General features: G+C 64.2%; 40 protein-coding genes. 17 read left to right on the forward strand and 23 right to left on the reverse strand.

The genetic code is table 11. From position 1 onward, the window contains the following. Window positions 1-130 precede the first annotated feature (130 nt). From HZB53_10380 to HZB53_10405, 6 genes are all read right to left on the reverse strand, one after another. Window positions 131-829, reverse strand: a complete 699-nt coding sequence (locus tag HZB53_10380) for an alcohol dehydrogenase catalytic domain-containing protein (GenBank protein ID MBI5878050.1) — start codon at window positions 827-829, stop codon at window positions 131-133. A gap of 45 nt (window positions 830-874) precedes the next feature. Beyond that, window positions 875-1,171: a hypothetical protein gene (locus tag HZB53_10385; protein ID MBI5878051.1), complete on the reverse strand. Its 297-nt coding sequence runs from the start codon at window positions 1,169-1,171 to the stop codon at window positions 875-877. A gap of 70 nt (window positions 1,172-1,241) precedes the next feature. Beyond that, window positions 1,242-2,315 (reverse strand): methyltransferase domain-containing protein, encoded by a 1,074-nt coding sequence (locus HZB53_10390; protein MBI5878052.1) that lies wholly within the window; start codon window positions 2,313-2,315, stop codon window positions 1,242-1,244. Between the two features lie 960 nt (window positions 2,316-3,275). Then, window positions 3,276-3,470 (reverse strand): heavy metal translocating P-type ATPase metal-binding domain-containing protein, encoded by a 195-nt coding sequence (locus HZB53_10395; GenBank protein ID MBI5878053.1) that lies wholly within the window; start codon window positions 3,468-3,470, stop codon window positions 3,276-3,278. Continuing rightward, entirely contained in the window at window positions 3,464-4,204 is a 741-nt protein-coding gene (locus HZB53_10400; GenBank protein MBI5878054.1) for a sulfite exporter TauE/SafE family protein, read from the reverse strand. Before HZB53_10400 ends, HZB53_10395 begins: the two co-directional genes overlap by 7 nt. Before the next feature lie 4 nt (window positions 4,205-4,208). Then, on the reverse strand, window positions 4,209-4,850 hold the full coding sequence (locus tag HZB53_10405; GenBank protein ID MBI5878055.1) for a FixH family protein: 642 nt from the start codon (window positions 4,848-4,850) through the stop codon (window positions 4,209-4,211). 488 nt (window positions 4,851-5,338) lie between these two features. Here HZB53_10405 and HZB53_10410 point away from each other — a divergent pair, with 488 nt between their 5' ends. From HZB53_10410 to HZB53_10445, 8 genes are all read left to right on the forward strand, one after another. Continuing rightward, the gene (locus HZB53_10410) at window positions 5,339-5,917 is read left to right on the forward strand and encodes a hypothetical protein (GenBank protein ID MBI5878056.1); all 579 of its coding nucleotides are present in this window, start codon (window positions 5,339-5,341) and stop codon (window positions 5,915-5,917) included. A 94-nt stretch (window positions 5,918-6,011) separates the two neighbouring features. Next, complete coding sequence (locus tag HZB53_10415) at window positions 6,012-6,932, forward strand: 4Fe-4S binding protein (GenBank protein MBI5878057.1); 921 nt, start codon at window positions 6,012-6,014, stop codon at window positions 6,930-6,932. 31 nt (window positions 6,933-6,963) lie between these two features. Beyond that, on the forward strand, window positions 6,964-7,653 hold the full coding sequence (locus HZB53_10420; GenBank protein MBI5878058.1) for a hypothetical protein: 690 nt from the start codon (window positions 6,964-6,966) through the stop codon (window positions 7,651-7,653). Window positions 7,654-7,746: 93 nt separating this feature from the next. Continuing rightward, entirely contained in the window at window positions 7,747-8,445 is a 699-nt protein-coding gene (locus HZB53_10425; protein MBI5878059.1) for a response regulator transcription factor, read from the forward strand. 9 nt (window positions 8,446-8,454) lie between these two features. After that, window positions 8,455-9,840 (forward strand): HAMP domain-containing histidine kinase, encoded by a 1,386-nt coding sequence (locus tag HZB53_10430; GenBank protein ID MBI5878060.1) that lies wholly within the window; start codon window positions 8,455-8,457, stop codon window positions 9,838-9,840. 235 nt (window positions 9,841-10,075) lie between these two features. Further along, entirely contained in the window at window positions 10,076-11,245 is a 1,170-nt protein-coding gene (locus tag HZB53_10435) for a Fic family protein (protein MBI5878061.1), read from the forward strand. Between the two features lie 10 nt (window positions 11,246-11,255). Continuing rightward, window positions 11,256-12,647 carry a neutral/alkaline non-lysosomal ceramidase N-terminal domain-containing protein gene (locus HZB53_10440; GenBank protein ID MBI5878062.1) on the forward strand — a complete coding sequence of 464 codons (1,392 nt, stop codon included), beginning with the start codon at window positions 11,256-11,258 and terminating at the stop codon, window positions 12,645-12,647. Window positions 12,648-13,117: 470 nt separating this feature from the next. After that, window positions 13,118-14,578 (forward strand): hypothetical protein, encoded by a 1,461-nt coding sequence (locus HZB53_10445; GenBank protein ID MBI5878063.1) that lies wholly within the window; start codon window positions 13,118-13,120, stop codon window positions 14,576-14,578. 80 nt (window positions 14,579-14,658) lie between these two features. Here HZB53_10445 and HZB53_10450 read toward each other — a convergent pair whose 3' ends face one another. Genes HZB53_10450 through HZB53_10465 form a run of 4 tightly spaced genes read right to left on the reverse strand, consistent with a single transcriptional unit; the run spans window position 14,659 to window position 19,701 of the window. After that, window positions 14,659-16,266 (reverse strand): thiamine pyrophosphate-binding protein, encoded by a 1,608-nt coding sequence (locus HZB53_10450; protein MBI5878064.1) that lies wholly within the window; start codon window positions 16,264-16,266, stop codon window positions 14,659-14,661. A gap of 44 nt (window positions 16,267-16,310) precedes the next feature. Next, the gene (locus tag HZB53_10455; GenBank protein MBI5878065.1) at window positions 16,311-18,584 is read right to left on the reverse strand and encodes a phospholipid carrier-dependent glycosyltransferase; all 2,274 of its coding nucleotides are present in this window, start codon (window positions 18,582-18,584) and stop codon (window positions 16,311-16,313) included. Continuing rightward, entirely contained in the window at window positions 18,581-18,964 is a 384-nt protein-coding gene (locus HZB53_10460; GenBank protein ID MBI5878066.1) for a DUF2304 domain-containing protein, read from the reverse strand. The genes HZB53_10455 and HZB53_10460 overlap by 4 nt, the downstream gene beginning before the upstream one ends. Next, window positions 18,961-19,701: a glycosyltransferase family 2 protein gene (locus tag HZB53_10465; protein MBI5878067.1), complete on the reverse strand. Its 741-nt coding sequence runs from the start codon at window positions 19,699-19,701 to the stop codon at window positions 18,961-18,963. The genes HZB53_10460 and HZB53_10465 overlap by 4 nt, the downstream gene beginning before the upstream one ends. A gap of 195 nt (window positions 19,702-19,896) precedes the next feature. Between HZB53_10465 and HZB53_10470 the strand changes: the two genes are divergently transcribed. Further along, window positions 19,897-20,685: an alpha/beta fold hydrolase gene (locus HZB53_10470; protein ID MBI5878068.1), complete on the forward strand. Its 789-nt coding sequence runs from the start codon at window positions 19,897-19,899 to the stop codon at window positions 20,683-20,685. On the opposite strand, the gene HZB53_10475 is transcribed toward HZB53_10470, so the two are convergent. The 8 genes from HZB53_10475 to HZB53_10510 all read right to left on the reverse strand — a co-directional run bounded on the left by HZB53_10475 (window position 20,654) and on the right by HZB53_10510 (window position 27,141). After that, complete coding sequence (locus tag HZB53_10475) at window positions 20,654-21,256, reverse strand: hypothetical protein (GenBank protein MBI5878069.1); 603 nt, start codon at window positions 21,254-21,256, stop codon at window positions 20,654-20,656. The two genes, HZB53_10470 and HZB53_10475, sit on opposite strands and share 32 nt — an antisense overlap. A gap of 35 nt (window positions 21,257-21,291) precedes the next feature. Then, window positions 21,292-21,624: a hypothetical protein gene (locus HZB53_10480; protein ID MBI5878070.1), complete on the reverse strand. Its 333-nt coding sequence runs from the start codon at window positions 21,622-21,624 to the stop codon at window positions 21,292-21,294. After that, window positions 21,621-22,316 (reverse strand): hypothetical protein, encoded by a 696-nt coding sequence (locus tag HZB53_10485; protein MBI5878071.1) that lies wholly within the window; start codon window positions 22,314-22,316, stop codon window positions 21,621-21,623. Before HZB53_10485 ends, HZB53_10480 begins: the two co-directional genes overlap by 4 nt. 85 nt (window positions 22,317-22,401) lie before the next feature. Next, the gene (locus HZB53_10490) at window positions 22,402-23,424 is read right to left on the reverse strand and encodes a hypothetical protein (protein MBI5878072.1); all 1,023 of its coding nucleotides are present in this window, start codon (window positions 23,422-23,424) and stop codon (window positions 22,402-22,404) included. A gap of 56 nt (window positions 23,425-23,480) precedes the next feature. Next, entirely contained in the window at window positions 23,481-24,455 is a 975-nt protein-coding gene (locus HZB53_10495) for a D-glycerate dehydrogenase (GenBank protein ID MBI5878073.1), read from the reverse strand. Window positions 24,456-24,486: 31 nt separating this feature from the next. Beyond that, a complete protein-coding gene (locus HZB53_10500; protein MBI5878074.1) occupies window positions 24,487-25,368 on the reverse strand; it encodes a 2-hydroxy-3-oxopropionate reductase in 882 nt (293 codons plus the stop codon). Between the two features lie 17 nt (window positions 25,369-25,385). Then, complete coding sequence (locus tag HZB53_10505) at window positions 25,386-26,210, reverse strand: TIM barrel protein (GenBank protein ID MBI5878075.1); 825 nt, start codon at window positions 26,208-26,210, stop codon at window positions 25,386-25,388. 103 nt (window positions 26,211-26,313) lie between these two features. Next, on the reverse strand, window positions 26,314-27,141 hold the full coding sequence (locus HZB53_10510) for a DUF559 domain-containing protein (protein MBI5878076.1): 828 nt from the start codon (window positions 27,139-27,141) through the stop codon (window positions 26,314-26,316). A 129-nt stretch (window positions 27,142-27,270) separates the two neighbouring features. Between HZB53_10510 and HZB53_10515 the strand changes: the two genes are divergently transcribed. Together HZB53_10515 and HZB53_10520 are read left to right on the forward strand one after the other, a co-directional pair. After that, on the forward strand, window positions 27,271-27,744 hold the full coding sequence (locus HZB53_10515; protein ID MBI5878077.1) for a nucleotidyltransferase domain-containing protein: 474 nt from the start codon (window positions 27,271-27,273) through the stop codon (window positions 27,742-27,744). A 77-nt stretch (window positions 27,745-27,821) separates the two neighbouring features. After that, window positions 27,822-28,148, forward strand: a complete 327-nt coding sequence (locus tag HZB53_10520; protein ID MBI5878078.1) for a DUF86 domain-containing protein — start codon at window positions 27,822-27,824, stop codon at window positions 28,146-28,148. Window position 28,149: 1 nt separating this feature from the next. Here the strand turns inward: HZB53_10520 and HZB53_10525 are convergent, their stop codons facing one another. Together HZB53_10525 and HZB53_10530 are read right to left on the reverse strand one after the other, a co-directional pair. Further along, complete coding sequence (locus HZB53_10525) at window positions 28,150-29,634, reverse strand: hypothetical protein (protein ID MBI5878079.1); 1,485 nt, start codon at window positions 29,632-29,634, stop codon at window positions 28,150-28,152. 276 nt (window positions 29,635-29,910) lie between these two features. Then, window positions 29,911-30,552: an NUDIX hydrolase N-terminal domain-containing protein gene (locus tag HZB53_10530; protein MBI5878080.1), complete on the reverse strand. Its 642-nt coding sequence runs from the start codon at window positions 30,550-30,552 to the stop codon at window positions 29,911-29,913. Window positions 30,553-30,648: 96 nt separating this feature from the next. Between HZB53_10530 and HZB53_10535 the strand changes: the two genes are divergently transcribed. Together HZB53_10535 and HZB53_10540 are read left to right on the forward strand one after the other, a co-directional pair. Continuing rightward, window positions 30,649-31,014: a type II toxin-antitoxin system RelE/ParE family toxin gene (locus tag HZB53_10535; protein MBI5878081.1), complete on the forward strand. Its 366-nt coding sequence runs from the start codon at window positions 30,649-30,651 to the stop codon at window positions 31,012-31,014. A gap of 1 nt (window position 31,015) precedes the next feature. Further along, window positions 31,016-31,300 carry an XRE family transcriptional regulator gene (locus tag HZB53_10540; GenBank protein MBI5878082.1) on the forward strand — a complete coding sequence of 95 codons (285 nt, stop codon included), beginning with the start codon at window positions 31,016-31,018 and terminating at the stop codon, window positions 31,298-31,300. Window positions 31,301-31,383: 83 nt separating this feature from the next. Here HZB53_10540 and HZB53_10545 read toward each other — a convergent pair whose 3' ends face one another. Beyond that, the gene (locus HZB53_10545) at window positions 31,384-35,190 is read right to left on the reverse strand and encodes an Eco57I restriction-modification methylase domain-containing protein (protein MBI5878083.1); all 3,807 of its coding nucleotides are present in this window, start codon (window positions 35,188-35,190) and stop codon (window positions 31,384-31,386) included. A 349-nt stretch (window positions 35,191-35,539) separates the two neighbouring features. Between HZB53_10545 and HZB53_10550 the strand changes: the two genes are divergently transcribed. The 3 genes from HZB53_10550 to HZB53_10560 all read left to right on the forward strand — a co-directional run bounded on the left by HZB53_10550 (window position 35,540) and on the right by HZB53_10560 (window position 38,997). Next, the gene (locus HZB53_10550; protein ID MBI5878084.1) at window positions 35,540-35,926 is read left to right on the forward strand and encodes a hypothetical protein; all 387 of its coding nucleotides are present in this window, start codon (window positions 35,540-35,542) and stop codon (window positions 35,924-35,926) included. A 656-nt stretch (window positions 35,927-36,582) separates the two neighbouring features. Continuing rightward, window positions 36,583-37,779 (forward strand): FAD-binding oxidoreductase, encoded by a 1,197-nt coding sequence (locus tag HZB53_10555; GenBank protein ID MBI5878085.1) that lies wholly within the window; start codon window positions 36,583-36,585, stop codon window positions 37,777-37,779. A 15-nt stretch (window positions 37,780-37,794) separates the two neighbouring features. Continuing rightward, window positions 37,795-38,997, forward strand: a complete 1,203-nt coding sequence (locus tag HZB53_10560) for an FAD-binding oxidoreductase (protein MBI5878086.1) — start codon at window positions 37,795-37,797, stop codon at window positions 38,995-38,997. A 460-nt stretch (window positions 38,998-39,457) separates the two neighbouring features. Here HZB53_10560 and HZB53_10565 read toward each other — a convergent pair whose 3' ends face one another. Together HZB53_10565 and HZB53_10570 are read right to left on the reverse strand one after the other, a co-directional pair. Continuing rightward, complete coding sequence (locus HZB53_10565; GenBank protein MBI5878087.1) at window positions 39,458-39,637, reverse strand: hypothetical protein; 180 nt, start codon at window positions 39,635-39,637, stop codon at window positions 39,458-39,460. Between the two features lie 4 nt (window positions 39,638-39,641). Further along, window positions 39,642-40,307 carry a hypothetical protein gene (locus HZB53_10570; GenBank protein MBI5878088.1) on the reverse strand — a complete coding sequence of 222 codons (666 nt, stop codon included), beginning with the start codon at window positions 40,305-40,307 and terminating at the stop codon, window positions 39,642-39,644. 340 nt (window positions 40,308-40,647) lie between these two features. Between HZB53_10570 and HZB53_10575 the strand changes: the two genes are divergently transcribed. Continuing rightward, window positions 40,648-41,304, forward strand: a complete 657-nt coding sequence (locus tag HZB53_10575; protein ID MBI5878089.1) for a glycerol-3-phosphate acyltransferase — start codon at window positions 40,648-40,650, stop codon at window positions 41,302-41,304. Window positions 41,305-41,596: the final 292 nt, after the last annotated feature.

Here is a 41,596-nt window from a genome sequence, read left to right on the forward strand (position 1 = left end):
GCGTTGGCTCGATACCAAGCGCTTCCAACTGACACGCTTTCTCCGGTTCATCCGGCGCGAACTGGAAGCGATCTATGGCGTCGTCAACGTCATTCACGCTACCGTCGCCCCGCGCTTATGAATTTTGGATCTACTGAGTCTTGGGGTTGACGGAATGCGTCGCGCCGAACTGGTGCGCCGTTTCCAGTTTGTTTTCGAGCAGGTCCACGGCGATGATCGGGTACGCGCCGGCGATGCGCGCGGCCTGCACCGAGTTCAGCCCGACGCCGCCGGTGCCGATCACCACGACACTACTGCCCGCCTTGATCTGCGCCGTGTTCAACACAGCGCCCGCGCCCGTGATCACGCCGCAGGCCAGCAGTGCCGCAACTTCGAAGTGCAAGTCGTCGGGCATATGCACGATCTGCGATTCGTGCACAACGACTTCCTCCGCAAACGATGCCGTGCGCAGGCCCTGCCGCAGCGACTGGCCGCGCGCATTGCGCAGCGGGCTCTGCTTGTCAAGCGCGAAAACCGTCTCGCAGCGTTGCGGAAATCCCTGCAGGCAGTAGAAACAGTGTCCGCACGAGCGGATGAGCGTCACGATCACGCGGTCGCCCGGCTTGTACGCCGTCACGCCCGCGCCGACCTCCAACACCGTGCCGGACGACTCGTGCCCGGCGACGACCGGCACGGTGCCTGCCCACTCGCCATTGACGGCGTGTACATCACTATGACACATGCCGGTGACGGCGATCTTGACGCGCACTTCGCCTGCGTGTGGCGGGTCAAGCGTGATGTCTTCGACAACCAACGGTTTGCCCAATTCGTAGCAGATTGCGGCTTTCATGAGCGCCTCCTTGTGTCAGACCTCGCGGGCTATGCGGCAGCGCCGCTACGTCGCTACATTGTAGAACTCGCGGCGCCCGCCCTCCACCAGCGCCGTCATGCGCTCGAACCAGGCCGCGAAGTGGGCATCGCCATAAATTTGCGGCCCGCGGGATTCCCAGGCACTGAAGCTATCGAACTCGGCCTCGCTGACTACGGTGAAGAACGGGCCGCTCAGGTCGGTGAGGATGCGCGCATTGCGGCCAGCGCCAGCGGGCCACAAAACGTTGCCCTCCTTCAGCAACTCGACCAGTTCATTGCCTTTGCCATATTTCGCCTGAAAGACGCCACGGACTACGATCATGGGAGCCTCCTTGGGCTGAATGTAGTTTGCCAGACCTCGCGGGTCTTCGAGACCCGCGAGGTCTACGTGCCTACGGCGTGATCTCGTATACGATCCAACCTGGATGTTCGACCGGCAAGCGGCGGACGCCGGCGAAGCCCGCCTCCGCGCAGAACTGGCGCACCTTCGGTTCGGGCAAGCCGAAGGTGCCCAGCCCAGCGCCGCCTTGCGAAAGCGAGGTCGTCATGCAGTACATCAGGCTGAAGCCATACACAAATGTAGCGCGCGGCCCGATATTTTCGGTGAAATTATCGGCGCAGTTCCATTCCTGCATGATGTACGCGCCGCCCGCAGAAAGCGCCCCGTGAATCGAGCGCAGCAACCCCAGCGGATCGGGCGAATCGTGCACGACGTCGAAGGTCGTGATAATGTCATACTGCTCCGGCAGCCCCTGCGCGCCGTCGAGCACTTCGAAGCGCACACGCTCGGCCAATCCGGCCGCCTGCGCGTTCTGCCGGGCGCGCTCCACGGCGGGTGCGAAGATATCGTAGCCCGTGAATTGCGAGCGTGGGAATGCCGCAGCGAGCTTCAGAACGGCGCGCCCGGCGCCGCAGCCGATATCGGCAACGTGCGCGCCCTGTTCCAGCCGCGTCCGCACCGCCGGCATGGCGGGCAGGATGCTGCTCAGTAGGTGGACTTCGGCGAAAGCGGCCATCGCGCGCTCAAGCCCCACCCACGTGTCGGCATCGTACTCCTGCGGGTGGATGCCGCCGCCGTTGCGAAATGCATCCGGCAAGCGGTGCGCCATCGCCGCCAGGTTCAGCATGAACTGGTGCGTGCCGCCGAAGAACACGCTGTGATCATCGGTCGCCAGCACGTCGACGTGCTCGGGCGGCAGGCTGAAGCGCCCGGAGTCGGCACTATATGTGAGATAGCCCGCCGCGTGCATACCGTACAGCCACTCGCGCACGTAGCGCTCGTGCAGTGCGAGCCTGGCCGCCAATTCTGCACTGGCCGCCGGGCCGTTGGCTGCGAGGTCTTTGAACAGGCCGAGCCGGTCGCCGAGGTTGGCCATGACCAGCGCCGAAAATCCGGCCGTGTCGCCCACCACTTGCTTGATGAACGCTTTTTGCTTCTCGGCATCGAGCGCGACGGGTTCGCTCATCGTCGTTCCTCCTGTGGGCGAACTGAGAAGGTTCCTCCGTGTTGTATGCGGCGACGCTCGGAATACCAGGCGACGGCATGCGGTTGGCGCCGAATATGCGGCTGCCCTTCCGCGCTCGCAGCGCGCCGGCCACCAAACACAAAACGCCAGCGTCGCGCGACCGTCGCCGGTCGCGTTGCTGGCGTTATGTTGAGCAGAACTCTCGTTTGTCGTGCGCGTCGTCTGGCCATCGGCTTCCCTCGGAGTGAGCGCGAAACACCGAACGGCGACTCTGCTATTGCGGGCATTCTACATCATATGGAGGCGCCAATGCAAGATTTTCGACGAGGGCGCGACCCAGGGCTTGTGAAATCCTGCGCGAGTTTCCCGCCACTCCTCCATCATATCTTTGCAGTCGACCGCCGCGCTGATAATTGAAGGAGGGGACGTGGCCGTGAAATAATCAACTTCAGGGGACTCTCAATGAAGGGCAGGCGGCGTGTACTCAGTGGCATGGCGCTCGATCTGGAGAAAATTCCGATTCGGCGTGCGCCCCTTCTCTCCTGTGTATGGACTGGCACCATGCCGTTTTAGAGCAATTTCACTAATGACCCGCTACGGCCAGTGGGCGGCGAGACGAGGTCAAGGTTTCTCAGCCGCTGCGCGGCTTCGAAATGACGGCACCGGCGCACAGTCATTTCGAAGGCACGCAGTGCCTGAGAAATCTTGGCGGCCCAGCATGCTGCGCCCCGGCATGGATTACACGCAGTGACAGATCGCGTATCAGTTGTTTCTTGAAAATGCTCTAATGCCGGACGATTGGCAAAAGCGGGGATCGACGCCCGGAAAAATGTCGCCGCGTGGAAGCCGGCGCCTTGTCGCGGCCGGAAGAACTGTGTTCGAGCGAGGGAAACAAAACAGCGGGCTGAATGATGCTGTTCAGCCCGCTGTCGGTGTTGGCACAGCCTGCGGATCGCGCACTTACCGGCCCCGCAGTGCCCTGCGATCGGCTTCCTCTTCCTTCCTGACCTGCTCCAGCAGCCCTTCCTCGCGCAGGAATTCGTAGACGCTCAGGCAACCGTTACAGCAGAAGTTCAGCGCCTGTCCATTGAATCTCTTGGTGACGGGGTGTTTGGCTTCCGCGTGGCAGTGCGCGCACAGTACAGGCGCTACCATAGCATCACCGGACCGATGATCAGTGGGGGAATGATATTGGCCGCCGACAGCCCGCGCAGGATCGTCTGCACCGCGAAGAGCAGAATCAGCACGCCGGCGAAGACCTGCAAGCGGCCGCGCAGTTGAGGGCTCAGCATGTTCGCCGCCAGGCCAAAGCCCAGCAACGTCGGCACCGTGCCGAGACCGAACGCGAGCATTGTCAGCGCGCCGCCCCACGGCGTCTGCGTGCTGGCGGCGACCACGAGCATCGCAAAGACGAGACCGCACGGCAGCAACCCCCAGAGCATCCCCAGCCCCACGCTCGCCGCTAGCGTGCGCCGGCCGAACAGCCCGCGCATCGTCTTCAGCGGTGACGCGCCGCCCGTGAGCGATGCGAGGGCGACTTCGATCGGCGGCAGCACCCGCATCAGGCTGAGCGCAACCAGAATCATCGCGACGCCGACAACCACAGAGAACGCGCCTTGCCAGCCCACCAGCCCGCCGAACTGCTCGAGCAACGAGCCGGCCAGCCCGATCAGCGTGCCGAGCAGCGCATAGGTCGTGATGCGCCCCACATGCACCGGCGCCAGCACGCCGATGCGCGCCAGCATGCCGGGACGCGCGCCGCCGGTCGCGGCCAGCGCCGGCTGGCGCGCCGAATAGATCGCCACAATACCCCCGCACATGCCGAGGCAGTGCCCAAAACTGCTGATCACGCCGGTGATGAACGCCAGGATCAGATTGTTGATGAGCATGGCGCTACAGCCAGACCGTGAAGAAAGCGGATTGCGTCGCGCCCGCGCGCAGGATCTTGACCTCGATCAGCCACAGACCGCGCATCGTCCAGAACGCCTGGGCGCGATACGTGCCGCTGCCGGCCACCGGCGCGCTCGGGGCGCTCGGCGGCATCCACATGCCCGGCATCGTCAGGTTGAGGCTGACCTGGGCATCGTTGACCGGCTGGCCCTTATCGTCGACCAGCTTCACATCGAATGTGCCCATCTGGAAGCTGGCTGGCGGATATGGCGCGATCGCCAGCGTGACCGTCTGGCTGCCGATTTTTTGCACGGCCATGTTATCCGCCAGCTTCGGCGCATCGGCGGGCCGGACTAACGGCTTGCCATCGGCGGTCGTCGCCGCCAGGCCGCCGGTGCCGCCGCTCGGCGGCGTAACGCCTTCCGGCAGGCTGGCCTGCCCGCCCATCATACCGCCAGGACCACGGCCGCCCATCATGCCCGGCCCCCGGCCCTGGCCGTACCCCGGCGCGGTCTGTCCGGCCGCCGCCGGCACACTCGCAGCAGCCGCATAGCGTTGCTGCATTATAAAGAACATCGCGCCGAACAGGCCGAGCGCCACCACAAACGTGACGGCGGCCGTAATGACGATCACTTTGATTTTCATGGTCCAAACCTTTCCTGATAGGGGATTATACGCTCCTGCTTGAGCGTCGCGCAAGCCGCTTTGACTGCTGGGTATAACGCCAAACTGTCGGGGTTGAGAGTGATTGTCATGCCGGCATGGTGTTAGCCGGCATCCACTCTAACCAGAATCTGGGATTTCCGTTACGAACCCCTTAAGTGGATTCCGGCCAGAAACATGCCGGAATGACGGGTTGACCTACCGCGCGGCCCGACACTTTTGCGGTATACCCTGACTGCTTTGACGCCAGCGTTTGAAGGTTTTAAGCGCACAGCGCAGATCGTCACCACTCTAGCACAACGATGTGGAGAAGTTATGGAGGCACGGCCATAATGCGCATAGCGCACGTCGCAGCCATCTCCACAACTACCCCATTCACCCTCCATCAGATCTCCACAGCCATCCGGTAGAGTAGTAATTGAGAACGGGACGCAATCCCGATAACAACTACCACATAGGAGACAGTCAAGATGAAAAGCAAGATTCTGGTTCTCAGCGGTATGGTGTCAGGTCTGGTCCTCGCCGCAGTCGTCGCATTCGCCGCGCTCTCGGCTCCGGCCGCCTACGCGCAAGGCCCGGTCGGCACCCCGGCCCCGCGCGGCCCCGGCTACGGTGGCATGATGGGTGGCGGCGGCTATGGCGGCATGATGGGCGGCCCGGCCAACTTGCTGGTCGCCGTCGCGGCCAAGGTGCTCGGCATCGAGCAGGCCGACCTGGTGAAGGCGCTCAGCGGCGGCCAGACGATCGCCGATGTGGCGAAGTCGAAGGGCGTCGCGACCGACAAGATCGTCGATGCGTTCGTCGCCCAGCGCGCCGAGTTCCTGCAGAGCGCCGTGGCGAGCGGCCGCCTGACCCAGGCGCAGGCCGACGCGAACCTCGCGGCCATGAAGGCGCACATCGCGACCCAGTTGACGGCCAAGTTCACGCCCGGCAACGGCCCGGCCTTCGCTGACAGCGATAACGACGGCATCTGCGACAACCTGGAAAACGGCACGCAGCCCGGCACGCACATGCAGAATGGCGGCATGCGCGGACGCTGGAACCGGTAAGCCACCTACATACGTCCCAACTTCCCCTGCGAAGGCCACAAGCCTTCGCAGGGGTCTTTCAGGACACGAACTCTCCCCGATCGGCCAGGCAACCATGAACACACCGCTCTCCCGCAAGTATATCGGCACCCCATCCATCTCGCCCGCCATTGCGCGCCGCAAGCGCATGGCTTGGACCCAGCGCATTCGCCACCTGACGCAGGCCGCTTTCGCCGCCATCATCCTCTACTTCAGCGTTGTGCACGGTCTCGCGAACATCGACGGCGTCGTGCCGTCCATCGATGCGCTCTGTCCCTTCGGCGGCCTCGAAACCGCCTGGCAGTTCATCTCCACCGGCGGCCAGTACGTGTCAAAGACGCACCTCTCCAACATCGTCCTGCTCGGCGGCCTGGCGCTCGGCGTCCTGCTGGCCGGCGGCGCATTCTGTGGCTGGGTCTGCCCCTTCGGCGCGGTGCAGGACCTGCTGACCTGGGTGCGTGGCAAGCTGCACATCCGGCCGATCGAAGTCTCGCCGCGCGTCGACCGCATCCTGCGCTTCGGCCGCTATCTGATGCTGGGCCTGCTCATCTACCAGACGATTGCGAGCGTGAAGCTCTGGTTCGCCGACTGGGATCCATACCGCACACTCTTCGGGCTCGGCTGGCTGTTCGAGTTCAATCCGGTTGAATCGTGGTTCGCCTACAGTGTCGTGATCGTCGTGCTCGGCGCGTCGCTCTTCGTCGAGCGCGCCTGGTGCCGCTACGCCTGCCCGCTTGGCGGCGCCATCAGCCTGGCCGGCAACCTGAGCCTGACGCGCATCCGCCGCGAGACGGACGCCTGCAAGGTCTGCAACCTGTGCGAGCGCCCGTGCCCGGTCAAGCTGCCCGTGGCCACCGCCACACAGATCAGCAGCGACTGCATCGGCTGCTTGGCCTGCGTGGATGCCTGCCCTCGGCACGGCGCGCTGGAAGTGCGCTTGCGCCCCGCGTGGATCGACTGGGCCAGGAACCTTGCGCGGCGCGTGAAGCCGGCCTGAGCCACAAAACGCTGACGAACGGAGAACGACCATGCGTATCCATCCTTTCTTCCTGCCAATCCTGATGATTGTGTCCGTGCTCGGATCGATTGTGCTGGCGCAGGCGAGCGGCAACTGGACGACGAGCGGCCGCACGGCGATCGACCCGAATACGATGACGACCGCGGATATCAAAGGCTGGATGACGTTACAGCAGGTGATGGACGGCCTGCGCCTCAGTCCGCCGGATCTCTACGCGGCCGCCGGCGTGCCGGCCGATGTGGCGCCATCCACTGCGCTGAAAGACCTGGAATCGTTGGCGCCGGGCTTCTCGATCACGACGCTGCGCGAGAAGCTCACCGCCGCCGGGTCGGCAGCGACGATCCCGGCCGCCCCGGTTGCGGCGACAGCGGCGGCCAGCACCGCCGCGCCAACGGCCATTCCGGTCGCGACCGCGATACCCGCTGCGACTCCCGCCGCCGATCACGCCGCAACCGGCACGGGCGCCGGCCCGACGCCGCTGCCGCCCGGCCAGGTGCTGGCCGCGAAGGACATCAAGGGTCGCATGACGCTCAACGAGGTCGCCCAGCAGTGCGCGGTGCCGCTCGATGCGCTGGTCAAGGGGCTGAAGCTCCCGGCCGGCACGAGCCCGGCCACGGCGATCAAAGACCCGATCACGCAGGGCGCCCTCACCGATGTCACCGACGTGCAGAAAGTGGTCGAAGCGCTGCAAGCGAAGTAGAATAAGACGAAGCACACGCTCTCACTCTCTCCTTTCGGCGGGCATCTCCCATCAGTGAGTGGAGATGCTCGCCGGTATGCACCCGGCAAACCTATGGCGCAACGCATCCTGGTCGTGGACGACGACAAGCAGATCGTCCGGCTCCTGCACTCCTATCTCACGCAAGACGGCTTTAGCGTGCTGACCGCCGCCGACGGCGACGAGGCGCTGCACGCCATCCGGCGCGAGCGGCCCGATGCGGTTGTGCTCGACCTGATGCTGCCGAAGCGCGACGGCTGGGAGGTCACGCGCACCGTGCGCGCCGACGAGCACCTGCGCGGCACACCGATCCTGATGCTGACCGCGCGCGTGGAAGACGCCGACAAGATCCTCGGACTGGAGCTCGGCGCCGACGACTACGTGACCAAGCCGTTCAACCCGCGCGAGATCGTGGCGCGCGTGCGCGCGCTGCTGCGGCGGGCCGGGGGCGCGCCGGCGCCGGCGCGCATCGTGCAGGTGCGCGGCCTGCGGCTCGACCTCGACCAGCACGCCGCCAGCATCGACGGTCGCGCGCTGGACCTGACGCCGTCGGAGTTTGCGATCCTACAGGCGCTACTCGAAAACGCCAACCACGCGTTCACGCGCGGCGAACTGATCGAGAAGGCGCTCGGCTATGCCTACGAAGGTCTGGAGCGCACGGTGGACAGCCATATCAAAAACCTGCGCCGCAAGATCGAGGCGGACCCGGCGCACCCGGCATACATCGAGACGGTCTTCGGCGTCGGCTATCGCGTGAGCGACGCGCACCCGTAGGAGACGACTATTATGAATCGCTTATGGGTGCGCCTGAGCCTGGCGTTTCTGCTCGTCACGCTGATCGGCGTCGGCGTGGTGGCCGCCGCGGCCAACTGGTCCGCCGGCAACCAGTTCCGGCAGTACCTGGCGCGGCAGGACTCGCTGGCGGAGAGCGGTCTGCGCGACGCACTGGCCGGGTACTTCGACCAGACCGGCAACTGGAACGGCGTGGATGCCGTGTTCACAGCCTTTGGCGGGCCGGGCAGCGGCCGGGGCATGGGCGCCATGATGGGGCGCGGGCCGGTGATGGTGCTGGCCGATGCCAGCGGCCGGGTGGTGTACGACCCGCGCGGCATGCACACCGCGAGCGCCCTGACCGATGCCGAGCGGCGCGACGCGCTGCCGATTGTCGCACGGGGTGGCACAACCGGGTATCTGCTGGTCACCGGCGCGGGTATGGGCATGATGACACCGCTCGACCAGTCATACCTCGATCAGGTGCGCAATTCGCTGGGGATCGCCGCCGTGCTGGCCGGGTTGGCCGGCGTCGGGTTGGGGTTGGTCATCAGCCGCACCATCGCCGCGCCGCTGACCCGGCTGGCCGCCGCCGCGCGCGCCTTTGCCGCGCACGACTGGAACACGCGCGTCGCCATCGCCGGCACGTCGGAGGTCGCCGACGTCTCGCGCGCGTTCAACGAGATGGCCGACGCGGTGCAGCAATCGGAAGCGCAGCGCCGCAACATGGTGGCCGACGTGGCGCACGAGCTGCGCACGCCGTTGACGGTCCTGCAGGGCAACCTGCGCGCGATGCTGGACGGCGTCTACCCGCTGGAGCGCGGCGAGATCGCGACGCTGTACGACGAAACGCGCCTGCTGTCGCGGCTGGTGGACGACTTGCGCGAGATCGCGCTGGCCGAGGCCGGACAACTGCCGCTCAACCTGCAATCGCTGGATCCGCGCGCCGCCGTGCAGGCGGCTGTCGCCCGGTTCGCGGCCGTCGCGGACATGCAGGGCATCACGCTGGCCGACGAATCCGCCGGCGCGCTGCCCGCCGTGCGCGCCGATGCCGACCGGCTGGCGCAGGTGCTGCAGAACCTGCTCAGCAACGCGTTGCGCTACACGCCGGAAGGCGGGCGCATCACGCTGGCCGCCGAGCCGCACGGCGCGGGCGTGCGCATCTGCGTGCAGGACTCCGGCGAGGGCATCCCGCCCGACGACCTGCCGCGCATCTTCGACCGCTTCTATCGCAGCGACCGCGCGCGCGCGCGGCACAGCGGCGGCAGCGGGCTGGGGCTGACGATCGCCCGCACGCTCGTCGAGGCGATGGGCGGGACGATCGGCGCGGAGAGCGCGCCGGGGCAGGGCGCGCGCTTCTGGTTCACGCTGGCGGCGGACAACACAACGCTCCAGTGATCTGAAGGTGAAGCCCTGCAACGAATTCCCTGTCAGTCTGAGTGGCCGGTACTATGCCTTACCCATCGCACGGGTTAACGGGAAGGTGAGCTATGCGCGGTTCGTAAGCCAGATCGCTTTGTATGGAACCCACTGGTCAAGTTATTGATTTCTCGCACTGCGTTATTTTAAGATTGTATGGTTTGGTATAATAATGGTGTCGGTATTTTGAGATAGTGAAACATAGCGAGGTGCAATGGATCGCGGAGTAACTGGCCGGTACGAAAGCACCGTTATCGGCGGCGAAGCGGTACGAGCGTTTGTCCCCAACCCGCTTCCCCCCAACCCGCCGCTCGACCTTGCAAACGGACGGCAGCGCTTGCTGGAACGCGCCACGCTGGCGCTGGGTCGCCTTGACAGCATCACGCTGCTTTTGCCCGATCCCAACATCTTTCTCTATGCCTATGTGCGGCGCGAGGCGGTGCTTTCGTCGCAAATAGAAGGAACACAATCCTCACTCGCCGATCTGTTGTTGTTCGAACTGGAAGAAGCGCCGGGCGTGCCATTCGATGACGTGGTCGAGGTCTCTAACTATGTCGCCGCTCAGGAACACGGCATGCAACGTTTGCGCGAGGGCTTTCCGCTATCGAATCGGCTGTTTCGCGAAATGCACGCGATTATGCTCTCACGCGGCCGAGGGAGCGAAAGAACGCCGGGCGAGTTTCGGCGCACACAAAACTGGATCGGCGGCACACGCCCGGGCAATGCGCACTTCGTTCCTCCACCGCCTGCCCATGTCGAGGAGTGCATGGCGGCGCTGGAGGGTTTCATCCACGACGAGCGCGCGCCCTATCCGTCGCTCATAAAAGCCGGGCTGGCGCATGTACAATTCGAGACGATACACCCGTTCCTGGACGGCAACGGGCGCGTCGGGCGCATGCTGATCGCGTTTCTGCTGCATCATAGCGGCGCCCTCTCCAGGCCGATGCTCTACCTAAGCCTCTATTTCAAGCAGCACCGGGCAGAGTATTATCGCTTGCTGGATCAGGTCCGCACCACTGGCGATTGGGAAGCGTGGCTGGACTTTTTCCTGGAAGGCGTCGAGAGCACGGCGACGAACGCCGTACAGACCGCCCAACGCCTGCTGACGCTGTTCGGTGAGGATACGAACCGGGTGCAGGCCGGCGGGCGATCCGCAGCCAGCACCTTGCGCGTCTTCAATGCACTGCGCGAGCGCCCGCTCCTGACGTTAAATGAGGCACAACATCGCACAAGGCTTTCATTCGCCACTACGGCGAAGGGCATGAACAGCCTGGCTGCGCTGGGCGTTGTCCGGGAACTGACCGGGCAACGGCGAAACCGCGTATTCGCATACGACCGCTATCTTGCCATTCTCAACGAAGGCATCGAACCAACGCAAACGTGAGGATCATTGAATGACCATCACCGTCAAGTTCCCGTTCACCCGCTGCTGCTTCGGCGTCACCGTGCGCGATGTGACGCCGCCGGTCGGCATCTACGCGCGCTCGTGGGGCGCGGCGACGCACGACGCCGCCGACGGTATCCACCGCCCATTCACGGCGACCGCGGCGATCATGGCGCCGTTCGTGGGCGACGCGCCGGTGCTGGCGCTTGTCGCGCTTGATGTCGGCTGGTTCCAGAACCTCGCCGACGAGCGCGCACTGCGCGGCGAAGTCATGCGCGCGACTGGCCTGCCCGAAGACGCGCTGTTGATCAACTTTTCGCACACGCACGCGGGCGCGAACGTCAACTCGCAGTTGAGCGGCGTGGACGGCGCGGAACTGATCGCGCCGTATCTGGCGCGATTGGCGGGCGAGGTCGCGGCGGCCGTCAACGCCGCGAAGCAAGCGCTCGTCCCGGCGTGGATCGCTTATGGCACCGGGCGCTGCGCGCTGGCCAAGAACCGCGACTACTGGGACGCCGAGAAGGGCGCGTACGCCTGCGGCTTCAACCCCGACGCGGAGGCCGACGACACGCTGATCGTCGCGCGCGTGACGGACGAAGGCGGCCACGTGCTGGCCACGCTGTTCAACTACGCCTGCCACCCGACGACGCTCGCCTGGCAGAACCGCCTGCTCTCGCCGGACTTCATCGGCGCGGCGCGCGAAGTCCTTGAAAATGCGTTCGGCGCGCCCGCGCTATTCCTGCAGGGCGCGTCGGGCGAACTCGCTCCGCGCGACAACTACGTCGGCGCGGCGCAGACTGCCGACCGCAACGGGCGCCAATTGGGCTACGCGGCCGCGGCGGCGATCGAGGGACTGCCGCCCGCCGGCACGCGCTTCGTCTACACCGGCATGGTATCGTCCGGCGCCAACCTCGGCACATGGTCGTATGCGGCGCGCACGGCGGAGGAGAACGCGGGGGCGAGCGTGCTGTCGGCGCACATGCGGGCGGTCGAACTGGAGCGCAAGCCGCTGCCGACCATCGCCGAACTCGAAGCGCGGCTGGCGCAGTCGAGCGACCGGCCGGAGCAGGAGCGCATCCGCCGGCGCATCTTCATCCAGCGCACGCTCGGCGAACATGGCAAAACACACGCGATGCCGTTCTGGGTCTGGCGGCTCGGCGAGGCCGTGCTGGTCGCTGTCGCGAACGAACTGTACTCGACGTTCCAGATCGAACTGCGCCGACGTTTTCCGGGCGTGCCAGTGATCGTCGCATGCATCACCAACGGCACGCTCGGCTACCTGGCGCCTGCGGCGATGTACGGCACGGGCGTCTATCAGGAACAGCAGTCGCCGTACAATCCGGGCTGTCTGGAGCAGGCGATCAAGGCAGTGGGGGACGTAGTGGAGGAACTGGCCGTCTAGCAGTCATTCCGGCGGAGGCCGGAATCCAGGCAACGCGCCCACGGCCTGCATGCTTGCCACACGCGGATATGGATGCCGGCTAACTACATGCCGGCATGACGGACTTGAACGCTCCGACAGTTCGTGGGTATACTCATCCGCCAATTTTCATTTGACTTGTCGCTACGAGTAGGCGTATACTCGCGACAATAGTCGAGAACACCAGTCGGTCAATGCGAAATTGACCGACACTACCATCAGTGCGCCTTCGCGCTCCATCGGGTGCGAGGGTCGAAAGTAGCAAGGCGTACATGCCGCCGATAGCGCGCAAAAGAGAACCGAACGCCAGCGATGCGACCCCAGTCGCCTCTCGCTGGCGTTATTGTTTGTGCCAATTAACCTAGCGTTAACCTTGTGTGTCATAAAAGACGCGGACTCTGAAAAACATAAACCGTCGTATAGGGCACCGCCTTTCGTGAAGGGAGTACGTTATGTCCCGCCGCTTTATATTCGTGATCAGCCTGCTCGTTATGCTCGTATTCGTTTTGACATGGGCCGCGTCGGCGCAGGTTGCTTTGCCGATCATGCGTGCATCAACGGTATCGTCGCCGGCAGTTGGAGGCGTGTTTGCCAGCATTACGCATACTACACAAGCCGATTTCCGGCGTGGCACCGTCATGGATGGGGTTCAGGTGTCAAACGACAATGGCGGAGAGATTCGGCTCTCGAATCTGGCGGGAGCGTCTGGCAACTGGACAACCCAGATCAGTATACCCGTCGCGGCTGGCGCTTTTGATGCGGTGGCATACGATGGCTATGTATTCGCCGTTGCGGCTGGGGATCAAACATACTCTGCCCCCATCGTATCGCCCGGCACGCTGGGAAACTGGCAAACACTGACCGTCTTGCCCAAGTCACTTTCCCGTGCCCGGTCCGCCGTATACAATGGCTACGTCTTCGTGGTCGGCGGCTACGGGAGCACATCGGTATATTCGGCGAGGATTAACGAGGGCGGCACGCTCGGACAATGGAATACGCTCAACGACATACCGTATGCGCTCTGGAATCATGCCGTCGTGGCATACAACGGCTTCTTGTATGCATTGGGAGGTGCCTACGGGTTCAGCGTGGCAGAGTGCAACGACGCAGTATACGTAGCGCCCATCAATGCTGACGGCACGATAGGCAGTTGGACAGTGGCCGGTCATTTGCCACGTACGTGTGTCTGGACGGCGGCTTTTGCCAATGCAGGTCATTTGACCGTTCTCCTGTCCAGTGGTTGGAGCATACCCTATGAGTACACGGCACCCTTGGATCCCACCGGTGCCGTTGGAAGCTGGACGGACACAAGCCATCTGTTGCCTCGAGCGGAGTTCGGATGGACGTCGTACGGCGGGTCATTGTTCGTGGCTGGCGGTCACAATGGCGTCTGCCCAACCTCAGAGACCATCACCTACCAAGCATTTCTCAGTGCGACCACCGGGGCCATGAGCGGTTGGAGCAACTACAATCCCATCCCTGCACCACGCCAATGGCCGGGCATGGCGGCATACGAGAGCTATCTTTTCGTCGCCGGGGGCGGCGATTGCAGCCAAGGCTATGCAACAGCGTGGTCAGCCCCGATTTATTTCGCAACCACAGTGGTCGATGCGGGAAGCTACTGGCATCGGTTCGATTTGGGCAGTGATCGCCGTGTGCGAAGCCTGAACTGGATTGGTCAAGCTAATGGAGGGTCGATAGAGGTCAGTTATCGCTTTGCGACGAACGGCAACCCCACGTTTTCGGCTTGGAGCGCGCCTTCGTCCGGCGGTCCGATGACGATAAATCAGACCGCGCGGTATTTGGAGTACCAGGTGCGCATGACCTCCGATAGGCTAGCGAGTCCGGTAGTGTCGGAGATCTGGCTGAATGTTGATCCTCTCGCCACCTTTTTGCCAGCGATCTTGCGCTGAACTTCGCGCACCCGTTCCCGAAAGACCCGCGAGGTCTGGCAGACCTCGCGGGTATGGTCGCTCTCGCCGCCGCCCCCATCTCACCCGCGCAGGGCGCGTATCATCGCCTGATAGGGCCCGGGGTCCACGCGCGCCGCGACCAGCACCGGGCCCGGATGGTCGCGCGTTTCCACCAGGCAGCGCTCGAGTTGCGGCGCGCTGTCGGCCCGCACGGCGCGCACCCCCATCGACTCGCCCAGCGCCACCCAATCCACAACGCCGGTGTCCGTGCTGGCGGTGCGATAGGCACGCGCCACCTGCTTGATCTGGATCAGGCTCAACGCCTGATCGTCGAACACGATGATGCGGAGTCGCGCCTGCACGCGCGCCGCCGTGCGCAGTTCGCCGAGGCACATCAGCAGCCCGCCATCGCCGGTGAAGGCGACCACGGGCGCAGCCGGTTCGAGCAGCGCGGCGCCGATCGCCGCCGGCAGCGCAAAGCCCATCGTCGCCAGACCGTTGGAGATCAGCACGCGATTGACGCCGTCGGCATCCCACAGCGCCATCACCGGAAACATGTGCGCCCCGGCATCCACCGTGACCTGCGCGCCGCGATAGACCTGCGCGACGGCATCCACGATGTGTTGGGGCCACAGCCGCCCGGCTTCCCCCGCCGGCTGCATCGCCGTGCGCTGCGCGCGAGCACGGTCCCCGACCGCCGCCATGTCCCATTCAGTCGCGGACGGCAACAGCGCGTCCAGCATCTCCAGCATCGTCGGCAGGTCGCCCGCCAGTTCCACGGTCACGGGCAAATGGTGCTGGTCGAGCGGCCACGGCGTGAGGCTGAAGAGCGGTTGCGAGTACCGCCACGGCCGGGCCAGCAACTCAACCTGGTCGAGGCCGACCGCGATGAACAGGTCGGCCTGTGCCAGCACCGGCGCTTCCAGCGCGCCATGCGTCAACACGCCGGCAAAACAGGGGTGCTGATCGGGGATCACGCCTTTGGCTTTGTAGGTGACCAGCGCCGGGACGCCGTGTCGCTCGCACAACACGCGCAACGCCGTCGCGGTCTGCGCATCGCGCGCGCCCAGACCGACAAGTAACAGCGGCCGGCGCGCACGCCGCAATTGCTGTTCCATCGCCGCCGGGAAGTTCGGCGCGGCCGGTGCGGTGCTTCGTGCGAACCGCTCGGGCACATCAGCGAGTTCGGCAGCGGCCGCATCGCTCACGTCTGCCGGCACGTCCAGGTGCACCGGCCCCGGTGGCGGGCCATAGGCAGCCGCCACCGCGCGCTGCATGACGGCCGCCGGTTCGGCGGCGGTCAGGCGCGCACTCCAGCGTGTCACCGGCGCGAGCAGCGCGCGCTGCTGCAGAGCCTGGTGCTGCATCACGGTGGCGGACTCAGGCAGGCAGTCGGTGAATGCCAGCAGCGGGATGCGATCGAGCAACGCATTCGCGATGCCGTTGGTCAGCGCGGCAGCGCCAGGCCCGAGCGTCGCCAGGCACGCGCCGATGCACCCCGTCAACTCGGCCTGAGCGCCGGCCATCATGGCGCCGCCGGTTTCGGTTTGTGACAGCACAAACGGCAGTTCGCATCGCGCCGCCGCTTCGATGATGTCGGTGTTGCTGCCGCCGCCCGGCATGCCAAAGAGGTAGCGGATACCCGCCATACGCAAAGCGCTGACGATCTGATCGGCTACGTTCGCCATCGGTAGTCCTTAGTCGCTAGTTGCTAGCCGCTAGTCGCTAGCAGCTAGTTGCTAGCTGCCAGCGTGACGAAATCCCCGGCCGGTCGTCCCTGGGCATCGGCGACGGGCAGGCGCGCGCCGGTACGCCAGTCGTACAGCCCCGCGATGACGCGGTATCCGCCCGGCGGCAGGTTGTCGGGCCGGCGGAATGCGTAGCGGTCGCTGACCGTCTCGCCGGCCATCCACGTGCTCGTCGGCCGGAAGCCGTCCACGGGCGGTCGATCGCTCTGCCACGCGACCCGGTTGTCCGCGCCGAGCAGTTGCACGAAGACCGTGTAATCCTGCGCGGGCTTCGACAGCGCGCGCCATTCAAGCGTGAGGTAAGCCGTCGATGACGTGGTGGATGGTGGACGCCAGTCCACCGCGTGCAATTCAATTTCGTCGCCAAACCGCGCGTTCACGTCGCGCGGCGCACCCGGCGGGAGCACGTCGTAACGCAGCAGCCGCGCATACGCGCTGTACGCGGCATCGTCTACCTTGAATGCGCGCGCTGATAGCCATGCTTCGACGGGGCGCGGCGCACTCCCGCCTGGCGACAGATCGCTGACGAGCCAGATCGTACCGTAACGCGCCAGCAGGCGATCCAGCAGTTCCAGTGTGCGCGCCGAGCCGTCGGCATGACGATCGAGCGCATACCAGCGCGGCAGAGCGCGATTCTGGTTGAGGAAGTAGCTCGTGCGCACATGGTTATCCAGCAGCATGACTTCGTTGCGACTCGCGCGCGCGGCGAAGTCGCGGAGCAGCCTGTCGTAGTCCGCGCCGCCACCATAGCGCGGATCATCGGCGGAACGCGCCAGCAGAAACAGCGGCGCGGCGACGGCGCCAAGCACGATCAGCGCCAGTACCGGGTGGGATAGCGGCTTGCGCGCCGCCACGTATAGCGCGATGACGGCCAGCACGCCAAAGCCCAGCATGACCACGAACAACAGGCCATCCGGCGTTCCGGCGCGCATCCACGCAAAATCCCACAGGTCGGTACGCCCCAGCAGCGACAGGTGCCCGATGACCGGCCACGCCTGCGCCAGCGCGCCAAGCTCGTCGCGCACATGATTGAAGCGCAGGAACGAGATCGTCGCTCCACCAACCTGCACCGCAACGCTCGCAGCGCAAATCAGCACAAACACGCCGGTTGTCCAGCGTGCACGCCGCTCTGAATCGAGCCAGAGCGCAACTGGCAACATCCAGAGCGGCAACAGCGGCACGAGGTAGCGCGGCCCCCAGGTCAGCCCTCCGTCCCAGAGGAAGTACACCGCATACAATCCGAGATGCATGATCGTCGTCGCGACGATGACCAGTGCTTCGGCGCGGAAACGACGCGCAAACAACGTAAAGGACCACAGGCTGGCGAACAGCAGCGGGTTATACCAGACAACCCCTTTCTGGCTGCTGACCAGCAGGCCCCACAGGCCGTCCAGCAGCGGGTGATCGAACGTCTCATAGGCCGGGTAGCCGGAGTTGAGTGGACTGCCATAGCGTACGGCGTTGTACAAGCCGATGCCGATCAGCGTCAATGCAACCGGCACGACCGCCGGCCACAGCGCCAGCAACCCATCCACGTAGGGGCGGTTCGCGAACCGCCCACGCGTTACCGGATTAGATTCTCGCGCAGGCCGATCTAGCCGCCTCGGCACAGGCGATACCCGCCACGCCAGCACGACGAGGTGAAGCAAAAACGGGGCGACGAACAGCGCGTTGACCAGCTTGGTTGCGACGGCGAGACTGACGGCGAAGCCGATCAGCCAGAGATGCCGCGTTCGCCGCTCCGCGCGCCACGCCACAACACCGTACAGCGTCGCCGTCAGCGTCAACGCCGAGATCGGCTCGGTAAAGTAGTAGCTCGCGTAGACCAGCGCGGAGGTGCCAAACGCCCAGAGCAGCGCCACGACCAGCGCGGTGCGCGGTCCGACGCCGAGCCGCTCGACCAGCCGGCACAGGATCACGGCGTTGAGCGCGGTGAGCAGCGCGCTCGTCAGCGTGACCGCCTGCACCATGCCCAGCCCGGGCCAGAAGAACGCCAGCAGGTACAGCGGCGCGGCAACCAGGCTCGCGCCGATGCCCGCTTTGGCGTACGATTCGCCGTCCGGCGCGACCGAGTCAATCGCATCCTGGTGCCACCAGAGCGGGCTGGTGACGAATTCGCCGCGCGTGACGAGACTTTCGGTCAGCGCGACTGTATATTGCGCGTCGCTCGAATGGAACAGGCCGGAGTAAAAGAGGAGAATGCCGGCCAGCACGGCTGCGAACAGCGAGAAGCGCGCACCCTGCGGAAGCGCGCTCACGGTGCGGGCGGGGCGGGGTCGCGGGGCGGCGCGCTCGCGGCTTCCTGCTCGCGCCGCAGTTCCTGCAGGGCGATGTGCTGGGACAGTTGCGTTACGCGGTCAGCCAGCACCGTCACCTGCACGCTGAAGTAGATCAGCAGCAGGATGATGAAGCCGAACGCCGCCATCGCCAGCGCGGAGGCTGGGAAGACCGCGCCGATCGCGCGGGTGAACAGTGCCTGCACCGGCTCGATCGTCACGAGCACCGCCGCGCCGATCAGCCCGGCCAGCCAGATCACGCCGTAGCCCACGTACATCCGGTTGCGCGCCAGCAGGTACAGCACGTACACCAGCAGGGCGGCGATGACCAGGTCGAAAACGATCACGCCCTGGACGGTCATGCGGAGCGCCTCCGCCCGTTGAAGGCGCGCGCCTGCACGACGGCGATGACGAGCAGGAGCAGCGTCTGCAGCGGGTACGTGAACGTGCTGATGAGCGAGTACATCGACTGGCCACTGGCCCGCTCGCGCACGACGATTGGCTCCTCGTGAATGCGGTAGCCAAGCAGCAGCATATACACCAGCAACTCGGCGTGGAAATCCACGAAGCGCACCCGCAGCAGTTCGCGCGCGGCGCTGGCGCGCAGCGCCTTGAAGCCGGACGTCGTGTCATAGATGCGCCGGCCGCTGGCCCACTGCGTTGTCATGGAGAAGAACCACATGCCGATGCGCCGGCCGAGCGGGCTGTGCCGGGTTGCCCGGCGGTGCGCGGGGTCCACGAAGCGCGAGCCGATCACCAGGTCGGCCCCCTCGCGCGCCAGCGCGTCGGTCAGCCGGCCGATGTCGCGCGCGTCGTGCTGGTTGTCCGCGTCGAAGAAGACGACCGTGCCGTAGCCGCGTTCCAGCGCGTAGCGCAGGCCCGTCTGCAAGGCGCGCGCATAGCCGAGGTTGCACGGCAGCGATAGCAGCGGAACGCCGTGCGCGCGCACCAGCGCCGGGGTGGCGTCGGCGGAGCCGTCGTTCACCACGACTACGTCGCAAGTGGGTGCTTCCGCGCGCACGGCATCCAGCACCGCTGTGATGCTGTCGGCCTCGTTGTAAGCCGGGATGATGACCAGCGTTCGTGTTTCGAGCGTCATACGTTCAGTCGCCCGCACATTATACTTGCGTCCTCCCACCCGGCGAAGTACCGACGGTTTTGGTCGGCGACAGCGATGCCTGGACATGCCCGTATTGGCCGGACACGTTTGCGGGCGCACACCGCACCGGCGCCATTCCACTCTCGGCTATAATCACACTCATACCCTGATGTCGGAGTGATGAAAGGAAGACCCATGCGTCTCGAAGTCATATCCAGGCAACCGACCGGCCCGGCACACGCCGCGCCCCTCCTGTTCGTTCACGGCCTGTGGACGGGCGTCTGGTGTTGGACTGAGCACTTCATGGACTACTTCGCCGCCAAAGGCTACGCCGTTCACGCGCTCAGCCTGCGCGGACACGGGCAAAGCGAAGGACGCGAGCGCCTGCGCTGGACGCGGCTCGCCGATTACGTCGCCGATGTCGCGCAGGTCGCCGGCCAGCTGCCGGCCGCCCCGATCCTGGTCGGCCATTCGAACGGCGGCGCGGTCGTCCAGAAATATCTGGAGACCCGCAGCGCGCCGGCGGCGGTCCTCATGGCCTCGGTGCCGCCCGCGGGTGCGCTGCCCACGGCGCTGCGCATGGCCGCGCGGCACCCGTGGCCGTTCTTAAAATCCAACCTGACGCTCAGCTTGTACCCAATCGTGGCCACGTCCGAACTGGCGCGCGACGGCTTCTTTTCAGCGGACATGCCGGAAGAACAGGTGCGTGCCTACCAGGCGCGCATGTCCGACGAGTCGTTCGCGGCGTTCCTGGATATTCTGGCGCTGAACCTGCCGGACTCGCGCAAGATCAAGACGCCGATGCTTGTCATGGGCGGCGCGAGCGACAACGTCTTCCGACCGTCCCAAGTGGAGTCCACGGCCCGCGCTTACGGCACGCAGGCCGTCATCTTCCCCGGCATTGCGCACGGCATGATGCTCGAAGCGGGCTGGCAGGCCGTGGCGGAGCGCATCAGCGAGTGGCTGGCGTCGCGGGACCTTTGACGGCCCGATACGCCCGTTGCAGGTAGTCCTCGACGCGCCGCCAGTCGCCCGGCACGTCGGTCGAGCGGTGGCTGGTGATCAGGTCGACCACCTCGGCCGCGCGGGCGCGCAACTCGGCAGAGGTACGCACGCGCGCCTCATCCACCTCGAATAGCGCGGCGTGCAGGCGCACCAGCGACTCGACCATCGGGCCGATGTCGCCATCCTGCGGGTTCCGGGCGCGGGCAATCGCCAGTTGCCGGTGTACGACCCAGTAATCCATCTCCAGCCGCGCCAGCGTCGCCGCATCGGCCTTCAACCCCAGCGTGCGGCGCGCCCGCGCATAGAACCGCTCGATGAACTGCGTGGCTTTTAGTACATCGCTCCGGTCGAGCGGCGCAAACGCAATCGAGGCGCGCACCGTGTCAAGCGCGGCGGCCAGCGCGTCCAGCCAGTTCATGCGAAACTGCGCGCGGTTCAACTGCACTAGCAGCATGAATGCGCGCGGCCAGTTGCGCGCGTAGTATGCCTCCCAACCGGCCTTCTCGAAGTACGCGACCTGATCCGGATCAAAATCGGTCGGCGATGGCATCAAATTCCTCCCTCGAAGGATGACGGCTCGCTGGCTCAGCGTATTTGCCGGCGTCTCCACCACAGGCCCAGCCCGGCCAGCAGGCACAGCAAATTGGCGACGCCAATCAAACGGAACACGCTCGGCACACCCAGCAGATAGAGACCCACCGGCAGGAACGACGCGGCAGATGTGAGCACCAGGAAACCCGGCCGGTTGCGCGCAACGGCGACGAGCCCCGCCGCCGCCAGCGCCGCCATGACCAGCGCGACAGCGACGGATTCGGGCGTCAGCGCGGATGCATCGAACGGATTGAAGGCGACAAACGCCGCCCACAGCGCGATCGTTGCCAGCAACAAAGCGACAGTGGCAGCGCGCGCGGCGTTCACACGTACTCCTCCCACCCGCTGATCATGCGCTCCTGCTCGATCGTCGCGCCGGGCGCGCAGAGCCGGACGTGCTCGGCAATCAGTTTCAATTGGCGCTCTACCGCATCAGCCGGTACGCCAGTTGGCGCATACGCCACATACAGCGCGTGCGTCGTCTGTGGCGCGATCGGCGAGCGGTTATCCTGCCCGTAGATGATCGAGCAGGCGATGCCGTCGCGGTCGCGCATGACCATATCGCCGGGTCGAATCTCGCGCTCGGCGCCGCCCATCGGCGTCATGCGGTCCCCGGCGCGCGACACGTCGATGCAGACCGGCCCAATTAGTTGCTCTGCGTCGTGCCCGGCCGTCAGCACCAGCGTCTCCACCTCGGCCGCGAAGTTCGCGTCCACCAGCGGCGACAGCTCCGGCAGGTTCTTGCCCTTCAGCACGAGCGATTCGACCTGCAGCAGCACGTGGTAGGTCTTCTCGAAGCGCTTGTAGTAGCGCACGTAGGCGTCCATCACGGGCAGCGCGAGGAAGTCGGGCCGCGTGAAGCCTCGGTAGCGCGAGCGCAGCCGCTCCTCGATGGCGCGTTTGCGCTCGTTCAGCACGGGACACGGGCCGCTGATGACGGCGCCCGCGATCTCCAACAGGCCGATGATTGCGCCCGGGTGCGCCTGCCGCCACGCATCCGTTACATCAATGGGGATCATGCTCGCCCCCGTCTCTGAGCGCCGACCCGCCCGTCATCGATGTGACACCGAGCCGGCAAGTTTATGAAGCGCCGATCGAATGCGGCTATGGGAACAGCTTGCGCAGCCACTCGCCATCGTTGCCGCGCGCTTCGGCCGCCTGCGCCCATGCCGACGGCGCATCCGCGCCGTCGTGCACGACCAACTCAATAGCGCGCGCCACCACTACCGGGTCGTCGCCGCCCGGCGGGAACAGCACGCTCGCGCCGGCCAGTGTGCCGCGCACATTGCCGCCCGCCTTCAGTCCCGCCGCAAAGGCCGCCAGCATGGCCGGCACGTCGGCATCGGCTTCTCCGCCCTGCATCAGCACCGGCAGCGTCGTCGCGCGCGTCACCCACGCGAACTCCTCCACCGGCGGCAGCACCAGCCAGGTGCGGGTCGAGGTGTTGCCGAGCGCCGATGCCACGCCGACGATCTTCACCAGTTCCTCGGTCTCCAGCACCGGCTCGTAACCGTTGGCCGCGCGCCGCACGGACAGCGGCGCCAGGAAGACCGGCAAGCCTTGACCGATGCGCTCCACTTCTTCGATGGCCCCGGCGACGGAGGCCAGCGAATCGCTCGAGTCCTTGTTGCCGGCGTCGAGCCGCAGTCGCACGAAGACGCCATCCAGCCGCAGGCGCGACACGCTATCCGAGCTGAACGACGTGAAGCGGTCGTTGGTCTCCCACGCCGATCCGGCCAACCCGCCCGGATTGGCCGCGGCGATCAGCAGCGTATCGTCCAGCACGCTTTCGCCGCCCGCGTTGACGATCAACTGGTCGAGGATCAGCAACTCTTCCATGATATCCACGGTCGCCACCACGCCGTCAAACTCGCTGGAGAGCACGCGCAGCACGCGGCCCAGCAACTCGTAGCGGTCGCCCAGCGCGATCGGGTCGCCGCCGGCGGCGGTCAGGCGTCGCGCCGGCTGGTCCACGGCCAGCAGAGTCAGTTTGCCATCGTACGTCAACTCTTCCGGCCGCACGCGCCGCTCGACAGCGCCGCCGATCAGTTCCGGCTTGCTCACCCGCGACACGGTGATTCCTTCATACAGCGGCATCGGAAAGAAATCCGAGCTATGGAATGGCATGACATTACCCTTTCGCGGCGACTAGCAGCTAGCGACTAGCGACTAGCAACTAGCAGCTAACTGTATACTTCCGGATTGGCGCAGGTCTTCAGCCGCTCGCCGCGCAGGCCGCGCAGCAGGTTCTCGATCGTCAGTTCGGCCATCGCCGTGCGCGTCTCGACCGATGCGCTGGCGATATGCGGCACGACCAGGCAGTTCGACAACTGCATCAGCGGGTGATCGGGGCCAATCGGCTCCGGGTCGGTCACGTCGAGCGCGGCGTAGGCGATCACGCCCTCCTTGAGCGCCTGGGCCAGCGCGAGCGTGTCCACCGTCGGCCCGCGCGAGGTGTTGATCAGCACCGCCGTGCGCTTCATCTGCCGCAGCGTGCGCGCGTTGATGATCTGCCGCGTCTCCGGCGTCAGCGGCGTGTGCACCGAGACATAGTCGGACTGCGCCAGCAGTTCGTCGAGCGAGACGCGCGTGGCGCCCTCGACCGGCGGCACGTTCGGCATCACGTCGTAGTAGATCACGCGCATATCGAAGCCGCGCGCGCGCTTCGCCACCGCCGAGCCGATGCGCCCCATGCCGATCAGGCCGAGCGTCTTGCCGTAGATGTCCTGGCCGGTCAACTCGAACGGGATCCAGGTCTTCCACTTGCCCGCGCGGATGTAGTCGACGCCTTCCATCACGCGGCGCGCGCCCGCCATCAGCAGCGTGAAGGCGAAGTCGGCGGTCGTCTCGGTCAGCACGCCCGGCGTGTGCCCGACCGGAATCTTGCGCCGCGTCGCTTCCTTCGTGTCGATGTTGTCGAAGCCGACCGCCATCTGGCTGACGACTTTCAGCTTCGGCGCGGCGTCCATGAACTCCGCGTCGACCTTCTCGGTCAGCAGCGTAAAGACGCCTTCGCAGTCGCGGATCTCGCGCAGCAGCACGTCGCGCGCCACCGGCGGCTCGTCGAGCGCGTACGCCGTCACATCGCACGTCTCGCGCAGCTTGGCGAGATACTGCGGGGGCAGGTTGCGGGTTACATACACTTTCGGTTTGCTCATCTCGGCTCCAGGTTGATCTGTTTTCGGAACTCTATGACGGCTTGGCAGACAACTGCTCGATCAGCGTGACCAGGCCGGAATGATCGAGGTCGCCCTGGCCGTTCGCCTTCAGGCTGTTCATGTACTGCTGCACGATCCCGGTCAGCAGCAGCGCCACGCCGTACTCCTTGCCCGTCGCCAGCGCGATGCTCAGGTCTTTCTCGTGCAATCGGATGCGGAAACCCGGCTTGAAGTTGCGATCGAGGATGCGCTGGCCGTGCACGTCGAGGATGCGGCTCTGCGCGAAGCCGCCCAGCAGCGCCTGGCGCACCTTGGCCGCGTCCACGCCCGCGTTCTTCGCCAGCGTCAGCGCTTCGCTCACCGCGGCGATCGTCAGCGCGACGACGACCTGGTTGGCCGCCTTGGCGACCTGACCCGCGCCCGCTTCGCCGATGTGCACGATGTTCTTGCCCAGCGCCTGGAAGACCGGCATGGCGCGCTCGACGCCCTCAGCCGTGCCGCCGACCATGATCGACAGCGCGGCGTTGATCGCGCCGGCCTCGCCGCCGCTCACCGGCGCGTCGAGCATCGTGACGCCGCGCGCGAGCGCATCGGCCGCCAGCTTGCGCGCCACGATCGGCGAGATGGTGGACATGTCGATCAGCAGCATGCCGGCGCGCGCGCCGGCCAGCACGCCGGTCGCGCCCGCGACCACCAACTCCACGTCGGGCGAGTCGGGCAGCATGGTTATGACGACGTCGGACTGCGCGGCGATCGCCTGCGCGGTCGTCGCGTTGCGCGCGCCTTCGGCGACCAGTTCATGCACGGCCGCCTGCGAGCGGTTGCCGACGATCAGCGGGTAGCCGGCTTTGATCAGGTTGCGGGCCATCGGCTTGCCCATAATACCGAGTCCGATAAATCCAATGGTTGGCAGCGTCATGGTCACCTCTGCTAGTTGCTAGCCGCTAGTTGAAGATCGGCCGCGGCGCAGGCGTTGCGCTTGCCCACCGGCAGCCATTTGAGCGATTCTTCAGCGGTCGTCCCGGCCACGTACTCCAGCCCGATGTAGCCGTCATAGTTCGACGTTTCCAGCGCGCCGAAGAAGCCGCGCCAGTCGATCTGCCCGGTGCCCGGCTCGTGCCGGTCGGGTATGTCGGCTATCTGGATATGCCCGATAGATGTGATTTGCGCGCGCACGACGCTCGCCACGTCCACGCCTTCCATGCGCCCCATGTGGTAGGTGTCGTACTGCAGGCGCACGCGCGGCGAATCGATGCGGCGCATGAACGATAGCGCCGATTCAGTCGTCGACCACAGGTAGCCCGGCGAGTCGAACGTGTTCAGCGGCTCGATGTAGAGCGCGGCGCCATACTCCTCCGCCAGCGGCAGCGCCCAGCGATAGTTTTCCTCGACGCACGCCAGTTGTGCGTCCACGGAGAGCGTGCCGAGGTCGCGCCCGGCGAGGCAGTTGATGCGCGTGTTGCCGACCCGCTGTGACAGTTCCGCGGCAGCCTGGAACGCATCGCGCCACTCGCTCTGGCGCGCCGGGTCGTTGGCGAAGCCGCGCTCGCCGGCCGCCATGTTGCCCGCGTGCATGTTGTGCAGGGCGACCTTCAGACCGAGATCGTGCAGTTCGCGCGCGACCGCATCCGCGTGCCAATCGGTGTGCCACCAGAACTCGACGGCGTCGAAGCCGGCGCTGCGCGCCAGCGCCAGCCGTTCGAGGAACGGGCGCTCGCGCCAGAGGATCGAGACGTTTGCAGCGAATTTTAGCATAAGCGGCTCCTTGATCCGATACAACTTTCGAGTTCTTCGTCGTGCCGCGCCAACGCAAATCAACTAACCGCAGAGGACGCAGAGCGCGCAGAGAAATCCGTTGCTAATTCTCGCCCTCGTCGTCCAATGAATCGAAGAGCGTTTTCTGCTGCATATTCAGGTTCACCAGCTTCGGAAGCGGTTTGCCCGCTTCGACAATCCCGCCCAGGTTGCCAACCTCTCTCTGGATGGTTGGCAGGCAATACGACTGCATCTGCTCGTTGATCTGCCGACCATTGAAACGCAGCAGCGACCAGCCAGCCGTCTCGAGTGCGTTGTCGCGCGCGTTGTCCTCCGGTATGCGTTTTGGATCGGCGTGCCAGCTATCGCCATCTGTCTCGACATTTAGGCCGCCCTGCGTACAGTAGATCGCGAAATCAAGCGAGTGGAGCTTGGCGCCCAGTTGGACGAACTCCTGCCGCTCGGCGCTGACGTGCAGCCGCTTGAACTCCGTCCACAATTTTTCTTCCAGCGGACTCTCGTCGAACAGATCGTTGACTTCCACCGCCGCGTCGAGCTTGGCGCGCGTCGTCGGAATAAACACAATGCGCCGCAATCGCCGGCTTGCGATTGGCCGTGGCAATTGCTGGAGCGGTCCCAGCCGCAGTTGCCAGTATAGCCGCTCGCTCTTTTCGTCGCGCGGCTGATCCGGAAACAATTCTCGTCGGTACGCCTGCCTGATGCCCTCGACCTCCGCGATATGATGAACGGCGTGCTTTTCGTCGCCGAATACTTTTGTTTGGTAGAACGCCAGCCATTTTGGCGGCCAGCGATCCTTGAGCATGGCCTCGACACTTTTTACCGGAATTCGGTACCAGTGCTGGTCGCGGGCCAGAACCATGTCGAGTTGGTTATTCATGATCGCGACGAGCACCTCTCCGCGTTTGCTCATGGCAACCAGGCCGCAATCATCGCTCCGGTTGGCCCTTTCCTGCTACAGGCTCCACGACCGATTTCGCAAACCACCGAGAGGTGTTTGCGCCGCTTCGGAAGCGTCATTATAATCGATTCGGAGCCTGAAATGAATGTCACCGTCGAACGACGCGCCGATGCGCCTGTCAGCGCCGCAACACTGGCGCGCATCGCTAGCACGCTGGCCGATCAACCCGATCTGGTCGCGGCCTATCTTTTCGGGTCGCGCGCCGGCGGCCGCGTCTCGCCGCGCTCCGACCTGGATATTGCCGTCGTGTTGGCGGGTGAGCCGGATAGCCGGGCACGACTGTCGCGCCGACTGGAAATTATGGGCGAGTTGGAACCGATCGCGCCATACGCCGTCGATGTCGTTCTCCTGAATGACGCTCCGACGGCGTTGCAGATGGAGGTCCTGCGCTGTCGCCGCCTGTGCGAGCGCGATCACGCGGCGCGCATCGCTTTTGAGGCGCGCGTCTTCGCCATCCACGCCGACATGCAGCCGCACCGCGACTTCTTCACCCAACTGATGCTTGAGACGGCTGCCAAGGGCAGATTTGGTGGATATGGACACCGTCATCGTTGAACGCCTGAAGTCGTTGTGGAACGAACTCGCGTATCTTATAGAGTGAGCGCGCGCAAGCGGGCGCGCCGGCTGATTACGTGGCGTCGACGCGCCAGCGCCGGGCCGTCGAGCGCAGCCTGCAAGTGTGCATCGAGATCTGCCTCGATATTGGACGGCGCATCATCGCCATCGAGGAATTGCCGATTCCGGACGACAACCAGTCGGTCTTTCGAATCTTGCATGATGCCGGAATCGTTCCCGCTCAACTCGCGCCGGTCTTGCTTGACATGGCCCGCTTCCGCAACCTCATCGTCCACGATTACGCGCGCGTTGACGATTCGATTGTTCACGCGATCCTCCTCAACCGGCTCGGCGATTTCGAGTCCTTCGCTGAAGCAGTGCGCGGTTATCTGTCGCGCGCGTAGGTCAGATTTGCCACTGCCACGCGCTGTGCGTCAGGTGATACCACGCGTCCACGGTCATGCCCTCGCGTAACCCCTTTAGCGCGGGGCGCGCCGCGAAGACGTAATCCGGGTAGGCCACCGGAATCCACGGCTGCTCGTCCACCAGGATCTTGAGCACGTCGCGATACAGCGGCGCTCGCTCGGCCGTGGTGCGCGCCGCGCGCGCCTGCTCCAGCAGGCGGTCCACATCCGGGTTGGCGTAGCGCATGATCGGGTTCTGGCTGCCCACGCTGTGGAACTTCTTCGACAGGCTCATGTCGGGATCGAGCAGGCCGCTCCAGCCGCCGATGATCGTGTCGTACGTGCTGCCCGGATCTTCGCCGATCTTGATGTACGCCGCGTTGTCCACGAAGTCGAGCTCCACCGCGATGCCGACCTCGGCCAGTTGCTTCTGCACCAACGGACCCGACGTGCGGCGAAACACCTCGTCCTTCCAGATGCCGATGCGATACACGAACCGCTCGCCGTTCTTCACGAGCACGCCATCGGGGCCGGGCGCGTAGCCCGCATCGGCCAGCAGACGCCTGGCGCGCGGCAGATCGCGCCCCTTCGTCGCCAGGCTTTCGTCGTAGACCCACGCCGACGGCGAGATCGGCAGATACGCCGGCGAGCCGATGCCGAGCAGCGCCTTCGTCACGATCTCATCGCGGTCGATGGCGAAAGCGATCGCCTGCCGCACCCGCTTGTCCTGCAGGCGCGGGCGGCGGAAGTTCTGCGGCATGCCGCGCCATGCGCCGGCGCGCACGCGATACACCGCCAGCCCCTGCGCCTTCAATCGCTCGATGTGCTGCGCCTTGATCTGCCCGATGTCGAGGTCGCCGCGCGCCAGCCGTTTGGCCCGCTCGTCGTCGTCCGGCACGGCCACGACCTTTAGTCGTCCGATGCGCGGCGCGCCGAGGTGGTGCGCGGCGTGCGCTTCAAGTTCGTACTCGAACTCGCTCACGCGCCGCGCGAGTTTGTAGGCGCCGCTGCCGACCGGCGAGCGGTCGAGCACATCGCCCGCGAAGTCCGCGCCGTGCAGGATGTGCTTCGGCAGGATCGGCGCATCGGTTAGCGCGGAGACAAACGACGGCGCGACCGTGTGCAGGCGCGCCACCCATGTCCGCTCATCGGCCGCGTGCGAATCGGCCAGCATCGTCAGGTTCGCGGCCATCGCCAGCCCCAGCGCAGGGTCGAAGATGCGCTCGATGGTGAACTGCACGTCGGCCGCGGTCAGCCGCGTCCCGTCGTGCCACTGCGCCGAGCGCAGCTGGAAGGTGTACGTCAGACCGTCGGGCGAGATATCGTAGCGCTCGACCAGGTCGGGCGACACGTCGCCGCGATCGTCGATCTGAAACAACTGGCTGAAGATCGCGCAGGAAACTTCATTCCAGTCGTTGCCTTTTTGCAGCGGGTTCATGCCGCGCGGTTTCAGCCCGCCGCCGTAGATAAGCGTTGAATTGGTCATGGCGCGATTGTAGCAGAAAAAGTGGTGGGATTAAAGACCGCAAAACAGCTAACCGCAGAGGGCACAGAGACCGCGGAGAAAAACTTTAACCGCAAAGGACGCAAAGCGCGCCAAGGAACAGATTGTAAGCGCAAAGCACGCAGAGAAGAATCTACAACGGCAAGGGAAGAGCTTGTTGAAACCCATTTGGGTTATGGGGTCTTCTTCGTGTTCATTCGTGCAGCTTCGTGGATAGATTTCTCTGCGCGCTCTGCGTGCTCTGCGGTTTGTCTTCTTTCAGCGGTCGAAATACGCGCGCACGTCGCCGCGCCAGACGCGGAACGCCTCGGGGATGCGCGCCACGTGGCCGGGGTCGATATCGGGCGGCAGCGCGTCGGCGGCGAACCAGGCGGCGCCCAGCGTCTCGTGCGCGTACGATGGCTCGCCGTCCGGCACACCGCCGTTCAGCGGCCGGCAAAGGAACAGAAAATGGTATAAATGGGCGGGCGCGACGGTGCCGCACAGCCGCGAATCGTGCACGCCAATCAGCGCCAGCGGCTCGCAGCGCACGGCGGTCTCCTCGAACGCCTCGCGCACGACGCCCTCGGCGGGCGTCTCGCCGACCGCCAGCGCGCCGCCGGGCATCGCCCACTTCTGGTTGTCGGCGCGGCGGATCAGCAGGATTTCGCCGCGCGCGTTGATGATCGCGGCGTCGCCGGTTGCAAACGGCGTGGGCCTCGGGAGGAACGTGACCTTCAGTCGTTCGATCTCTCCCGTCGGCAGATCGGTCGCCAGCGCCAGCATCTCCAGCGCCATCTGCTGGAGGTGCTCGTATCTCTCTTTGTCGTAGATGCTGTGACTGAAGCGCAGGCCCATCGCGGAGATGTCGCGCAGTTTGTCGGCCCACAGGCTGATCTGTTGTGCGGGAGTCGGAGTCATGCGTTTATTGTAACACGGCGCATGCGCAGAGAAGCTCTACGTCAGGGTTACTATACGATTTGACACGTGTATCATTTTTGATACACTACAAGGTGTATGGAGCAACCTGACGTTGTTCTGGATGTTGTCTTCTACCGCACAGGCGCGGGCAACGAACCGGTCCGTGAGTGGCTCAAGGGCCTGCGCAAGGAAGATCGCCGGGTCATCGGCATTGACATCAAGACCGTGCAGTTGGGTTGGCCGCTTGGCATGCCGCTGGTTCGCAAGCTCGAACCGGGTTTGTGGGAAGTGCGCAGCCGCCTCACATCAGGCATTGCGCGAGTTCTATTCACCGTCGCGGGGCATCAAATGGTTTTGCTCCATGGGTTCGTTAAGAAATCCCGGAAACTCCCACCGGCGGACCGCGCAACCGCCAAGCGGCGGCGCGCGAATCTCGCGTTGGATACCGATGAAGGAGATTAGTATGGCAAATCGCAAGCGATTGGGCAGCAACTTCGACGACTTCCTGCGCGAAGAGGGGCTGTTGGACGAGGCGCGGGCAGTTGCCGCGAAGCGTGTCATTGCTTTCCAGATCGCGCAGGAAATGAAACGCCGCAAGATCACCAAGTCGGCGCTTGCCAGCAAGATGAAGACCAGCCGCGCCGTGCTGGACCGTTTGCTGGATCCGACAAATACATCTGTGACGCTGAATACACTGGAACGTGCGGCGAATGCGCTCGATCGGCGATTGAACGTGCGATTGACGTAGTCTTTTTTCACCGCAGAGCGCGCAAAGTAAACCTCTGTTTGCTTTTGCGTGCTCTGCGACAAGACGCTTATTGCCCCCACCCGCTACCCCGTGCCTTCCACGATAGCAATTTCCTCGGGCGTCAACCCGTACAGTTCATAGACCAGCGCATCAATCTGGCGGTCGGTTGCCTCGATCTGGCGCTGAAGCTGTTCATGCTCGGCCTGCGTGTGCGCCGCCGTCTTGTGCTTGTGCAGTACCAGCATGGAATCGACGAATTGCACCATCAAGTCGTGCCGCGCTTTGTCGGCAGGGTCGGAGAAGTTGATGCGACGGATGGGAAGGTGCTCGATGTATTGCCGATTGTAGGCATAGTAGCCGCCGCTAAACGGACTGCTGAATGATTTCAAGAATGTGTCAAGCAGCTTTGAGTTGAGCAATCCTAAAATGTACTGATAGGCCATCTGTTCTTCAGGCTTGAGAGTAATTCCATAACCGCCGCCGCCCCCGCCGCCACTACCAACAAAATAGTAAAAGTTGGTTGAGTCAAAGCTAAAAGATGCTCTGCTTGCAATGCTTGGAGTAAGTATTTTCGACTGCTCCATTTCACTCAAATTCTGTGAGCGTCCAAAGGCATACCAGCGTTCATGTTTCCATTTCCCTCGCTCCCGTGCTTCCAAGCTGGCTTTATTCGTTTTCAAGTATTCCCAAGCATGGGGATATTTGCTTGACAATTCCTTAGTCGTCAAAAGTTCTGCTTTGCCATCAACGAGTTTGTACGGAAAGAGAATGGATTTGGTCAAATTTGTAACGTAATAGCGTCTCAGGTTCACCGAGCCTTTGCAAAGTGGGTGCATCAACTCGCGCTCTATTTTATGCTCTTGTTCGGTAGCTTCCGAGTAATAAGGGCCTCTTGCTCGATCTTCGAGAATGAAAACGGGATCAGCACCCGTGACCAGTCCTTGAAATATCCTGTCTGCCACATCCCCCAACCTCACCGGCATCCGGCTCAACCGCTCTAACAGCGCCGCGTCATTACCCACCGCAAAATTCCACTCGGCGGCGGTGACGGCTGAAGCGAGGATGGTCCCTGCGGAGACAGGGGGCTGGGAGACAGAGACAAGGGGCTTAAGCCCCTTGTCCTGCGGCCCCTTGTCCTGCGGCCCCTTGTCCTGCGGCCCCTTGTCCTGCGGCCCCTTGTCCTGCGGCCCCTTGTCTTGCAGCCCCTTGTCTTGCAGCCCCGTGTCTTGGTCTTGCGGCCCCGTGTCAGTCTGCGCAAGCCCCTTGCCTCGCCACTCATCCAAGTGGCTCACCTTCAGCACTTCGAATTGCTTGTTGCCTGCTTTGTCTAAAAACATGAGCGCTGTGTACGTCGTCGCGCCATCAAAAACTTGCTGGTCTCCAAAATGGACAACGTGGCCCAAATGGTGGCCTTCAGCAATCAGCCTGCGCAGGGGTTCGCCATACTTGGCGTTGAAGAACTTGTGCGGCAGGATGAAGCCCAACTGTCCGCGAGCATTGAGGAGGCTCAAGCCCCTTTCCACAAAAACCACGTATATGTCATAGTTGCCGGAACTCGCGGCGCGATAGCGGCCCTTGAGATACGGCACTTGCGCCGGGTTGGTCTCCTGCAGCGTCTGAATACGGATGTACGGCGGATTGCCAATCACCGCGTCAAAGCCGCCCGCAGGCTGGCAAGCCTCTTCCACGGAAACGCACGCGGCCTGGACAAGGGGCTTAAGCCCCTTGTCCCAGGTGGTGAGGAGCGCCGCGCCCCACCGCTCAGCGTGTTTGAGATGGTTATCGGTTACATAGTTCACAATGTTGGTCAAGGCGGTCGAGTCGGCAATCGGCACGCGGTTGAATTTCTGCGCCCACACATGCTGATTCGACCCTTTCTCCCACCCGCGCGCCCGCTGAAAAGCGAACGAGCTCGCGCCCTTGATCTTGCGAAGATGTTCCGTCAGCGTCTGCTCATCTTCGGCGGCGATCACCAGATGCACATGATCGGGCAGGATGTTGGCGGCGACCAGGGCAATCTGCTCGTTGCGACACGTCTCAAATATTTTTTCGGCGATGAACACTTGATCTTCGGCTGAAAATACCAACGGGTCACCGGTTTTCACCCCATACGTCACCATGCGTTCCGACACGCGTGAGTTGTGCGTCACGAACGTGACAAACCATAATTGCCGCGCCGGACGGTGGAACGCTCCGACAAACTCCCGTTCCCAACCAAACGGCTTGACACGCAGCAGTTCTTCTTGATTGGTAAACATCTGCCCGCTGAAGTAATCCAATCCTACCAGGCTGTTTCCGCACTTGATGTTGTGGCGCAGGTCGGGCAAGACGGTTTGCTTGAATAGGCTTACTTCCTCGTACAACTCATCGCGACGCGTGTCTTCCAGCGCCTTGAGCGACAGAGAGAAGCGCGTGACTTCTACGGCCTGCGGGTCGATGTCCACGCCGAAGATGTTTTGGATCAGGATTTCGCGCTTGAGTTTGGCGGTCAATCGCACGCGGCCATCGCTGTCGTGATAGACCGCTTCGCGGTCGCGCTTGGTCAACTGCTCCTTGTCGCCGTAATACGCCGCGTGCCATTTGATGAGCGCGGCGTATGCGCCGAGCAGGAAACTGCCACTGCCGCACGCCGGGTCGAGAATCTTGAGTTTGGCAACGTCGGCCGGCGTCTTGCACGCGGCAAGCAGTTCGCCCACCGTGTGCTGCACGATATAGTCCACGATGTACTGCGGCGTGTAGTACACGCCACCCGCTTTGCGGACTTCCGGCTTGTCTTCGATCTTGACGCGTTGATCGGTGGCGCGCACGACGCGGCCCAAAAAGCGTTCGTAGATTGTGCCGAGGATTTCAACCGGCAGCACGGCAAAGTTGTAGGGCGAGTTCTCCGGCTGCAGGTCGCGGATCACGTCGCGCACCACCTTGTTGGAAACCGTCACCGCTTCCAACTCCGGGCGTGGCTCGAAAATGCTGCCGTTATAGAACTGATTCAGTTTCGCAAAGATATCGCGGCAAGCGTTGAACCAACCTGCGTCGGCGGCGGCCAGTCCCGACTGCTCGACCTGCTCCGCCAGTTGAGTCAGGTAGTCGGCTTCGATCTCGCGGTCGGACAGCACTTTGACGAAAATCAAGCGGTCAATCAGCAGTTGCACCGCCGCCGTGATGAGCGCCCCGTCGGCCTCCGGGTTACGCTTCTTCATGTCCTTCGCCAGCCGCACGCGCCAACCGGTCTTCTCGTCGTCCATCGCGGATAGAAACGCCTTGTCAGGCGGGATGCGATTGGCTTTGACCTTCTTCGGCGAGAGGTAGCGCGCCCACAGGCCGGTCGGCCCCGCCGTGCCGCGCGAGCGGACAGTGGCGCGCACCTGCTCGCGCTCAAACAATTCCCACAAGGTGTCGAACTCGCTCACGTAATCGTCGCACGTCCAATCCAGAATACGGAAATTGCAGACCGCCTTGGGGTCGGCAGCGTACAGCGTGCAGTCAAGCAGGACGAACTCCTGGAAATCCGTGAGCAGCGCGAAATCGATTTTGCTGGACGATGGGTAGTTCTGCGTCGAATAGGCGTAGGCATAGACCTGCATCATCCAGCGCGGGTCGTGCATGTCATACTTGACCTTCTTCGCGTCGATGACCAGCAACTGCTGGCCGTCGAGTTGCAGGAGGTAGTCCGGGCGCTTGCCTTTCTCGTCGGTGCGTTGAAGCACGAATTCCCATTCAGCCACCGACAGGCCGGTGTTTTCAGTGTTCCAGTTGAGGTAGTGGAACAATCGGCGCACATAGTTGGCTTCAATCTGGGCTTCCGGCACGTCGGCCAGGCTGGGCTCATTGGCGCGGAAGTTGGCCACCAGCGCGATGATTTCGGCGCGTGCGTGTTCTTTTGTGAATGGCATAGGGCAAAGTATACCAAAATCGCGCATGAAATGTCGCATGCCCCGGTGGTACGGCTGTGTCCGCAAACCATCGATGGCCGCTGCGGCAGCAAGCCAATCGCCCGGCAGCGGCCAACCCGTTTTCGACTTGACATCGCACAATCAGCACGGTATATTGTGCGCACTACCAACCCGCCCGATGCCCCTCGCAGCGGGCGCACCCGCACGATCACTAATGTTCCATTGCACACGGGCTGTTCGGAAGCCGGAAGGAGGGAGCAGGACACAGGAAAGCAAGCCCCGCAATCGAATACGGTCAACCAACTCTGAACCTCGCGGAGAGGCCCACAACAAGAAAGGTGACACGAGCGTGAAAATCAAACTCAACATCATGCTGATTATCGCTGCGGTCTATTGGATCCTCAATGGCCTCCTAGCCCTCGTAGCGCCGTTGGCTATGTTCGGCGTCGCCGCCGATGCCCCGCCTTTCCTGGTCATGGCCATGCGGTTTTGGGGTGTGGCAAGTTTGCCGCTCGGCCTGATCGCATGGTTGATTCGGAACGCCGAAGCCTCAAAGACGCGTGATGCGGTGGTCCTGGGTTTCACCTTTTTCTTTATCCTGCAGGCGCCCGTCAGCCTGTACGGTTATTTCGTCGACCCGGGAAGCCCGCACGTGGTTTTTGCCGTTATCGAGGCGTTGATTGCGGTTGGCTTCATCATTGCGGGCCGAGCGAGCATGTCGACAAACCCCGCCTAGCAGCCTGTCGGAGAGGACTGCATTTTGTGGTCGCAGCGCCAATAACGATCTCCAAACCACAAGATGCGGTCAAAAAGACTGGCTCTCCGACAGGCTGCTAGTCTGCTTGCACTGTTCCAACGCCCGGCTTCCATTCATGAATGAAAGCCGGGCGTTGTGCGCTCGGACGGATCTGCTTGCCCAGTGTGTGCGGGAATTGCCTCGCACTGCGGCATGACGGACTTGTCAGTTCCGACAGTTTGTCGGCATACCCCCTCGCATCCAGCAATTCTCATTTTGGAGTCGGCTGCCAATATGCCCCCTCATCCCCTGCCCCTGCTCCCCCGCGCGCGTGGGGGAGCAGGGGAAAAGCTAACGGGGAGGTGCGCGGCGGCGCAGCCGCCGCGCACCTCCCCTAAGAATCTCGCCCCCTCCCAACGAAGTTGGGAGGGGGTCGGGGGGAGGGCAGCGCCACTTTTTCGGCGGGCCAGCTTGGGCCAGCTTGCGTGACAAGCGCCTGAGAGCCAGCGCATCGCAAGCGGCATTGGAAAGTACCCGTACAAAGCCAAATTGAGAATTGCTGCCTCGCATCGCTCTCGGTTGCATCCGCATGCCCGCTCGTGATAGAATCCCCCCGTAGCCTGACCTGGCACTATTCCCGCTCAAGGAGATTCGGTATGAACCGTTCGGCTGATGCGGTCGTCATTGGTGGCGGCATTTTCGGTTGCTGCACCGCCGTCCAGTTGGTCATGCAGGGCGTCAAGCGCGTCATCCTGCTGGAGAAGGGCGGGCAGGTGGCCGTCGGCGCGTCCGGCGCCAGCGGCGGCCTCGTCCGCATGCACTACTCCAACCCCAGCGACGTGCGCCTCGCCTGGCGCAGCCTCTACTGGTGGCAGAACTGGAAGGAGTGGGTCGGCGAGCCGTCCCCATTCGTCAACAGCGGCTTCGTGCAGATCGTCGGCCACGAGGACGCGCAGAACCACGACGCGATTGTCAAGGTGATGCAGGGCATGGGTGTCGACACGCAGAAGATCACGATCGCCGACCTCAAAGAACTGGTGCCGGGCATTTACACCGAAGACCTCGGCGCGGCCTCATACGAATCGCAAAGCGGCTTCGCCTATCCGGCCGATGCGGTGCAGTACCTCGCCACACGCGCACGCGCGCTGGGCGTCGAGGTGTTGCTGAACACCGCCGCCACAAAGCTCGTGACGCAGTCCGGCCGCATCACCGGCGTCGAGACCAGCGACGGGTCGATCACCGCCGGGGCGGTCGTGCTGGCCGCCGGCGCGTGGGCCGGCAAACTGGCCGAGACCGCCGGGCTCAAGCTTGAGCTGACCCCGAAGCGCCTGATGGCCGCCAACAGCGGCTGGCCGTCGGGCATGGGCCGCCACCCGGTCATCATCGACCGCGCCATGGGTCTTTACACGCGCAACGACCGCAACCAGCGCAACCTGTTCGGCATCGAGCCGTCCGACCCGGTTGATCCGGACTCGCCGGATGCGTTCGAGTTGACGCCGGGCGCGCTGGAGCGCGGCCTCAAGCATGTCGCAGGCCGCCTGACGCACATGGCCAAATCCAACGACCCGGTCGGCTGGGCCGCGCCCGATGCGTACGGTGCCGACGGGCACGCCATCCTTGGCCTCGCGCCGGGCATCGCCGGCCTGTTCCTGGCCACCGGCGGCAGCGGCTCGAACTTCAAGACCGGTCCCGCCATCGGCGAGGCAATCGCGCAGTTGGTCGTCACCGGCCGCGCCACACAGGTCGACCTGGAACCGTTCCGCGCATCGCGCTTTGCCGAAGGCAAGCCGCTGGCCGGCAAGAATGACTACGCGCCGAATATGGTCGGTGAAGCGCGGCAGTCGCACGGCTAGTCGCTAGGAGGATCGATGAATCGCACAGCAGATGCAGTCGTTATTGGCGGCGGCATTCTCGGTTGCTGCACCGCTGTCCAGTTGGCCATGCAGGGCGTCAAGCGTGTCGTGCTGCTGGAGAAGGGCGCGCAGGTGGCGGTCGGTGCCAGCGGCGCCAGCGGCGGACTCGTCCGCATGCACTACACCAACCCCGGCGACGTGCGCCTCGCCTGGCGCAGCCTGCACTGGTGGCAGAACTGGAAAGAGTGGGTTGGCGAGCCGTCCCCATTCGTCAACAGCGGCTTCGTGCAGATCGTCGGGCGCGACGAGGTGCAGACGCACGCCGCCATCGTCAAGTTGATGCAGGAAATCGGCGTGGACGCGCAGATCATCTCGATGGATGATCTGAAGGAACTGGTGCCGGGCATCAGCACGGACGATCTGGGCGTGGCATCGTACGAGCCGCAGAGCGGCTTCGCCTACCCGCCCGATGCGGTGCAGGGCCTGGCCGTGCGGGCGCGTGCGCTGGGCGTCGAGGTGCTGCTGAACACCGCCGCCACGAGGATCGTGACGCAGTCCGGCCGCATCACCGGCGTCGAGACCAGCGACGGCCTGATCACTGCCGGGGCGGTCGTGCTGGCCGCCGGCGCGTGGTCCGGCAAGCTCGCCGAGGACGTCGGGCTCAAGCTGGAGCAGACGCCGAAGCGCTCGATGGCGGCCAACAGCGGCTGGCCGTCCGGTGCGGGCCGCCACCCGGTCATCATCGACCAGATCTGGGGCCTGTACATGCGTAACGACCGCAACCAGCGCGACCTGTTCGGGCTGGAGCCGCTGGAGCCGAAACAGCCGCTCAACCCCGATGACCCAAATTCGTTCGAACTGACGCCCGGCGCGCTGGAAGCCGGGTTGGCCAAGGTACAGCGCCGGCTGACCTTCATGGCGCGCTCCAACGACCCGGTCGGCTGGGCGGCGCCGGAAGCGTATACAGCCGACAACCACGCCATTCTCGGCGCGGTACCCGACCGGCCGGGGCTGTTCCTGGCGACCGGCGGTACCGGGTCGAACTTCAAGACCGGTCCCGCCATCGGCGAGGCGATCGCCCAGTTGGTCGTCTCCGGCCGCTGCACGCACGTCGATTTGAGCGAGTTCCGCGCCAGCCGCTTTGCGGAGGGCAAGCCCATCGTCGCCCCGTACCAGTACGGGCCAGATATCTACGCCGGCGGCCTGTCGCACGGCTAGTAGTCCGTCAGGATAGAATGGCGGGGTACAGGGGCTTGAGCCTGATGCGCGCATCGTCGGACGTGAAATGCCAAGTTACGGTCGCACCAGAACGATTACGTTCGTTGCTCCAGCGTATCGCCACGCTCTGGAAGGTTGAGCAATCGCCAATGCGCCCGGTCAAACACGGGCGACTGAATACGCTGAATTCGATTTCGGCCATGTTGAGCCAACAGCCATGGGTGGGCGTGTACTGCAGGTCGAGTTTGTGAAGTAGTCGCCGTGCTTCGGCCGGTGCAGACACCTTAGCTGGACTTTATCCAAAAATCACGTATAGCACAGCGCATCGGCCAAGCGATTGAACAGCACGGCCGGGAGTTTTGCGATGTGCCGGTGAAACACGGACATGCAAGAAGCCGGCTGACGCCGTAAGTCACGACGCGCGGCCGCCAGGCCGTCACTGAAGGTCGGCAGCGGCTTGTCATAGCAGGCCGCGCCGCGTGAGCACGTGGCCGCGCTGTGACAGACGATGAGCGACCAGGGTAATCAGTGAAAACAAGCCGTAGAGCACCGGTGTCGTGCGAGCGATTGCCTGGTCGGACCACTGACGCTGGGTCTCGACACCGAGGTGTTCACACACTTCCCGATTGGTGACTTCCAATTGCTCATCCTGTGCCCGCGCTTTCAGCGTGGAGCGTGGCATACGCCACACAGCAGGACAGGCGTTGCACAAACCACTCGACGATTTGCCGGGCCGACACGCTCGGGTCTGTGCACAGCAACGTCTGGGTCTTGAAATGGCCCAACCGATCGCGCACGATCACCCAGCGAATCGGCAAGACCGGTAGTCCCCCGTGGTACCAGACGGTCGTGCCGGCGGTGAGTTCACTCTGGCGCTTGAACTCACCGTACCAGATGCGCACGACGCACGTTGCGCATGGCGTGCGCACCCTGGCTGCCGCCTGCTCCAGGGCTGGCAGGCGTTTACCTTTCTTGGCTGGGCGGCCACTGGGTGCGCGTTTGTTCTGGGATGGTGCCGGCGCATACAGCGCCGCGTCCATCCGGAAACGCACCACCATTTTAATCGGGTTAGCCAGTTGTGTCATCCGCCACAGAAACGCAATCGACGCATAGCTGTTATCGCCCACAAACACCAGTGCGCGTGCCGGCAGCCAGCGGCGTACGTGCAGCAAAGCCTGGCGCATCCAGTCGAGCATGCGCTTGTACGCCCGCAGGTTGTCGGCATAGAACCGTTCCGACGGAGCCAGAATCGTCAGGGATGGCAAAGCCCAAACACACTGGGCAAACGGAATCGGACTCAGCGGCAGCACTGTGATCCAGCGCAGACCGCCCGGCTCAGTACGCGATGGTAGGTCTGAAAATGCCGCTCATCGCTCCGGCCCATGACGCGCAGGGCTGCGCACACCGTACGCTGGTTTCCAAACGCGCGAGTCGAAATGTACGGCGAACGACGCCCGCAGAACGGTATCATCGCTTGGCAAGGTCGGCCGCGGTCCAAGAATTCTCGCCAGGACTCTTGACCAGCTTGCCTTGTCACTTCAACGTACAATTTGGATAAAGCCCAGCTAAGTAGAAGCTTTCCACGAAGGGACACGACGAAGAAGCGCTATTCGAGTCGATTTGTGTTAGTCGTGGATTGGTTGGAGGCTTATGGATTTCGTCATTGCGCTGGTGATCGGCTACCTGGCCGGCTCGATACCGACCGCATATATCATCGCGCGCTTCTACAAGCAGATCGACATCCGCACGGTGGGCAGCGGCAACGTCGGCGGCAGCAACGTCGGCATGCACGTCGGCAAGCTGCCGTATGCCGCGACACTGCTATTCGACCTGATCAAGGGCGCGCTCGTCATCGCGGTGCTGGAGCGGTATGGGTTCGGCGCGGCCCCGCGCATCGCCGCCGGAGTGGCTGCTATCGCGGGCCATAATTGGCCGGTCTGGCTCGGCTTCGCCGGCGGGCGCGGCATCGCGACGACGGGCGGCGTGCTATTCATGTTCGGCCCGCTGGAGACGGTGCTGGCTGGCATCGGCATCGGCATCGGCGCGCTTGTTTTCAAGCAGGGCGCGGTCGCGACGCTGGTCGTGTTCGCGCTTTGGCCGCTCGTCGCCGCCCTGCGCGGCGGCAGGCCGGAGGTGATTGTGCTTGGCCTTTGCGTCTGCCTGCTGATCATCGTGCGCCGACTGCAGGGCAGCCGGGGCATCCACCGGAACGTCGCAGGCGAGCGCGTGCACTGGAACCGCTTCTGGTTCGATCGCGATATTCGCGAGGAGAAAGCGTGGGTGGAGCAGAGGGGCAGCAAGCAGTAGTCAGAAGCCAGTAGTCAGTGAACGGTGAGCGGTGAACAGAGGAGGGCAAGGTCCTCGCGGGGATCATCCCGGAGCAGCAATTCTCATTTTGGAGTCGGCCGCCAGGTTGCCTCCTCATCCCCTGGCCCCTTCTCCCCCGCGCGCGCGGGGGAGCAGGGGAAAAGCTAACGGGGAGGTGCGCGGCGGCTACGCCGCCGCGCACCTCCCCTTAGAATCTCGCCCCCTCCCAACGAAGTTGGGAGGGGGTCGGGGGGAGGGCAACGCCGCTTTCTTGGCGAGCCAGCATGCGTGA

It is taken from the genome of Chloroflexota bacterium (assembly GCA_016235055.1).
Taxonomy (GTDB): domain Bacteria; phylum Chloroflexota; class Anaerolineae; order JACRMK01; family JACRMK01; genus JACRMK01.

What these genes read in the sequence shown, in the direction of transcription:
- HZB53_10410 (MBI5878056.1), top strand. Translation starts at nt 5,339, where the DNA reads ATGAAAAGCAAGATTCTGGTTCTCAGCGGTATGGTGTCAGGTCTGGTC.
- HZB53_10475 (MBI5878069.1), bottom strand. Translation starts at nt 21,256, where the DNA reads ATGCCATCGCCGACCGATTTTGATCCGGATCAGGTCGCGTACTTCGAG.
- HZB53_10545 (MBI5878083.1), bottom strand. Translation starts at nt 35,190, where the DNA reads ATGCCATTCACAAAAGAACACGCACGCGCCGAAATCATCGCGCTGGTG.
- HZB53_10440 (MBI5878062.1), top strand. Translation starts at nt 11,256, where the DNA reads ATGACCATCACCGTCAAGTTCCCGTTCACCCGCTGCTGCTTCGGCGTC.
- HZB53_10385 (MBI5878051.1), bottom strand. Translation starts at nt 1,171, where the DNA reads ATGATCGTAGTCCGTGGCGTCTTTCAGGCGAAATATGGCAAAGGCAAT.
- HZB53_10415 (MBI5878057.1), top strand. Translation starts at nt 6,012, where the DNA reads ATGAACACACCGCTCTCCCGCAAGTATATCGGCACCCCATCCATCTCG.
- HZB53_10450 (MBI5878064.1), bottom strand. Translation starts at nt 16,266, where the DNA reads ATGGCGAACGTAGCCGATCAGATCGTCAGCGCTTTGCGTATGGCGGGT.
- HZB53_10485 (MBI5878071.1), bottom strand. Translation starts at nt 22,316, where the DNA reads ATGATCCCCATTGATGTAACGGATGCGTGGCGGCAGGCGCACCCGGGC.
- HZB53_10380 (MBI5878050.1), bottom strand. Translation starts at nt 829, where the DNA reads ATGAAAGCCGCAATCTGCTACGAATTGGGCAAACCGTTGGTTGTCGAA.
- HZB53_10490 (MBI5878072.1), bottom strand. Translation starts at nt 23,424, where the DNA reads ATGCCATTCCATAGCTCGGATTTCTTTCCGATGCCGCTGTATGAAGGA.
- HZB53_10560 (MBI5878086.1), top strand. Translation starts at nt 37,795, where the DNA reads ATGAATCGCACAGCAGATGCAGTCGTTATTGGCGGCGGCATTCTCGGT.
- HZB53_10435 (MBI5878061.1), top strand. Translation starts at nt 10,076, where the DNA reads ATGGATCGCGGAGTAACTGGCCGGTACGAAAGCACCGTTATCGGCGGC.
- HZB53_10495 (MBI5878073.1), bottom strand. Translation starts at nt 24,455, where the DNA reads ATGAGCAAACCGAAAGTGTATGTAACCCGCAACCTGCCCCCGCAGTAT.
- HZB53_10505 (MBI5878075.1), bottom strand. Translation starts at nt 26,210, where the DNA reads ATGCTAAAATTCGCTGCAAACGTCTCGATCCTCTGGCGCGAGCGCCCG.
- HZB53_10425 (MBI5878059.1), top strand. Translation starts at nt 7,747, where the DNA reads ATGGCGCAACGCATCCTGGTCGTGGACGACGACAAGCAGATCGTCCGG.
- HZB53_10555 (MBI5878085.1), top strand. Translation starts at nt 36,583, where the DNA reads ATGAACCGTTCGGCTGATGCGGTCGTCATTGGTGGCGGCATTTTCGGT.
- HZB53_10470 (MBI5878068.1), top strand. Translation starts at nt 19,897, where the DNA reads ATGCGTCTCGAAGTCATATCCAGGCAACCGACCGGCCCGGCACACGCC.
- HZB53_10390 (MBI5878052.1), bottom strand. Translation starts at nt 2,315, where the DNA reads ATGAGCGAACCCGTCGCGCTCGATGCCGAGAAGCAAAAAGCGTTCATC.
- HZB53_10540 (MBI5878082.1), top strand. Translation starts at nt 31,016, where the DNA reads ATGGCAAATCGCAAGCGATTGGGCAGCAACTTCGACGACTTCCTGCGC.
- HZB53_10465 (MBI5878067.1), bottom strand. Translation starts at nt 19,701, where the DNA reads ATGACGCTCGAAACACGAACGCTGGTCATCATCCCGGCTTACAACGAG.
- HZB53_10515 (MBI5878077.1), top strand. Translation starts at nt 27,271, where the DNA reads ATGAATGTCACCGTCGAACGACGCGCCGATGCGCCTGTCAGCGCCGCA.
- HZB53_10445 (MBI5878063.1), top strand. Translation starts at nt 13,118, where the DNA reads ATGTCCCGCCGCTTTATATTCGTGATCAGCCTGCTCGTTATGCTCGTA.
- HZB53_10535 (MBI5878081.1), top strand. Translation starts at nt 30,649, where the DNA reads ATGGAGCAACCTGACGTTGTTCTGGATGTTGTCTTCTACCGCACAGGC.
- HZB53_10400 (MBI5878054.1), bottom strand. Translation starts at nt 4,204, where the DNA reads ATGCTCATCAACAATCTGATCCTGGCGTTCATCACCGGCGTGATCAGC.
- HZB53_10575 (MBI5878089.1), top strand. Translation starts at nt 40,648, where the DNA reads ATGGATTTCGTCATTGCGCTGGTGATCGGCTACCTGGCCGGCTCGATA.
- HZB53_10525 (MBI5878079.1), bottom strand. Translation starts at nt 29,634, where the DNA reads ATGACCAATTCAACGCTTATCTACGGCGGCGGGCTGAAACCGCGCGGC.
- HZB53_10405 (MBI5878055.1), bottom strand. Translation starts at nt 4,850, where the DNA reads ATGAAAATCAAAGTGATCGTCATTACGGCCGCCGTCACGTTTGTGGTG.
- HZB53_10460 (MBI5878066.1), bottom strand. Translation starts at nt 18,964, where the DNA reads ATGACCGTCCAGGGCGTGATCGTTTTCGACCTGGTCATCGCCGCCCTG.
- HZB53_10530 (MBI5878080.1), bottom strand. Translation starts at nt 30,552, where the DNA reads ATGACTCCGACTCCCGCACAACAGATCAGCCTGTGGGCCGACAAACTG.
- HZB53_10510 (MBI5878076.1), bottom strand. Translation starts at nt 27,141, where the DNA reads ATGAGCAAACGCGGAGAGGTGCTCGTCGCGATCATGAATAACCAACTC.
- HZB53_10420 (MBI5878058.1), top strand. Translation starts at nt 6,964, where the DNA reads ATGCGTATCCATCCTTTCTTCCTGCCAATCCTGATGATTGTGTCCGTG.
- HZB53_10395 (MBI5878053.1), bottom strand. Translation starts at nt 3,470, where the DNA reads ATGGTAGCGCCTGTACTGTGCGCGCACTGCCACGCGGAAGCCAAACAC.